The sequence below is a fragment of the Actinacidiphila acidipaludis genome, from assembly GCF_019890725.1.
Taxonomy (GTDB): Bacteria; Actinomycetota; Actinomycetes; order Streptomycetales; family Streptomycetaceae; genus Actinacidiphila; species Actinacidiphila acidipaludis.
The window spans coordinates 57,012-114,682 of the sequence record NZ_JAINZZ010000020.1 but is presented as its reverse complement, the minus strand read 5'-3'; the positions used below and the strand labels follow the sequence as shown (position 1 = coordinate 114,682).

General features: G+C 74.0%; 42 protein-coding genes (2 of these 42 cut by a window edge). 14 read left to right on the top strand and 28 right to left on the bottom strand.

The window, feature by feature from the left end:
• From K7862_RS18035 to K7862_RS18010, 6 genes are all read left to right on the top strand, one after another.
• Positions 1-3,733 carry the 3' portion of an SCO5717 family growth-regulating ATPase gene (locus K7862_RS18035; RefSeq protein WP_308012048.1) on the top strand. The gene continues 62 nt to the left of window position 1, outside the view, so only the last 3,733 of its 3,795 coding nucleotides appear in the window; its start codon lies off the left edge, out of view; the stop codon is at positions 3,731-3,733.
• 280 nt (positions 3,734-4,013) lie between these two features.
• Positions 4,014-4,943 (top strand): ATP-binding cassette domain-containing protein, encoded by a 930-nt coding sequence (locus K7862_RS18030; RefSeq protein ID WP_222963645.1) that lies wholly within the window; start codon positions 4,014-4,016, stop codon positions 4,941-4,943.
• Entirely contained in the window at positions 4,940-5,779 is an 840-nt protein-coding gene (locus K7862_RS18025) for an ABC transporter permease (RefSeq protein WP_222963644.1), read from the top strand. The genes K7862_RS18030 and K7862_RS18025 overlap by 4 nt, the downstream gene beginning before the upstream one ends.
• Positions 5,780-6,104: 325 nt before the next feature.
• On the top strand, positions 6,105-7,280 hold the full coding sequence (locus tag K7862_RS18020) for a sensor histidine kinase (RefSeq protein ID WP_308012047.1): 1,176 nt from the start codon (positions 6,105-6,107) through the stop codon (positions 7,278-7,280).
• Entirely contained in the window at positions 7,277-7,984 is a 708-nt protein-coding gene (locus tag K7862_RS18015; protein WP_308012046.1) for a response regulator, read from the top strand. The genes K7862_RS18020 and K7862_RS18015 overlap by 4 nt, the downstream gene beginning before the upstream one ends.
• Before the next feature lie 127 nt (positions 7,985-8,111).
• Positions 8,112-8,666 carry a DinB family protein gene (locus tag K7862_RS18010; protein WP_222963665.1) on the top strand — a complete coding sequence of 185 codons (555 nt, stop codon included), beginning with the start codon at positions 8,112-8,114 and terminating at the stop codon, positions 8,664-8,666.
• A 77-nt stretch (positions 8,667-8,743) separates the two neighbouring features.
• On the opposite strand, the gene K7862_RS18005 is transcribed toward K7862_RS18010, so the two are convergent.
• The 9 genes from K7862_RS18005 to rimP form a co-directional block, all read right to left on the bottom strand.
• Positions 8,744-9,700: a bifunctional riboflavin kinase/FAD synthetase gene (locus K7862_RS18005; RefSeq protein WP_222963664.1), complete on the bottom strand. Its 957-nt coding sequence runs from the start codon at positions 9,698-9,700 to the stop codon at positions 8,744-8,746.
• 302 nt (positions 9,701-10,002) lie between these two features.
• The gene (locus tag K7862_RS18000; protein ID WP_222963643.1) at positions 10,003-14,994 is read right to left on the bottom strand and encodes a trypsin-like peptidase domain-containing protein; all 4,992 of its coding nucleotides are present in this window, start codon (positions 14,992-14,994) and stop codon (positions 10,003-10,005) included.
• A 354-nt stretch (positions 14,995-15,348) separates the two neighbouring features.
• Positions 15,349-16,260 carry a tRNA pseudouridine(55) synthase TruB gene (gene truB / locus K7862_RS17995; RefSeq protein WP_222963642.1) on the bottom strand — a complete coding sequence of 304 codons (912 nt, stop codon included), beginning with the start codon at positions 16,258-16,260 and terminating at the stop codon, positions 15,349-15,351.
• On the bottom strand, positions 16,257-16,823 hold the full coding sequence (rbfA, locus tag K7862_RS17990; RefSeq protein ID WP_222963641.1) for a 30S ribosome-binding factor RbfA: 567 nt from the start codon (positions 16,821-16,823) through the stop codon (positions 16,257-16,259). Before rbfA ends, truB begins: the two co-directional genes overlap by 4 nt.
• Positions 16,824-16,959: 136 nt before the next feature.
• On the bottom strand, positions 16,960-17,253 hold the full coding sequence (locus tag K7862_RS17985) for a DUF503 domain-containing protein (RefSeq protein WP_222963640.1): 294 nt from the start codon (positions 17,251-17,253) through the stop codon (positions 16,960-16,962).
• Positions 17,254-17,348: 95 nt separating this feature from the next.
• Positions 17,349-20,402 carry a translation initiation factor IF-2 gene (infB, locus tag K7862_RS17980; RefSeq protein ID WP_222963639.1) on the bottom strand — a complete coding sequence of 1,018 codons (3,054 nt, stop codon included), beginning with the start codon at positions 20,400-20,402 and terminating at the stop codon, positions 17,349-17,351.
• A gap of 150 nt (positions 20,403-20,552) precedes the next feature.
• Positions 20,553-20,843: a YlxR family protein gene (locus K7862_RS17975; protein ID WP_222963638.1), complete on the bottom strand. Its 291-nt coding sequence runs from the start codon at positions 20,841-20,843 to the stop codon at positions 20,553-20,555.
• 178 nt (positions 20,844-21,021) lie between these two features.
• Entirely contained in the window at positions 21,022-22,020 is a 999-nt protein-coding gene (gene nusA, locus K7862_RS17970) for a transcription termination factor NusA (protein ID WP_222963637.1), read from the bottom strand.
• A 2-nt stretch (positions 22,021-22,022) separates the two neighbouring features.
• Positions 22,023-22,607, bottom strand: coding sequence for a ribosome maturation factor RimP (gene rimP, locus K7862_RS17965; protein WP_222963636.1), 585 nt, complete (start codon positions 22,605-22,607; stop codon positions 22,023-22,025).
• Between the two features lie 134 nt (positions 22,608-22,741).
• On the opposite strand from rimP, the gene K7862_RS17960 reads away from it, so the two are divergent.
• The 3 genes from K7862_RS17960 to K7862_RS17950 all read left to right on the top strand — a co-directional run bounded on the left by K7862_RS17960 (position 22,742) and on the right by K7862_RS17950 (position 24,903).
• A complete protein-coding gene (locus K7862_RS17960) occupies positions 22,742-23,386 on the top strand; it encodes a hypothetical protein (protein ID WP_262413349.1) in 645 nt (214 codons plus the stop codon).
• Entirely contained in the window at positions 23,383-23,871 is a 489-nt protein-coding gene (locus K7862_RS17955; protein WP_222963635.1) for a ferritin-like domain-containing protein, read from the top strand. Before K7862_RS17960 ends, K7862_RS17955 begins: the two co-directional genes overlap by 4 nt.
• Before the next feature lie 87 nt (positions 23,872-23,958).
• A complete protein-coding gene (locus K7862_RS17950) occupies positions 23,959-24,903 on the top strand; it encodes an aminoglycoside phosphotransferase family protein (protein ID WP_222963634.1) in 945 nt (314 codons plus the stop codon).
• 144 nt (positions 24,904-25,047) lie between these two features.
• On the opposite strand, the gene K7862_RS17945 is transcribed toward K7862_RS17950, so the two are convergent.
• The 10 genes from K7862_RS17945 to K7862_RS17900 form a co-directional block, all read right to left on the bottom strand.
• Entirely contained in the window at positions 25,048-26,730 is a 1,683-nt protein-coding gene (locus tag K7862_RS17945) for a proline--tRNA ligase (protein WP_222963633.1), read from the bottom strand.
• A 97-nt stretch (positions 26,731-26,827) separates the two neighbouring features.
• Positions 26,828-27,391, bottom strand: coding sequence for a GNAT family N-acetyltransferase (locus K7862_RS17940; RefSeq protein WP_222963632.1), 564 nt, complete (start codon positions 27,389-27,391; stop codon positions 26,828-26,830).
• 105 nt (positions 27,392-27,496) lie between these two features.
• Entirely contained in the window at positions 27,497-28,342 is an 846-nt protein-coding gene (locus K7862_RS17935; protein ID WP_222963631.1) for a GNAT family N-acetyltransferase, read from the bottom strand.
• Positions 28,343-28,511: 169 nt separating this feature from the next.
• On the bottom strand, positions 28,512-29,666 hold the full coding sequence (gene ispG, locus K7862_RS17930; protein WP_222963630.1) for a flavodoxin-dependent (E)-4-hydroxy-3-methylbut-2-enyl-diphosphate synthase: 1,155 nt from the start codon (positions 29,664-29,666) through the stop codon (positions 28,512-28,514).
• 100 nt (positions 29,667-29,766) lie between these two features.
• Positions 29,767-31,083 (bottom strand): M50 family metallopeptidase, encoded by a 1,317-nt coding sequence (locus K7862_RS17925; RefSeq protein WP_222963629.1) that lies wholly within the window; start codon positions 31,081-31,083, stop codon positions 29,767-29,769.
• Complete coding sequence (gene dxr / locus K7862_RS17920; protein ID WP_222963628.1) at positions 31,080-32,330, bottom strand: 1-deoxy-D-xylulose-5-phosphate reductoisomerase; 1,251 nt, start codon at positions 32,328-32,330, stop codon at positions 31,080-31,082. Before dxr ends, K7862_RS17925 begins: the two co-directional genes overlap by 4 nt.
• Before the next feature lie 231 nt (positions 32,331-32,561).
• Positions 32,562-34,484 carry an acyl-CoA dehydrogenase family protein gene (locus K7862_RS17915; protein ID WP_222963627.1) on the bottom strand — a complete coding sequence of 641 codons (1,923 nt, stop codon included), beginning with the start codon at positions 34,482-34,484 and terminating at the stop codon, positions 32,562-32,564.
• 207 nt (positions 34,485-34,691) lie between these two features.
• A complete protein-coding gene (locus tag K7862_RS17910) occupies positions 34,692-36,152 on the bottom strand; it encodes an aldehyde dehydrogenase family protein (RefSeq protein ID WP_222963626.1) in 1,461 nt (486 codons plus the stop codon).
• Positions 36,153-36,360: 208 nt separating this feature from the next.
• On the bottom strand, positions 36,361-37,899 hold the full coding sequence (locus K7862_RS17905) for a PucR family transcriptional regulator (protein ID WP_222963625.1): 1,539 nt from the start codon (positions 37,897-37,899) through the stop codon (positions 36,361-36,363).
• Positions 37,900-37,980: 81 nt separating this feature from the next.
• A complete protein-coding gene (locus K7862_RS17900) occupies positions 37,981-40,176 on the bottom strand; it encodes a type IV secretory system conjugative DNA transfer family protein (RefSeq protein ID WP_308012045.1) in 2,196 nt (731 codons plus the stop codon).
• Positions 40,177-40,594: 418 nt separating this feature from the next.
• Between K7862_RS17900 and gabT the strand changes: the two genes are divergently transcribed.
• Positions 40,595-41,926, top strand: a complete 1,332-nt coding sequence (gene gabT, locus K7862_RS17895) for a 4-aminobutyrate--2-oxoglutarate transaminase (RefSeq protein WP_222963623.1) — start codon at positions 40,595-40,597, stop codon at positions 41,924-41,926.
• Positions 41,927-42,289: 363 nt separating this feature from the next.
• The gene (locus K7862_RS17890; RefSeq protein ID WP_308012044.1) at positions 42,290-42,979 is read left to right on the top strand and encodes a phosphatase PAP2 family protein; all 690 of its coding nucleotides are present in this window, start codon (positions 42,290-42,292) and stop codon (positions 42,977-42,979) included.
• Here K7862_RS17890 and K7862_RS17885 read toward each other — a convergent pair.
• From K7862_RS17885 to K7862_RS17850, 8 genes are all read right to left on the bottom strand, one after another.
• On the bottom strand, positions 42,951-44,453 hold the full coding sequence (locus tag K7862_RS17885; protein WP_222963621.1) for a CoA-acylating methylmalonate-semialdehyde dehydrogenase: 1,503 nt from the start codon (positions 44,451-44,453) through the stop codon (positions 42,951-42,953). The two genes, K7862_RS17890 and K7862_RS17885, sit on opposite strands and share 29 nt — an antisense overlap.
• 112 nt (positions 44,454-44,565) lie before the next feature.
• Complete coding sequence (locus K7862_RS17880) at positions 44,566-45,015, bottom strand: bifunctional DNA primase/polymerase (RefSeq protein WP_222963620.1); 450 nt, start codon at positions 45,013-45,015, stop codon at positions 44,566-44,568.
• 259 nt (positions 45,016-45,274) lie between these two features.
• Positions 45,275-46,669: an NAD(P)/FAD-dependent oxidoreductase gene (locus K7862_RS17875; RefSeq protein WP_222963619.1), complete on the bottom strand. Its 1,395-nt coding sequence runs from the start codon at positions 46,667-46,669 to the stop codon at positions 45,275-45,277.
• A gap of 5 nt (positions 46,670-46,674) precedes the next feature.
• A complete protein-coding gene (locus K7862_RS17870) occupies positions 46,675-47,472 on the bottom strand; it encodes an ABC transporter permease (RefSeq protein ID WP_222963618.1) in 798 nt (265 codons plus the stop codon).
• On the bottom strand, positions 47,472-48,413 hold the full coding sequence (locus tag K7862_RS17865; protein WP_222963617.1) for an ABC transporter permease: 942 nt from the start codon (positions 48,411-48,413) through the stop codon (positions 47,472-47,474). Before K7862_RS17865 ends, K7862_RS17870 begins: the two co-directional genes overlap by 1 nt.
• Positions 48,410-49,654, bottom strand: a complete 1,245-nt coding sequence (locus K7862_RS17860; RefSeq protein ID WP_222963616.1) for an ABC transporter ATP-binding protein — start codon at positions 49,652-49,654, stop codon at positions 48,410-48,412. The genes K7862_RS17865 and K7862_RS17860 overlap by 4 nt, the downstream gene beginning before the upstream one ends.
• Positions 49,655-49,695: 41 nt before the next feature.
• Positions 49,696-50,928: a polyamine ABC transporter substrate-binding protein gene (locus tag K7862_RS17855; protein ID WP_222963615.1), complete on the bottom strand. Its 1,233-nt coding sequence runs from the start codon at positions 50,926-50,928 to the stop codon at positions 49,696-49,698.
• Positions 50,929-50,946: 18 nt separating this feature from the next.
• Positions 50,947-52,470: a gamma-aminobutyraldehyde dehydrogenase gene (locus K7862_RS17850; RefSeq protein WP_222963614.1), complete on the bottom strand. Its 1,524-nt coding sequence runs from the start codon at positions 52,468-52,470 to the stop codon at positions 50,947-50,949.
• A 413-nt stretch (positions 52,471-52,883) separates the two neighbouring features.
• On the opposite strand from K7862_RS17850, the gene K7862_RS17845 reads away from it, so the two are divergent.
• The 3 genes from K7862_RS17845 to K7862_RS17835 all read left to right on the top strand — a co-directional run bounded on the left by K7862_RS17845 (position 52,884) and on the right by K7862_RS17835 (position 56,320).
• Entirely contained in the window at positions 52,884-54,488 is a 1,605-nt protein-coding gene (locus tag K7862_RS17845; RefSeq protein ID WP_222963613.1) for a PucR family transcriptional regulator, read from the top strand.
• A gap of 85 nt (positions 54,489-54,573) precedes the next feature.
• Positions 54,574-55,629, top strand: a complete 1,056-nt coding sequence (locus K7862_RS17840; RefSeq protein WP_222963612.1) for an adenosine deaminase — start codon at positions 54,574-54,576, stop codon at positions 55,627-55,629.
• Between the two features lies 1 nt (position 55,630).
• A complete protein-coding gene (locus tag K7862_RS17835) occupies positions 55,631-56,320 on the top strand; it encodes a glycerophosphodiester phosphodiesterase (RefSeq protein WP_222963611.1) in 690 nt (229 codons plus the stop codon).
• Positions 56,321-56,420: 100 nt separating this feature from the next.
• Here K7862_RS17835 and K7862_RS17830 read toward each other — a convergent pair whose 3' ends face one another.
• Positions 56,421-57,671, bottom strand: partial view of a gamma-aminobutyraldehyde dehydrogenase gene (locus tag K7862_RS17830; protein ID WP_222963610.1) — the 3' portion only. 186 nt of this gene lie beyond the right edge of the window; 1,251 of the gene's 1,437 nt are visible here — the last part of the coding sequence; the start codon falls outside the window, past its right edge — the gene reads right to left on this strand; it ends in the stop codon at positions 56,421-56,423.

Sequence of the window (57,671 nt, the reverse complement as noted above, 5' to 3'; positions counted from 1 at the left end):
GTCCGACTACACCGGCGAGTTCAGCCTGGGGCCGCGACTCCCCGCCTGGTACATGCAGGATTCCAGCAGCGGTTCCGACCGCGAGGAGGACGACGTCGAGGAGGAGCGGGAGGAGCCGGAGCCGGACGCCCCCGCGGGGGCCGGCTCTTCGAACTCGGCGGATTCCGCCGGGTCCACGGGGTCCGCGGACTCCGAAGGGTCCACCAGGGCCGCGGCGGGGCCGGTGAGCGGCGGCGGTTCGACGTCGCCCAGTTCGTGGTCCGCGGCGTCCGTCCCGCTGATTCCGCAGCCCAAGTCCCCTGTTTCCGGGGACGGGGAGAGCGCGGCCGGCGACGACGAGCGACCGTCGCGGCTCGCACCGGTCCCGGACGCGCCGTCGTGGTCGGCGTCCGCGGTGCCCTCCCTCCCGCGGCCCGGGTCCGCCGAGCCGGACACGGACGCGGAGAGCGGCCGGGACGCCGCGGACGGACCGGGTTCGCCCGACGAGCCGCCGTCCGGTGAACCGCGGGCCGCGGCACGGCCGGACGCCACCGTGCGGTTCTCCGCCGCCGCTCTGCGACGCGAGATCGAGGAGCGCGCGGGCGAGAAACTGCCCGAGCCGTCACGGGACTTCGGGACGGCGAGCCCGTCCGGCACGTCGAGCACCACTGGCTCAGCCGGTTCAGCCGGTTCAGCGGGTTCAGCCGGTTCAGCTCCCACGGCCGCCGCGGACGAGGCGTCCGGCACGGGCGGGAGGTCCGGGACGACGGAGAAGGCCGACGCGGCCGAGAAGGCGGACAAGGTGGAGGACGCGAAGCCCGCGGCCGACGAGTCCGGGCCGGAGGACGAGAAGCCGGCCAAGCGCGCCCCGGTGTGGACGCCGCTGCCGCAGCCGCCCGGCGGTCACCCGTGGGCCCCGCCCGCGCCCGCGCAGAACCCGATGCCGCCGCTGCCGCAGGGCTACCAGCGCGCCGACGTCCCGCCGCACCCGGGTGGTCCGAACCCGCCCGCCCCGAGCGGCCACCCGTATCCTCCGGCACCGGCCGCGGGCCAGGTTCCCCTGCACCCGGGCGGCCCCAACCCGCCGGCGCCGCAGAGCGGACCCGCGTACCCGCCGCCGCCCGCCGAGCCGCTGGCCCCGCCGCACCCCGGTGGGCCCAACCCGCCCGCGCCCGGCGCCGGTCAGGGACTGGACTTCCCGCCGCCGACCGGCCGGCCCCTGGCCCCCGCGGGTTACGGCTTCCCGCCGCCCGCCACGCCCGCCGCACCCGAACCGCCGCAGCCCGCGCCGCCGGTCACCCCGCCCGTCACTGCGCAGCCCGGCTCCGGCCAGGACGGCTACGGCTTCCCGCGCCCGGCCGCCGACGGGCCGCAGGACAGCACCCCCAGGCCGACCGGCTACGGCTTCCCGCCCCCCGCCGCACCCGAGCCCCAGGACAGCGCGCCCGCGCACAGCGCGTACGGCTTCCCCCAGCAACCCGCCGCACCCGAGCCCCAGGACAGCGCGCCCGCGCCGAGCGGGTACGGCTTCCCGCCGCCGGGACAGCCCGGGCAGCCGGGCCAGCCTCCCTTCGGTGCGCAGCCGCCGGCTCCCGCCACCCCCGAACCGCCGCAGTCGGCTGGGCAGTTGCTGCCCGAGCAAGCGGGGTACGCCTTCCCGCCGCCGGCCGCGCCCGGGCTGCAGGGCAGTGTGCCCGCGCAGGGCGGCTACGCCTTCCCGCCGCCGGCCACACCCGGACAGCCCGCTCAGCCGGGCCAGCCGGGCCAGCCGGGACTGCCGGGCCAGCCGTCCGTGCCGCCGCAGTCCGGCGGCGACCGGCTGCCCGCCCCCACCGGCCAGGACTTCCCGCCCGCCGGTCCGGCGGCACCGCAGGGACCGACCCCGGTGCCGCCCACCGGCATTCCCGCACAGCAGACGCCGCAGGCCCCGCCGGCCGTACCGCCGGCCGCCCAGCACCCGCAGCTCCCCGGTCCCGCCGGTGCGCCCGTGAGTCCGGACGCTCCCGGCCCGCAGAGCGGCTACGGCTTCCCGCAGACCGCGCAGCCGCAGGCCGAGCCCGGCCCGCTGCAGCCGCTGCCCGCGCAAGGCGGCTACGGGTTCCCGCCGCCGGGACAGCCCGGCCAGCCGGCGCATCCGGGGCAGCCCGCGTACCCGGGTCAGCCGGGGCACCCCGGCCAGCCCGCTCACCCCGGCCAGGAGCAGGCCCCGCAGCCGGAGGGCTACGCCCCGCCGGTCGACCCGCGTGCGGGCGGCTGGCCGACGGTGACGCCCGACCAGCGGCAGCGGACGGCCCAGGGCGGCGCGCCGCTGGGCTACACGGCCGCGGTCGAGCTGTCGTCGGACCGGCTGCTGCGCAACCAGCCCAAGCCGAAGAAGCCGGGCGCCAACGCGCAGCCGTCGCGGTTCAAGCTGGGTGCGAAGAAGGAGGAGGCCGAGCGGCAGCGGAAGCTGGAGCTGATCCGCACGCCGGTCCTGTCCTGCTACCGGATCGCGGTGATCAGCCTCAAGGGCGGCGTGGGCAAGACGACCACGACCACTGCTCTGGGCGCCACCCTGGCCAGCGAGCGGCAGGACAAGATCCTGGCGATCGACGCCAACCCCGACGCTGGAACCCTGGGCCGCCGCGTACGCCGCGAGACCGGCGCGACGATCCGCGACCTCGTCCAGGCCATCCCGTACCTCAACAGCTACATGGACATCCGCCGCTTCACCTCGCAGGCCCCGTCCGGCCTGGAGATCATCGCCAACGACGTCGACCCAGCGGTGTCGACCACCTTCAACGACGAGGACTACCGCCGCGTCATCGACGTCCTGGGCCGTCAGTACCCGGTCATCCTGACCGACTCCGGCACCGGCCTGCTCTACAGCGCGATGCGCGGCGTCCTGGACCTCGCCGACCAGCTCATCATCGTCTCCACGCCCTCGGTGGACGGCGCCTCCAGCGCCAGCACCACCCTGGACTGGCTGTCCGCCCACGGCTACGCCGACCTCGTCGCCCGCAGCATCACCGTCATCTCGGGGGTCCGCGAGACCGGAAAGATGATCAAGGTCGAGGACATCGTGGCCCACTTCCAGACCCGCTGCCGCGGCGTCCAGGTCATCCCGTTCGACGAGCACCTGGCGGCGGGCGCCGAGGTCGACCTCGACATGATGCGGCCGAAGACCCGTGAGGCCTACTTCAACCTCTCCGCCATGGTCGCCGAGGACTTCACCCGCGCCCAGCAGGCCCAGGGCCTGTGGACGCAGGACGGCCTGAACCCCCCTCCGGTGCAGGCGCCGCCGCTGCCGGGTCAGTACCCGGGCGGCGCGCCGGGTCCGTACGCGGGCGCCCCCGGCGCCCCGGGCGTGCCCGCCGCCCCGCAGCAGCCGGGACAGCCCGGGCAGCCGGGCGGCTATCCAGCGCCTGGGCAGCAGGTGCCGGGCCAGCCGGCGCCCGGCCCGTACGGGCAGCAGCCCGGACAGCCCTACCCCGGACAGTCGGCGCACCCGGGTCAGCCGGGGCAGCCGGGGCAGGTGCCGCCGCCCCCGGCGCCGGGCCAGGTCCCGCCCGGCCAGTACGGGGCGCCGCCGCAGGCCCCGCAGCCGTACGGCCCGGGGCAGCCGGGCGCGCAGGGCGCGGCCGCGCCGCAGTTCCAGCCGCAGTCCTCGCAGCCGCAGGCGCCCCAGGCCCAGCAGGGCTGGCCGGCGCAACCCGAGGACCCGCAGCAGCAGGGGTACGGCTTCCCGCCTCCCCAGCCGCCGCAGCAGCAGTAGCGGGCGGGGCGGGAGGCCGCCGCAGCCGGGCCGGCCCCGCCGCCGCGAACGACGAGCCGAGGGCCGTCGCACGGATCACCGTCCGCGCGGCGGCCCTTGGCCCGTTCGGGTGAGCCGTACACCGGCGGTCGTACGCCGCGTCAGACCGGGGTGGCACGCCTTCACAAGCGGAATCCGCCCGTGGGCCGTCGTGCGGAACGGTTCCGGGCGCAGAGGATGGAAGTCCACCGTCCAGCGACGGGATCCCCCGTCCGTCGACGCACCATTCGAGGACCACCCCATGATCGAAGCCCACAGCCTGACCAAGCGCTACGGCGAACGCGCCGCGGTGACCGACCTCAGTTTCACCGTCCGCCCCGGCACGGTGACCGGCTTCCTCGGCCCGAACGGCGCCGGCAAGTCCACCACGATGCGGATGATCCTGGGTCTCGACGCCCCGACGTCGGGCAGCGTCACCGTCAACGGCAAGCACTACGCCCGGCACCGCGCCCCGCTGCACGAGGTGGGGGCGATGCTGGAGGCGCGGGCGATCCACACCGGCCGCAGCGCCTACAACCACCTGCTCGCGCTCGCGGCGACGACGGGCATACCGCGCAGCCGGGTCGACCAGGTGGTGGACATCGTCGGGCTGCGCGACGTGGCGCGGAAGCGCGTCGGGGGGTTCTCCCTCGGCATGGGCCAGCGGCTCGGCATCGCCAGCGCGCTGCTGGGCGACCCCGCCACCCTCGTTCTGGACGAGCCGGTCAACGGCCTGGACCCGGAGGGCATCCTGTGGATCCGCACGCTCCTGAAGGACCTGGCGGCCGAGGGCCGCACGGTCCTGCTGTCCTCGCACCTGATGTCGGAGATGGCGCTGACCGCCGAGCACCTGATCGTCATCGGCCGCGGCCGGCTCATCGCGGACACCTCGGTCGAGGAGTTCGTGCGCGGCGCCGCCGGAAGTTCGGTGCGGGTGCGCACGGACGGCGCCGAGGAGCTGCGGCAGCTCCTGGCCGGCCCGGACGTCTCCGTCGCCTCGGTCGAGCGGGGCGTGCTGGAGGTGACCGGGCTGAGCAGCGACCGGATCGGCCGCGTCGCCGCTGACGCCGGCATCGCGCTGGCGGAACTCACCCCGCAGCAGGCCTCGTTGGAAGAGGCCTTCATGGAACTCACCCGCGACGCCGTGGAGTACCACGCGCCGGTGCTCGAGCAGGAAGGACAGGCCGCATGACCACGACCACGCTCCCCGCCGACTCCCTGGCCCAGGCGCCGGCGCCGGCGCCCCGCGGACACGTCACCCAGGCGCGCGTGCTGCGCTCGGAGTGGATCAAGCTCCGCACGCTGCGCTCCACCTTCTTCACGCTGCTCACCGCGATGGTTGCGCTGATCGGCCTGGGCGCGCTCTTCTCGGCGTTCACCGCGAGCCACTGGCCGAGCATGTCGCCCGGCGAGCGGGCGCACTTCGACCCGGCGCTGACCAGCCTGCGCGGCTTCTTCCTGGCGCAGCTCGCGATCGGCGTCCTCGGGGTGCTGATGATCAGCGGCGAGTACGCGACCGGCATGATCCGCGCGTCGCTGGCCGCCGTCCCCACCCGGCTGCCGGTGCTGTGGGCCAAGGCCGCGCTGTACGCGGCGGTGGTGTGGGTGCTGACGACCGCGAGCGCCCTGGTGGCCTTCCTGATCGGCCAGTCCCTGCTGTCCTCGCGGCACATCGGCATCTCGCTGAGCGATCCCGGCGCGCTGCGCATGGTGCTGGGCGCGGGTCTCTACCTCACCGTGGTCGGCCTGCTGGGCGTGGCCATCGGCGCGCTGATCCGCAACACCGCGGGGGGCATCGCGACGGTCTTCGGCCTGCTGCTGGTGGTGCCGGTGCTGGCCGAGGCGCTGCCCACCTCGTGGGGCAACCACGTCAACCAGTGGCTGCCCAGCAACGCCGGACAGTCCCTGCTCTCGCTGCACCACGAGGCGCACACGCTGCAGCCGTGGACGGGTTTCGCGGTCTTCTGCCTCTACGCGGTGGTCGCGCTGGCCGGTGCGGCCGTGCTGCTCAAGCGGCGCGACGCGTGAGAACGGCCTGGGGGCGCGGGGTTTCCGGGACGGCGGTCCGCCGTTCCGGGAGCCGGGCCCGATGATCCCCCGCCGGTCCGGGGCGCGGCTTCCCGCGCCCCGGACCCGCGCAGCGGCCGCCGACTCCCTCGGCGGCCGCCCTGCTGCGGCGGCTTCGCCGTCACCGGCTCCCGACGGGCCTGCCACCGCACCTGATCCCGACGGGCGGCCCGGAAGCGGGGGGACTGCTCCTGAAGGCCTGCGGACCGACCAGCTGAGCGGGCCCGGGCGGTACGGGAGCGCCGGTCTGCGGGCGTGGGAGGCGTTCGAGCGCCTGGGGGACAGGGTGGCGAAGCTGGGCGACCGGGGGGTGCCGACGCTGTCCCCGTGGGTGGTCGACCTGTGCTTCGCGGCGGCGCTGTTCATGGCGCTGACCGCCGTCTCGATCCACCCGCTCCAGGAAGACCCGGTGCGGCTGCTCGTCGCCCACCTCGCGCTGACGTTCCCCCTGGCATGGCGGCGGATCGACCCGGCGCTGGTCTTCGCCTACATGTCGACCGTCGCGCTGGCGCAGTGGGCCGCGGATCTGCGTACGCCCGTGGACGTGACGCTGCTGATCGCGCTGTACACGGTGGCCGCCTCCCTGGACCGGCGGCGCACGCTGGCGGCGTTCGCGGTGCTGGAGGGCGGCATCCTGCTGGCCACGCTGCGCTGGTCGCTGCACGAGCGCGGGGTGGCGACCTTCGTCTCGCTGTCCGCGATGGCGACGGCGGCGGCCGTGACCGGGTCGAACGTCCGCGCCCGGCGCGAGCACATGGCGTTCCTGGAGGAGCGCGCCGTGCGGCTGGAGCGTGAGCGCGACCAGCGCGCGCAGCTCGCGGTGGCCGGTGAACGCGCGCGCATCGCACGGGAGATGCACGACATCGTCACGCACAACCTGTCGGTGATGGTCGCGTTGGCGGACGGCGCGGTGTTCGCGCAGCCGACCGCGCCGGAGCGGGCCACGGCGGCCATGCGCCAGGTGGGGACGACCGGACGCCAGGCGATCACCGACATGCGGCGGTTCCTCGGGGTGCTGCGTGCCGACGAGCCCGACGCGCTGCGCCACCCGCAGCCGGGCATCGCGCAGTTGGCGGGCCTGGCCGAGCAGGTGCGGGCGGCCGGGCTGCCCACCCGGCTGGAGGTCGCCGGCGAGCCGTCGGTGGTGCCGGCGGCCGCGCAGCTCACCGCGTTCCGGCTGGTCCAGGAGGCGCTGACGAACACCATGAAGCACGCGCCGGCCGGCGCCCGCGCCGAGGTGCGGGTGGCCTGCACGGCGGAGGAGGTGACGTTGTCCGTGGCCGACGACGGAGCCGGAGCCGGTAGCGTTCCCCCCGCCCCCTCCGAGACCTCCGGGCACGGCCTGTCCGGGATGCGGGAGCGGGCGGCGGCCTACGGCGGACGGCTGTCCGCGGGCCCGCGGCCCGGTGGCGGCTGGCGGGTCGAGGCCGTGTTGCTGCTGACGACGCCGGAGGTGCTGTGACCGAGGAGCCGACGCCGGCGCCGACTCTGGACGGGGCCATCCGCGTGCTGCTGGTGGACGACGAGCCCCTGCTGCGGATGGCGTTCACGATGGTGCTGGACGCCCAGTCCGACATGCGCGTGGTCGGGGAGGCGGGGGACGGGGCGGACGCCGTGCGGCTGGCTGGCGCGCTGCGGCCCGACGTGGTGCTGATGGACGTGCGGATGCCGGGCACCGACGGCATCGAGGCGACCTCCCGGATCATCGCGTCCTGCCCGCGGTCGCGGGTGCTGATCCTGACGACCTTCGACCTCGACGAGTACGCGTTCGCGGGTCTGCGGGCGGGCGCGTCCGGGTTCCTGCTGAAGAACGCCCAGCCGGAGGAGCTGCTGGGCGCGATCCGTGCCGTGGCGGGCGGGGACGCGGTGGTCGCGCCGCGCATCACCCGCCGCCTGCTGGAGCACTTCGCCCACCAACTCCCCTCCCCCGCGACGGCCGACACCGCCGGTACCGACGAACGGCTCGCCCGGCTCACCGCGCGGGAACGCGAGGTCCTGGTGGAGGTGGGACGCGGGCTGTCGAACACCGAGATCGCGGCCGGGCTGCACCTCGCCGAGGCGACGGTGAAGACGCACCTGAGCCGGATCCTGGTCAAACTCGAACTCCGGGACCGGGTGCAGGCGGTGGTCTTCGCCTACGAGACGCGGCTGGTGCGGCCTTCCTGAGCGGACGGACGCCGCGGCCGAAGCCCGGGCGGGGACAGGCCTGTTCCGCGGCGGCTCGCCGGGCACGGGCCCGGAACACGGCGGCCGCGGTGTCAGTGGCGGCTGCGAGACTGCGGGCATGGCAGAGATGGGGCACGTGCCGAACGATCCGGCGATCCAGCTCTCCCCGACGTGGGCCGACGACGACCGGCCCGCGCTGCCGACGGTGGGCGGGGAGCGGGAGATCCTGACCGCGTTCCTGGAGTGGCACCGGGCGACGTTCGAGCTCAAGTGCCGGGGTCTTGCGGACGCGCAGTTGTCGCAGCGGCCGATCCCGCCGTCGGGGCTGAGCCTGCACGGCCTGGTGCGGCACCTCGCCGGGGTCGAGCGCTGGTGGTTCCGCATCCAGTTCGCGGGCGAGGACATCCCGATGCTGCACTACGCCGACGACGACCCGGACCAGGACTTCGACCGCCTCGACGGTGACGTGGCCGCGGCCTTCGCGATGTGGCGGGCCGAACGCGACCGGGCCCGCGTCATCGTCGCCGAGGCGCCCTCGCTCGACACCACGTTCCGCTCGCGGGTCACCGGCAAGGAGATCTCACTGCGGTACCTGCTGATCGATCTGATAGCCGAGTACGCCCGGCACAACGGGCACGCTGACCTGCTGCGGGAACGGCTCGACGGCGCGATCGGCCGGTGAGGCGGGGCCTTCCGGCCTCGGCGCCGCGCGGGCCGGCCGCGACGCCCGCGCCGCGGACGGGCGGGCGGGCTGCCGCGTCAGGCCGTGGGCTCGGCCGTCTCGACGAGTTCCCGGGCCCGCTTCACATCGTCGGCCATCCGCTCCAGGAGGGCGTCGATCGTGTCGAACTTCTCCATGCCCCGCAGGTAGGCGAGGAAGTCGACGGCGACGTGCAGCCCGTACAGGTCCAGGCCGACCCGGTCGATCGCGTACGCCTCGACCGTGCGGGCGGTGCCGTCGAAGGTCGGGTTGGTGCCGACGGAGATCGCCGCGGGCATCGGCTCGCCCTCGACGTGCAGCCAGCCCGCGTAGACGCCGTCGGCGGGGATCGCGGTGTGCGGGAGCGTCTCGACGTTGGCGGTGGGGTAACCGAGTTCCCGGCCGCGCTGGGCGCCGCGGACCACCACGCCCTCGACACGGTGCGGGCGGCCGAGCGCCTCGGCGGCGCCCTCCACGTCGCCCTCGGCCACCAGCCGGCGGACCAGGGAGGAGGAGAACGGCTCGCCGCCCCCCGCCTCACCCCGTACGAACAGGTCGACGACCTCGAGGTCGTAGTCGTACTTCAGGCCCAGCGCGGAGAGAACCTCGACGTCACCGGCGGCCTTGTGGCCGAAGCGGAAGTTCGGGCCCTCGACCACGAGCTTGGCGTGCAGGCCCTCGACCAGCACGCTGCGCACGAACTCGCTCGGCGAGAGCCGGGAGAACTCGCTGGTGAAAGGCAGGATCAGCAGGGCGTCCACACCCAGCGCCTCGACGAGTTCCGCGCGGCGGTGGTGCGGAGCGAGCAGCGGGGGGTGGCTGCCGGGCCGCACGACCTCGCTCGGGTGCGGGTCGAAGGTCACGACGACCGAGGACAGGCCCAGCTCGCGGGCCCGCTCGACCGTGCGTCCCATGATCAACTGGTGGCCGCGGTGCACCCCGTCGTACGAGCCGATGGTGACGACGCTGCGACCCCAGTCACCGGGAACGTCCTCCAAGCCCCGCCAGCGCTGCACCTTGACGCTCCGCTTCTTCGCCGTGATCACTCGTCGCCGCTTCATCAGGACGGGTGTCCTGCAAAGCCAAGCCTGCCATGCCGGGCCGTGGCCATGTCCATCGGCACGGCTCCCGGCCCCCTCACAGAGCCGCCCGGCCACGCCCGCGTCCGGCCCGGGGCAGGCCCGCGCTCCCCGCGATGCTCCCTCCGTGACCGGTCTCACAGCCATCGGCGCGCCTCCCGCGGACGAACCCCAGGGCTGTGGGGTCCGCGGGGGTCGGCCGGGTTCGGCCGGTGCGGCAAGCGCGCTGCGGAGGCCGCTCAGGGGGTGGGCACGGTGGGAACGCGGGCGGCGGTCGTCAGGGTGCGGCGCGTGCTGGGGCCGATCAGGGTGTCCCAGATGTGGGTGTCGGCCAGCCATTCGCGCACCATGGCGGCGAAGTCCGGTGTCTCGGCGGCCAGTTGGACGAGGCGGCGGTCGAAGTGGGCCGCGCCCTCGGGGGTCCGCACGAAGAGCAGGGCGAGTTGGTGCACGAGGTCGCGGGTGAGCAGCGGATGCCGTTGCCGGGCGAAGCCGGCCGCGGCCGTGAGCAACGCGTCCAGCACGACCGGGTCGCGTTCGCTCTCCAGGACGGTCTCCAGCAGCTCCTGGCGCAGTGCGCGCGACAGATGCGTGCCGGGCGCGGCGAACACGGGCACGAGGACCGCCCGTACCCGCGCCGGGTGGTCCCGCAGCAACCCGGCGACCAGCGGCAGCAGCACCGGCCGCACGTCCGGCCCTTCCTCCAGCCGCAGGTCGAGGTAGGCCGCCACGGCCGGGGCGTGTCCGGGCCGGTGCCGCAGGTGGTCCTCGACGAGCACGGCGGTGCGCCGGGCGATCGCGGGCGCGTCGCCCACGGCCAGCGCGCGCAGGGCCTCGGCGCTGTCGTCACCGTGGCGCAGCCGGGTCCGGAACGCGGCGAGCACCGGCTCGGGGTGGGTGGTGAGGGCGGCGGCCACGGCCTCCGGCGGCAGCCCCGGGTCCCCTTCCGTGAAGTGCCGTAGTGCGGCGGGCAGATGACGGGTGCGGGTCGCCGGATCGCGGACCAGCAGACCGAGGGCGGCGCCGTGCAGCGTGCAGTCGTCCGGGCGGGCCAGGATCGCCAGCGCCGCGTACCGAAGCAGCTCGCGGTCGGCGTCCGAGCGGACGTGCGGCACAGTCCTGGTCCCGTAGGTGGCCGCCGCGACGTGCCGGTCGGGGCGCGGGTCGTGGGCCCAGCGGTCGACCGCGCGGCACACGGCGGACGGCTCGTCCTCGGCGAGCGCGGTCAGCACTTCGTCGGCGGCCGGGCGGCCCGCCGCCACCAGGGCGTCGGTGAGGTCGTCGACGGAGAGGCGGCGGTGCGTGTACAGCAGCGCCTGGGCGGCGGAGGCGACGGTGAGCGCGGGGGCGCCCTGCAGCGGGCGGTCGTCGCCGAACCAGCCGCACACGGCGGGCAGGGCCTCGGCCGGTTCCGCGCGCACCAGCTCGGCGACGACGGTCAGGAACCTGTCGGCGCGGTCGTCGGCACGGTCGGCACGGTCGGCGGCGCTCGGCGGGCCGTCGGCGGGGAGCAGCGTCCGCAGCAGGTCGAGCCGGTCGGCGGTGGGCAGGGGCAGCCGCCGCCAGAACCACGGGCCGAACATGCCCAGGCCGTGCGGTCCCAGCCGCGCGAAGCCGCCGCACCGGACCGACCGCTCGACGATCTGCCCGGCCAGCGCCGCCAGCACGTCGCGGTACGGCCCGGCGTCAGGCACCCGGAGCAGCACTTCCCTCAGCAGGTGCGCCGCCCACCATGCCGCGTCCTGCCGCCGCGCCTCCCGCCCGAACGTGCCCCCGGCACGCCGCGCGGAGCCGCCACCGGGCCACGCCGGTTCCGTACCGGGGCGTCCCACGCCGGAGGCGCCGCCGCCCGTGCCCCCCGCCTGTGCGCCACTTCCGCGTGGGCCCCGGCCCTGCGCGGGAACCCGGCCCTCCCCGTCGACAGCCGGCCCCGAACCCCGGACGCCCCGGACGTCCGCGTCGCCGGCCGAACCGCCCCTGGGATCTCCGGTACGGGCCGGTCCTTCCTCGGGCGGCCATGCCGCGCCGATGAACCAGCTGCCGGTCCCGCCGTCCTCGCCCCGGCCGCGTGCGTCGGGCTCGTCGTGACGCTCGGCATCGGGCTCAGGCTCACGGTCGGGCTCGCCGCCGTTTCGCTCGTGGGTGCCGTCACCTTCGTCCGGGCGCCCGGCCCTGCCGCGCGGGCCGGTCGGAGCCGGGCCGTGCCCCTGGTCGACACGGCTGCGCGTGCCCGGTTCGGGGTCCCCGGACATCCGCGCCGAGCCACCGAGCCGGACGGCGCCGTCGGCTGGATCCCCGCCCGAGGTCGGCACGCCACCTACGCGGGCCGCCGTGTCCTCGCCCGGCACAAGGCCCCGGGCAGGCCCGGGCCCCTCCGCTTCCCCGGGCCGAACTCCCCAGCGGGCGGCGGGCCGGAGCTGGGAGGCGGCACCCGGCGCCACCGTTTCCTCGCTCCGGCCGGACCCTTGCGGCGTCCCGCACGGCGCCGGGCCGGCGTGGCCCGGGTCGCACGCCACGTCAGGACGGGCAGCGCGTCGGGTGCGCGGGTTCGGCACGGTGTCGGTGTCCAAGTCGGCGGCGACGTGCGGCAATGCCGTCACCGCGGGCCGAGGACGACCGTCCCCGAGGCCGGACGCGGAGGCAGAGCGCGCGGTCGGCAACCGCCACTCGCCCGCACCCCACCCCGCGGCACACGGAGACGCAGAAGCCGACACCGATCCCGGCGGCCCTCCCGCGCCCCGTGCTGCCTCGCCCGCACCCACGGGCCCCGACGACGGCAGGCAGCCCGTAGCCCCTCCCCTCGCGCCCGGAAGCGTCCCGCCGGCCGGGCGGCTTCCCCCGTCCCCACCGAACTCTCGGCCAGGCCCCGTGGCCCCCGCCCGCTTCTCCCCCGGGCCCGCCGCCGTCGCGGATGCGAACTCCGCAGCGGCTCCTGAGCCGTCCCCCGCCCCGAGCCCGCGGCCAGGCGGGCAGGGCGCCTCCGTGAGGGCGGCGACCAGGCCGTGGAGGTGGGTGATGAGGGTGGCGGGCGGCGTGAGCAGGAGGGCCTGGACGACCGGGCCCGCTCGATGGTGGGGCACAGGAAGGCTGCGGGGGAACGTCGCCGGGGCCACCGCGGGGGCCGGCGGCACCGGGGGCGGCTGGCCCGCGCGGGCGGCCGGCCGGGACGGCAACCGCACCGGTGCCTCGGCCGGTGCCCCCGCCGGGGCGAACCAGCGGTGGACCAGGGCGTAGAGGGCGGCCGGGACGTCGAGGTGGAGTGCCTGGAGCCAGTCCGCCGGCTCCTCGTGCGCGAAGCGGTAGCCCGCCCCGGCCGGCACCAGCAGCCCCTCGGTGAGCACCGCAGACGCCCAGCCCGTCCGCCAAGGGAACAGTTCCTCGAACGTCTCGCGGTCCAACTCGCCTTGCCCCGGGCCGAGGCAGCGACGCGCGGCCTCGTGCACCTGTCCCGCGACCCGCGCGGCGAGCCGCCGCACGCCCTTGCCGCGCACGGCCGGTTCCGACGCGGCGGCCAGCCGTACGGCGATGCGCAGGCACACCAGGTCCAGGTGGGCCGAGAACAACTCCCTCCGCGAGGGCGGCACCCGGCGCTCTCCCTCGACCGGGTCCAGCTCCGCCGGCAGCGCGGCCTTGATCTCCCCGAGCAGCCGCAGCGCCAGCGGGTGCCCGGCGTCCTGCTCGGCGAGGTCGCCGGGCCGCAGGTCGTAGCGCGCCCGGGCACGCGCGGCCTCGTCGTCGGTCAGCGCGCCCAGTCGCACGCACGGCGGGAGTCCGCGTGCTGGAACGTGCCGCGATGGCCGGGGCGGCTGCCGGGACGTCCGCCGCGACGGCTCCGGCTCCCCGCTCCGGGACGGGTGCCGTCCGCTCGTCCCCGCGTACAGCAGCTCGCGCGGCAGCAGGGCCCCGGCCTGCTCCCAGAACTCGGGCCGGCAGGCCACCACCAGGCGGACCCGGCGGTCACGGAGCCAGCGGGCCGTGCCGGCGGTCCAGTCGGCGAGGGCGTGGGCCAGGACCGGGGGCATCTCCTCGGGCGCGTCCAGCAGCACCAGCAGCGGACGGCCGGCGGCGTGCGCCAGTTCGGCCACCGTGTCCGGTGACGGGTCGGCGAGGCCGGCTTCCGGCCAGAGCGGCGGGGGCACGGCGTTCGAGTGCCGGCCCGCGCCGACGATGCGCGCGGCCGTCCGCAGGGACCGTTCCACGGCGTTCTCGAGGCCGCCGTCGCCGGGGCGCAGCTCGGCCCCGCGGAGCCACAGGGTGGGGGCGGGCCGCGGGCCGCGGGCCCGGCGGACGGCGAGCTGGGCCAGTTCGGTGCTGCGGCCCGTCCCCGGTTCGCCGACCAGCCCCAGGACGAGCGGTGCGTGCGGCCCTTCGGCGTCGAGGAACCGGCACAGCTCGGCGGCGACGCTCTCCCGGGCGACGGGCTCGCGCCCCTCCCCCGGCTCGGCGGCCGTCCCGACCGAGGTGCCGGTGAGCTGGAGCGCGCCCGCGAGGTTGAGGTGGCGGCCGTAGGCCGGGACGGTGGCCGCGTTGCGTTCGAGCAGGTCGGCCAGCGGGCCGGGCGCCCCGGTGGCGGTGAGCGGGATGGCGAAACCGGAGGCCCGGTGTCCCGCGTGCAGGGCGGTCGCCACCACGCCGAGCACGGCCCCGGTCGCGGCGTCGACGAGCGGTGCGCCGGACGCCAGGGGGTCGGCCCGGTTCAAGTCGGCTTGTTCGAGCGCGAGTTCCCAGACCTCGTCGAGCAGGTGGAAGCGGTCGGTCGCGGTGTAGGTGACGGTCGTGGTGCCGAGGATCGTGCCCCGGACCCGGTGCGGGATCCGGAGGTGGACGCGCCACTCCGGGTGGACGGGTCCGTGCGGGGCGACGGGCAGCGGTGCCACGGCCAGCCCCTCGGTCGCGACGAGGGCCAGCCCGGTCTCGGGAAGCGGGGTGACCGCCTCGCTCTCGGCCAGGCACACCTGTCCGCCGGGGGCGTGCAGCACCAGCCGGGCGAGGCCGTCGACCGCTTCGTGGCTGGTCAGGAGGGTGCCGTCGGCGTCTGCGAGGAAGCCGGTGCCGCGGGGGCGGCCGGCCAGGTCGCAGATGCGGATCAGGGGGTCGCCCGAGGCGGAGCCGGGGGTGGACCGACTGCCGTGCTCCGGGCCTCCGGGGCCGCCCGCGCCTCCCGTGTGTCCCGCGTGTCCGGGCCGATGCGCCTCGTCCCGCGCGCTCCCCTGGCCGTCCCCTGCCGCCATGACGGCACCTCCCCGCCGCCGTGCCCCCGCTTGCGCGAAAGCGCCCCGTTTCGTCCCGCTTCGACGGTAGGTCGGACATGATCTCCCGCCTAGATCATCGGCGGAAAGCGCCCCCTTGCGCCCCCTCCCTTCACTCCGAGCGCCTGCCCATTGGAGTGATAACGGGGTCCCCGGTGGACAGGGACTGGTCAGGGGGTGTGCGGGGGGCCGTGGGGCGGGGCCGCTCAGGGGACAGGCGGCCCCGCCACTCGGAGCGTGAGCGCCCGGCTGTCCCGAGCGGCCGAGCGGCCGGGCGTCCGGAACAACCGGGCGCCCGGGACGACCGAGCACCCGCGCCGGGCCGCGCGGTCAGCACTACTGCGCGAACCCCGCCACGATCCTCGCCTTCCCCTCGTCCTCCTCCACCAGCGCCAGAAAGCGGCCGTCGGGGCCGAAGACCGCGTTGGGGCCGGTGGGCAGTGCGGGGAGGGCGATGCGGACGCCGTTGGCCAGCAGGCGGGCCTGGTGGTCGTCGGCCTCCCAGCGCGGGAACGCGGCCGCGGCCGCCTCCTCGATGGGGAGGACCGCGAACGACTCCTCGAGCTGTTCGAGGGTCCGGGCCCCGTCCAGGCCGTACGGGCCGACGCGGGTGCGGCGCAGCGCCGTCAGGTGGCCGCCGACGCCCAGCCCGGCGCCCAGGTCACGGGCCAGCGCACGGATGTAGGTGCCGGAGGAGCAGACGACGGTGACGTCCAGGTCGAGGACCTCGATGGCCGCGCCCGAGGGATCGACCGCCTCGGCCCGCCGCAGGGCCTGCACGGTGAACGACGAGACCGTCACCGGGCGCGCGGCGAGCTCGAAGTCCTCGCCCTCGCGCACCCGGGTGTACGACCGGACGCCGTTCACCTTGATGGCGCTGACCTTGGACGGCACCTGCTGGATCGGCCCGGTCAGCGCGGCGATACCGGCGTCGATCGCCTCCCGGGTGACCCCGGTGGCCGCGACGGACGCGGTGACCTCGCCCTCGGCGTCGTCGGTGACGGTGGTCTGGCCCAGGCGGATGGTGGCCGCGTACTCCTTCTCGGTGAGCGCGAGGTGGCCGAGCAGCCGGGTGGCCTTCTCGACTCCGATGATCAGCACACCGGTGGCCATCGGGTCGAGGGTCCCGGCGTGGCCGACGCGGCGGGTGCCCGCCAGCCGACGCATCCGCGACACCACGCCGTGCGAGGTGAGCCCGCCGGGCTTGTCGACGATCACCAGCCCGGAGGGTCCCTGTGGACGACTCATGCCTGCGACGAACCGCCCTCGCCACCGTCGGCGCCCTTCGCGCCGCCGCCGGCCGCGCCGGCCTCACCCGCGTCGTCCCCGGCGTCCCCGGCGTCCCCGGCGTCCCCGGCGTCCAGGTCATCGACCTCGGCGTCGGCGTCCTCGTCCGCGGGCTTGCGGTACGGATCGGCGTCGCCGGCGTACTGCGCGTCGGTGGCGGACTTGCGCACCTGCTCGTCGGCCGCGCGGGCCTTGGCGAGCAGGTCGTCGATGGTGCGGGCGTTGTCCGGCAGGGCGTCGGCCACGAAGGCCAGGGTGGGCGTGAAGCGCACCCCCGTCTGCCGGCCGACCTCGGAGCGCAGCACGCCCTTGGCGCTCTCCAGGGCCGCGGCGGACGCGGCACGCTCCTCGTCGTCGCCGTAGACCGTGTAGAAGACCGTCGCCTCCCGGAGGTCACCGGTGACCCGGGTGTCGGTGATCGTCACGTAGCCCAGCCGCGGGTCCTTGATCCGCCGCTGCAGGGTCTCCGCGACCACGACCCGGATGCGGTCCGCCAGCTTTCGGGCCCGCGCGGTGTCGGTCATCGTCTTCTTCTCTCTTCTTCGCGTTCAGGTGCGCGTGCAGACGCGCCGGTCAGTGCGGGTCGGTCCGCGTCGGGCGGGTCGGATGCCGCCGGCCGCTCCGGCCGCCGGCACGCGCGATGACTCGCCGTCACCCGCCTCAGTCGTCGTCCCCGTGGATCCGCTGCCGCGCCGACAGCAGCTCCACCTCGGGCCGGGCGGCCATCCAGCGCTCGCACCGGTCGAGTACGTCCTTGATGTGTCCCAGTTCGCCGGACACCACCGCGATTCCGATCTCGGCCCTGCGGTAGAGGTCCTGACCGCCGGTCTCCGCGACGCTGACCCCGAACCTGCGGTGCAGCTCGGCGACGATCGGGCGGACGACGGACCTCTTCTCCTTCAGCGACCGTACGTCACCGAGCAGCAGGTCGAAGCTCACAGCACCTACGTACATGTCGGAAACGGTACCGGCGAAGGCCGGGGCCGATCGACGGAATTTCTCCCGCCGACCGGCCCCGGACCGGTGTCACGCCTGTGCGAGGCGCCGGATCAGCCGCGCGGCTTCTCCCGCATCTCGTACGTCGCGATGACGTCGTCGATCTTGATGTCGTTGTAGTTGCCGAGGTTGATACCACCCTCGTAACCGTCACGGATCTCGGTGACGTCGTCCTTGAAGCGACGCAGGCCCTCGATGGTGAGGTTCTCCGCGATGACCTTGCCGTCGCGGAGCAGGCGGGCCTTGGTGTTGCGCCGGACCTCGCCGGAGCGCACGAGCACACCGGCGATGTTGCCGAGCTTGGAGGAGCGGAAGACCTCGCGGATCTCGGCGGTGCCGAGCTCCACCTCCTCGTACTCCGGCTTGAGCATGCCCTTGAGCGCCGCTTCGATCTCCTCGATGGCCTGGTAGATCACCGAGTAGTAGCGGACGTCCACACCCTCGCGTTCGGCCATCTGCGTGGCACGCCCGGCGGCGCGCACGTTGAAGCCGATCACGATGGCGTCGGAGCCGGTCGCCAGGTCGATGTCCGACTCGGTGACCGCACCCACGCCGCGGTGCAGCACGCGGATGTCGACCTCCTCGCCGACGTCGAGCTGCATGAGCGAGGACTCCAGGGCCTCGACGGAACCGGACGCGTCGCCCTTGATGATGAGGTTGAGTTCCTGCACCTCACCGGCCTTGAGCGCCTCGTCCAGGTTCTCCAGCGAGAACCTGCGGCCCTTGCGGGCGAACGCGGCGTTCCGCTCGCGGGCGGCCCGCTTCTCGGCGATCTGGCGTGCCGTGCGGTCCTCGTCGACGACGATGAAGCTGTCGCCGGCGCCCGGGACGTTGGTCAGGCCGAGGACCTGGACCGGCGTCGAGGGGCCCGCCTCTTCGACGGTGTTGCCCGCGTCGTCGAGCATGGCGCGGACACGGCCGTAGGCGTCGCCGACGACCATCGTCTCGCCGACACGCAGCGTGCCGCGCTGCACCAGGACGGTCGCGGTCGCGCCGCGGCCCTTGTCCAGGTGCGCCTCGATCGCGATGCCCTGCGCGTCCTGCTCCGGGTTGGCCCGGAGGTCGAGCGAGGCGTCGGCGGTCAGGATGACCGCTTCGAGCAGCGAGTCGATGTGCAGACCCTGCTTGGCGGAGATGTCGACGAACATCGTGTCGCCGCCGTACTCCTCGGCCACCAGGCCGTACTCGGTCAGCTGACCGCGCACCTTGGTCGGGTCGGCGCCCTCGACGTCGATCTTGTTGACCGCGACGACGATCGGCACGTCGGCCGCCTTGGCGTGGTTCAGCGCCTCGACCGTCTGCGGCATGACGCCGTCGTTGGCCGCGACGACCAGGATCGCGATGTCGGTCGACTTCGCACCACGGGCACGCATGGCGGTGAACGCCTCGTGACCCGGGGTGTCGATGAAGGTGATCTTGCGCTCTTCGTCGTTGACCTCGGTGGTGACCTGGTAGGCACCGATGTGCTGGGTGATGCCGCCGGCCTCGCCCGCGACCACGTTGGTCTTGCGGATCGCGTCGAGCAGGCGGGTCTTGCCGTGGTCGACGTGACCCATGACGGTGACCACCGGAGGCCGGGAGACCAGGGCTTCCTCGCCGCCCTCGTCCTCGCCGAACTCGATGTCGAAGGACTCGAGCAGCTCGCGGTCCTCCTCCTCCGGGCTGACGATCTCCAGCACGTAGTTCATCTCGCCGGCGAGCAGCTCCAGCGTGGAGTCGGACACCGACTGGGTGGCCGTGACCATCTCACCGAGGTTGAGCATCACCTGGACGAGCGACGCCGGGTTGGCGTTGATCTTCTCGGCGAAGTCGGTGAGGGAGGCGCCGCGCGACAGGCGCACGACCTGGCCGTTGCCGCGGGGCAGCAGCACGCCGCCCACGGACGGGGCCTGCATGGCCTCGTACTCCTGACGCCTCTGGCGCTTGCTCTTGCGGCCGCGCGCGGGACGGCCACCGGGGCCGCGACCGAACGCACCCTGCGTGCCACCACGGCCGCCCGGGCCGCCGGGACGACCGCCGAAGCCGCCGGGACGGGGACCGAAGCCGCCGCCGCCACCGCCGCCGGGACCGCCGGGACGACCGCCGAAGCCGCCGCCGCCACCGCCCGGACGGCCACCGCCGCCGGGACCGGCCGGACGGCCGGCGAAGCCGCCGCCGGGACGACCGCCGCCGGCACCGCCGGGACGGCCGCCAGGACCGCCGGGACGGCCACCGGGACCGCCGGGACGGCCGCCGGGAGCCGACGGACGCTGCGGCATCATGCCCGGGTTCGGGCGCGGGCCGGAGCCCTGGGGACGCGGCATGCCGCCCGGGGTCGGACGGGGTCCGCCCGGACCGGCCTGGCCGCCGGGCGCGCCGGGACGCGGGGCGCCGCCGGGACGCGGTGCACCGCCGCCCGCAGCGCCGGGACGCGGCGCACCGCCCTGGCCGCCGCCGGGACGCGGCGCGCCACCGGGGCGCGGCATGCCGGTGGAGCCGGACGAGGTGAACGGGTTGTTGCCGGGACGCGGGCCCGCCGGGCGGCCGCCCGGACGCGGACCGCCGCCCTGGCCGGGCGCGGGACGCCCGCCGGGACGACCGCCGTCGCGCTGCTGCTGGCCCTGGCCGCCGCCTGCGGCCGGACGGGCCGGACGGGGGCCGGGGGTCGCGCCGGGACGCGGCGAGGCCGGGGCCGCCGGGGACGCCGGCGGTGCCTGGAACTCGGCGGCCGGCACGGGGGCCGACGGCGCGGGCTTGGGCGCGGCCGGCTTGGGGCCGGGGCGCGGGCCGGACGCCGGCGCGGAGCCGTTGCCCGGTGCGGCCGGGGCCGCGGGGGTGACAGGGCCGCCAGGCTTGGGTGCCTGGGCAGCAGGACGAGCCGGCGCACCCGGGGTCGGGGCCGGCTTCGAGGGCGCCGCCTTGCGGGGCGCGGACGGCTTGGCAGCGGACTTGCCGGCGGCACCGCCACCGGATCCCTGGAAAGCGTCAGTCAGTTTGCGAACAACCGGCGCCTCGATCGTCGAGGACGCCGAACGGACGAATTCGCCGAGTTCCTGGAGCTTGGCCATGACGACCTTGCTCTCGACTCCCATCTCCTTGGCGAGTTCGTATACCCGGACCTTAGCCACTTCGCTCCTTCTAGGTCCGGGGTGGTCGTCCGCCGGACCGTCGCTACTTCATGGGCGTACTCATCGCGTACTCATCGAGTGCTCATCGCAATCTCGACCTACTTCCATCTCGCGAGGTACCTCACCGCACGGTGTTGGACCGTGCCGTACTTACTTCTCTTCCTGCGGGGCTGCCTGCTCGACATACCGGCGCAGCTCCGCGGTGTCGGGTGTCACGGGGGCTCGGAAGGCCCGGGTGAACGCCCGACGGCGGACCGCCAGGTCCAGACAGGCAAGGGCGGAATGCAGATACGCACCCCGACCGGGCAGCGTACCGCGATGATCCGGAACGCACGCGTCCCCGACCGCCGCCACACGCAGCAGATCGCTCTTGGCCGCTCGCTGCCGGCAGCCGATGCAGGTTCGCTCCGGGCATGCTGGGTTCAGCGTCCGACCAGACACCCTTTAGTCTACCTCCCCGCGCCGACCTCACCCCTTCGAGTGCGTCGACGCACGGTTGTTCGTCTGCGATTGGTCCGGCCGACGGCCGGAATCAGCCCTGGATCAGCCCTGAACGAGCCCGGCACGGGCACGGAACCAGCCCTGCATCGGCCCGGATCCGGCCCGGGGCGGCCCCGGATCAGTCCTGCGACTGGTCCTGCGGCTGCTCCGTGTCGGACCGGATGTCGATCCGCCAGCCGGTCAGGCGCGCCGCGAGGCGGGCGTTCTGGCCCTCCTTGCCGATCGCCAGCGACAGCTGGTAGTCCGGCACGGTCACCCGGGCCGAGCGGGCCGCGAAGTCGACCACCTCGACCTTGGAGACCCGGGCCGGCGACAAGGCGTTGGCGACCATGTCGGCCGGGTCGTCGGACCAGTCGACGATGTCGATCTTCTCGCCGTTCAGCTCCGCCATGACCGCCCGCACCCGGGCGCCCATCGGGCCGATGCAGGCGCCCTTGGCGTTGAGGCCGGAGCGGGTCGAGCGGACCGCGATCTTCGTGCGGTGCCCGGCCTCGCGGGCGATCGCCTCGATGACCACCGAGCCGTCGGCGATCTCCGGGACCTCCAGGGCGAAGAGCTTCTTCACCAGGTTCGGGTGGGTGCGCGAGAGCGTCACCGACGGGCCGCGCACGCCCTTGGCCACCCGGACGACGTACGAGCGCAGCCGTGTGCCGTGCGCGTAGTCCTCGCCCGGCACCTGCTCCTGCACCGGCAGGATGGCCTCCAGCTTGCCGATGTCGACCAGCACGTTCTTGGGGTCCTTGCCCTGCTGGACGACACCGGTGACGATGTCGCCCTCGCGTCCGGCGTACTCCCCGAACGTCACGTCGTCCTCGGCGTCGCGCAGCCGCTGCAGGATCACCTGTTTGGCGGTGGACGCGGCGATCCGGCCGAAGCCGCTCGGGGTGTCGTCGAACTCCTGCGGCTCGGCGCCCTCCCCGGCCTCCTCGGGCTCCTCGGTGGCCCACACGGTGACGTGACCGGTGTTCCGGTCGAGCTCGACGCGCGCCCGGCGATGGCTGCCGGGCTCCCGGTTGTAGGCGATGAGGAGCGCCGACTCGATCGCCTCGACCAGCAGATCGAACGAGATCTGCCGTTCCGTCACCAAGCCCCGCAGGGCCTTCATGTCGATGTCCACGGCTACGCCTCCTCAGTGCTCTCGTCGATGTCGTCGCTGTCGCTGCCGTCGGTGCCGTCCTCGGGGAGGTCGGCGTCCTCGGCGCCGGCATCAGCACCGGCCTCGCCGTCCGCCTTCCGGCTGAACTCCACCTCGACCCGGGCCCGCGTGATCTCCTCGAACTCGGCGCGGGCCGGCTTGGGCTTGCGGCCCTTGACGCCGGGCACCTCCAGGTCCAGTCCGGTGTCGTCCACCGTCATGATCCGCGCGATCAGCTCTCCGCGCTCCTTGAGCTGCAGCTTGACCAGCCGGCCGACGTTACGCCGGAAGTGTCGCGGCTCGGTGAGCGGGCGGTCGGTGCCGGGTGAGCTGACCTCGAGCAGGTACTCGGTGTCACCCATGACGTCGGAGTCGTCGAGGGCCTGGGAGATCGCGCGGCTCACCTCGGCCATGGCGTCGAGGTCCACGCCCTCCTCGGCGTCCACCACGACCTGCAACTGGCGGCGCCGGCCGGCCGCGGAGAGCGTGACCCCCTCCAGTTCCAGGCCCGCCGTGACGACGAGGGGCTCGAGCAGCGCGCGCAGCCTCTCGCTCTGGGTGGTGCTCATCCGGGTGACTCCTCGGCCGCGTCTGCTGTTGTCATGGAAGGTCGCGTGTACGCACAAGGCTACCTGAGTTCCCTGCTCCGTTTCGCCCGGCCGCCATGGAAACGCAGGGTGCTGCGCACCCGTAGAATCCCCGCATGATCCCCCGGATGGCGCTTGTGAGCAGGCGCGGCGTGATGGGCGTGGCGGCCGTCGGGGCCGTGAGCGGGTGTTCGGGGAGCGGATCCGGGCGTTCCGCCGGCGCAGCGAAGCCCGCGCCCGGCACCGCCGAGCGCGCCCGCGCGGCGCTCGACAGCCTGACCCTGCTGGGACAGTACGACGCGGCGCTCGCCGCACACCCTCAGCTCGCCGGGCGGCTGACCCCGCTGCGGGCCCAAGTGGCCCTGCACGTCACCGCGTTCGGAGGCCGGGCACCCGCAGCGGCCGGATCCGCGGCGGGCACCCCCGGTACGCCGGCCGGTCAGGGGAAGCCGTCGACCGCGCCGCCCGGCAGCACCCCGCCCCCCGGGAGCTCGACAGCCTCCCCGTCCGCGACCTCCCCGTCCGCGACCTCTCCGGCCGCCACCTCTCCGGCCTCCACCTCTCCGTCGACGGCCTCTCCGGCCGCGCCCACGCCCGCCGCGGCGCTCGCCGCGCTCGCCGCCGCCGAGCGGACGCTGGCCGACCGCAGGGCCGCGGCCCTGCTGACCGTGCCGGGCGAGCTCGCCCGGCTGATGGCCTCCGTCGCGGCGGCCGGCGCCGCGCACGTCGTCCTGCTGAGCCCGGGAGCGCACACGGCATGAGCGGTACCACCAGCCCCAGCCCGAAGAGCGGCCCGAGCCGGTCGCCCGGCGGGGCCGCCGCCCCGGCCCTGCCCGCCGTCCAGGCGGCCCTCGCCGCGGAGCAGGCGGCCGTCTACGGCTACGGCGTGGTGGGCGGCCAGGTCGGCCAGGCAGCCGCGGCCCGCCAGGCGGAGGCGCGGCAGGCCTACGACGCGCACCGCGCGGCCCGCGACGCCCTGGTCCGCACGGTCACCGACCTCGGCGGTGTGCCGGTGGCCGCGGCGGCGGGCTACCGGCTGCCGTTCCCGGTGGACGACCCGGCCGCGGCCGTCCGCCTGGCCGCCTACCTGGAGGACCGTGTCGCGGGCGCCTACGGCGATCTGGTGCGGGCCGCGACGGGCGGTCTGCGACGTGACGCGGCGGCCGCGCTGCGTCAGGCGGCGGTGCGCGCCGTCCGCTGGAGCGGCGAGAGCGTAGCCTTCCCGGGGTTGGCTGAGCGCGCCTGAGCAGTACGGAACGCCGTCGGGACACCGTCGAGCACTGCTGAGCGCGGCGCACCGCCACCGGCGCACACACGGAGGGAACGCGAGGCAATGGGCTCAGGGGCGGACGGCGGCGGGCCGGAACACGTGGAGCTGGCACCGCCGGAGCGGCTCGCCCGGACCGTGGCGGCCTGGGAGGGCGACGCCGGACGCGTGTGGCTGGCGGAGCTGCCCGGCAGGGTCGCCGGCTACCTCGACCGCTGGCGGCTGACGCCCGAGCGGGTCTTCGCGGCGGGCGGCCAGATCAGCATGATCGTTCTGGTCAGGACCGAGGACGGCACGCCCGCGGTGCTCAAGGTCGGCATGATCACCCGGGAGACCGCCCAGGAGCACGCGGCCCTCGCCCACTGGGAGGGCCGGGGCGCGGTGCGGCTGCTGCGGGCCGACGCCCCGGAGGGCGTGCTGCTGCTGGAGCGCCTGCAGGCCGACGTCTCGCTGCGCTCGCTCGCCGAGCCGCGGGCCATGCTGGAGGCCGAGGCCCTGCTGCAGCGGCTCTGGGTGCCCCCGGCCGACGCGCACCCCTTCACCTCCGTCGCGGACCACACCGCGTTCCTCGCCGGGACGCTGCGGGAGCGCCGCGAACAGGAGTGGGCGGCGGACGCCAGGCCGCTGATCGACGAGGCGCTGGCGCTGCGCGACGAGCTGCTGGCCGGCGCCTCGGAGGAGTTCCTGCTGCACGGCGACTACCACCACGGCAACGTGCTGGCCGGTGAGCGGATGGCCTGGCTGGCGATCGACCCCAAGCCGCTGGTGGGCGAGCGGGCCTACGACCTGGCGTGGCTGGCGCGCGACCGGCTGGCGACGCTGGCCGCACAGCCTGGTCCGCGGTCCGCGGCCCGGCGGCGGGTCGCCGCGCTGGCGTCGGCGCTGGACGTCGACCCCGAACGGCTGCGCGGCTGGGCGCTGTTCCGGTCGGTGGAGGCCGGCGTCTGGTACCTGTCCGTCGACGGCCAGGAGGACGGCCAGTTGCTGCTGGAGTTCGCGAGCTGGCTGTGAGGCCCGGCGGCGCCTGCGGCCTTCCCGCGCGCCAGGGTGCGCGGCGCCCGGCCGGCACCGCGCACCCCGCTCGTGAACGGCCCCGCAACGGAGATCACTTGACGTACCGCGGCGGCCCGCCCCTCCGAAGGACCTGACGACACGTCAGGCCAGGCGTTTGAGGGCCTCGGTGAGCTGGAGCTCCTCGCGTTCGCCGGTGCGGCGGTCCTTGAGCTCCACGAACCCCTCGGTCGCACGGCGGCCCGCGATCAGGATCGTGGGGACGCCGAGCAGGTCGGCGTCGGCGAACTTGGCGCCCGGTGAGACGCCCGCCCGGTCGTCGAGCAGCACCCGCAGACCGGCGGCGTGCAGGGCGTCGGCGGCCAGGGCGGCCAGTTCGGTCTGCGCGGCCTTCCCCGCCGCGACCACGTGCACGTCGGCGGGCGCCACCTCGCGGGGCCAGCACAGCCCGTGCTCGTCGGCGGTCTGCTCGGCCAGCGCGGCCACCGCGCGGGAGATGCCGATCCCGTAGGAGCCCATGGTGACGCGGACCGGCTTGCCGTCCCGGCCGAGGACGTCGACCTCGAAGGTGTCGGTGTACTTGCGGCCGAGCTGGAAGATGTGGCCGATCTCGATGGCGCGCCCGAGCGTGAGGCCCGCGCCGCAGCGGGGGCAGGGGTCGCCCCCCTGGACGGTGACCACGTCGAGGTACCGGTCGACCTGGAAGTCCCGCCCGCACACCACGTCGGCGGCGTGCCGCCCCGGCTTGTTGGCACCGGTGATCCAGGCGGTGCCGGGGGCGACCCGGGGGTCGGCCAGATAGGGGATGCGCAGGCCCTGGGGCCCGACGTAGCCGCGGACGAGATCGGGGCGGGCGGCGAAGTCCTCCGCGGTGACCAGCGCGACGGCGGCCGGGGCCAGGTGCTCGGCGAGCTTGCCGAGGTCCACCTCGCGGTCGCCGGGCACGCCCACCGCGGTGATCTCGCCGTCCACGGTGACCAGCAGGTTCTTCAGCGTCGCGGCGGCGGGCACGCCGAGATGCGCGGCGAGGGTCTCGATGGTGGGCGTGTCGGGGGTGTCGAGTTCCTCGACCGGCCCGGGATCGACGGCGGCGGGCACGGCCGCGGTGAAGGTGACCGCCTCGGTGTTGGCGGCGTAGTCGCAGGCGGGACAGTCCACGAAGGTGTCCTCCCCCGCGGCGGCGGGCGCCAGAAACTCCTCCGAGGCCGACCCGCCCATCGCCCCGGACACCGCCGAGACGATCCGGAAGTCCAGGCCCAGCCGCTGGAAGATCCGCCGGTACGCCTCGCGGTGCAGCCGGTAGGCCTCGGCGAGGCCCTCCTCGCCGGTGTCGAAGGAGTAGGCGTCCTTCATCTGGAACTCGCGCCCGCGCAGCACCCCGGAGCGGGGCCGGGCCTCGTCCCGGTACTTCGTCTGGACCTGGTAGAGGATCACGGGCAGGTCCTTGTAGGACGTGACCTGGTCCTTGACGAGCTGGGTGAAGATCTCCTCGTGGGTGGGCCCGAGGACGTACGCGGTGCCCTTGCGGTCGGTGAGCCGGAACAGCAGGTCGCCGTACTCCGCCGCGCGGCCGGTGGCCTCGTACGCCTCCTGGGGCAGCAGCGCGGGCAGCAGCACCTCCTGCCCGCCGATGGCGTCCATCTCCTCGCGGACGACCCGGGCCACGTTGTCCAGCACACGCTTGCCCAGCGGCAGCCAGGTCCACATCCCCGCCGAGGAGCGCCGCACGTAGCCGGCCCGGACGAGCAGCTTGTGGCTGGTCGTCTCCGCGTCGGCCGGGGCGTCGCGCAGCGTCTTGAGCAGCAGTCGGGACATGCGCTGGACCATGGCGGCCTCCGGTGTTCCTGAGGGGTGCTGAGGTCCGGCGAGAATACCGGCCGGACCGTGCCGGTCCGTACCGGTTATCCCGGCTCGTCCCCCGGGGTCACCCCGCCTCGGGCGCCCGCTCGCCGCGCCGCAGCAGCGGCAGCGGCGCGCCCATCACCGCGTACGGGCGGGTGGCGCTCGGGAAGTGCACGGGGCGTGCCAGGTCGCGGTAGCCGAGGTGCCGGTAGAGGTGGCGGGCCGGGCTGTCGCCGTCGATCGCCGACAGGATGCTGCGCGGCTCGGTCGCGGTGTCGGTGATGCCGGTGATCAGCCGGCGGCCCACGCCCTGTCCCTGGAAGGCGGGCAGCACGTGGAGTTCGGTGATCACGAAGGAGTCGTCGAGCCAGTGGTCGTTGCCCTCCCGCCGCAGGTACGGCTGGACGACGCTGGACCACCAGTGGGCGCGGTCGTTGGGCAGGCCGTAGACGAATCCGACGAGCCGGCCGGTGGCGCGGCTGTGCGCCCCGAGCGCCCGGGCCCCGGGCAGGGCCAGGTGCCGCAGCACGATCTGCCGGCGGATGGCGACCTCTTCGGGGCCCAGCCCGAAGGCGACGGCCTGCACGGCCAGCGCCTCGTCGACCTGTACGGCGAGGTCGATCGGGCCGACCACCACGTTCTCCATGTCCGGGGACCTTACCGGTGCGGGCCACCGGCCCTCGCCACGCTCCCGGGATCCGGACGCCCGCGGCCGGGAGCCGCGGGTCAGGCGGCATGTGTCGGACCGGCCCTAGAACAGCACGCTCATGAACGCGCCGACCTCGTCGAACCCCACGCGGCGGTAGGCGGCGCGGGCCGGGATGTTGAAGTCGTTGACGTAGAGGCTGACGACCGGCGCGACGTCGCGCAGCGCGTAGTGCAGGACGGCCGCCATGCCCGTCTCGGACAGGCCGCGGCCGCGGTGGGCGGGGGCCACCCACACGCCCTGGATCTGGCAGCTGTGCCGGGTGACCGCGCCGATCTCGGCCTTGAAGACCACCTCGCCGTTCTCGATGCGGGCGAAGGCACGGCCGGTGGAGACCAGTTCGGCGACGCGGGCCTGGTAGAGCAGGCCGCCGTCGCCGGCCAGCGGGGAGACGCCGACCTCCTCGGTGAACATCGCCACGCACGCCGGCATGATCACGTCCATCTCGTCCCGCCGGACCCGGCGCACCAGCGGGTCCGGGGCGACGTCGGCGGGCAGCGAGCGGGTGGTCATCAGCGGCTGGTGGGCGCGGATCTCGCGGGCCGGGCCCCAGGCGGGCTCCAGGTGTGCCCACAGGCCCGCGGTGGCCTCGGCCGGGCCGACGATGGACGAGCAGCGGCGGCCGGACCGGCGGGCGCGCTCGGCGAAGGCCCGCACGGCCTCGGGCGTCGCGCAGATGGGCACCAGGTTGGCGCCGGCGTAGCACAGCGAGGTGAGCCGTCCGCCGGAGTACCAGCCCCACATCTCGCCGCCGAGCCGCCACGGATCCAGGCCCGCGATGGTGACCCGCGAGGTCACGAAGGCGTTGGCCACCGGGTCACGGTCGAGGACGGCCAGCGCCGCGTCGAGGTCTCCGGGTTCGAGGACTCGGGCAGTGGAGTGGGTCAGCATGCAGGCGCCTCACCGTGCGGGCCGCGGGCGACGGCAATAGATGGTCCCCGCACTTTACCCCGCACGGGCGTACGGGGTGGCCGTCGGGTGAACCCCGGGCGCACGGGCCGGCGGCCGGCAGAGCCGGGCCCGCCACCGCTCTCGGCGGGCGGGCCCGGCCGCGGTGGCGTCAGGAGACGCTCACCTGCGGCTCGCCCGACATCACGCCGTCCGCCTGCATCGTCTCGGCGATCTTCAGCGCCTCCTCGATGAGGGTCTCCACGATCTTGGACTCGGGCACGGTCTTGATGACCTCGCCCTTGACGAAGATCTGGCCCTTGCCGTTGCCGGAGGCGACCCCGAGGTCGGCCTCGCGGGCCTCGCCCGGGCCGTTGACGACGCAGCCCATGACCGCGACGCGCAGCGGCACCTCCATGCCCTCCAGACCCGCCGAGACCTCGTCGGCGAGCTTGTAGACGTCGACCTGGGCGCGGCCGCAGGACGGGCAGGAGACGATCTCCAGGCGGCGCTGACGCAGGTTCAGCGACTCCAGGATCTGGATGCCGACCTTGACCTCCTCGGCCGGCGGCGCGGACAGGGAGACGCGGATGGTGTCGCCGATGCCCTCGGCGAGCAGCGCGCCGAAGGCGACCGCGGACTTGATGGTGCCCTGGAACGCCGGGCCGGCCTCGGTGACGCCGAGGTGCAGCGGGTAGTCGCACTTCTGGGCGAGCAGCCGGTAGGCGTTGACCATCACGACGGGGTCGTTGTGCTTGACCGAGATCTTGATGTCCCGGAAGCCGTGCTCCTCGAAGAGCGACGCCTCCCACAGGGCGGATTCCACGAGCGCCTCGGGGGTGGCCTTGCCGTACTTCTCCAGCAGCCGCCGGTCCAGCGAGCCCGCGTTGACGCCGATCCGGATCGGCACGCCCGCGGCGGACGCGGCCTTGGCGATCTCCTTGACCTTGTCGTCGAACTGCTTGATGTTGCCGGGGTTGACGCGGACCGCGGCGCAGCCGGCGTCGATGGCCGCGAAGACGTACTTCGGCTGGAAGTGGATGTCGGCGATGACGGGGATCTGGGACTTGCGGGCGATCGTCGCGAGCGCGTCGGCGTCGTCCTGGGTCGGACAGGCCACCCGGACGATCTGGCAGCCGGAGGCCGTCAGCTCGGCGATCTGCTGCAGCGTGGCGCCGATGTCGGAGGTCCGGGTGGTGGTCATCGACTGGACGGAGACGGGTGCGTCGCCGCCCACTGCGACGCTTCCCACCTGGATCTGACGGCTTTTGCGGCGGTCGGCGAGTCGGGTCGGAACATCCGGCATACCGAGCGAAATCGCGGTCATTTGCGTGGCATCCCCAAGCTGTGGATCGAGGTCCCGTCGTGGGCGGGCTCCGGCATCGAGATTACGGCACCCGGCCCACGACTCTCACTCGGCTCGGAGATCAGGAACTCAGTTTGACCGGGTTGACGACGTCCGCGATCAGGACCAGCAACGTGAAGGACACGAAGATGCCCGCCACGACATAGGCGACCGGCATCAGCTTGGCCACGTCGAAGGGCCCGGGGTCGGGCTTGCGGAAGACCCGCGCGGTGTGCCGGCGGAGCGACTCCCACAGGGCGCCGGCGATGTGGCCGCCGTCGAGCGGCAGCAGCGGCAGCATGTTGAACAGGAACAGCGACAGGTTGAAGCCCGCGACGAGCAGGACCATCGTCATGATGCGGTCGATGGCCGGCTCCTTGAGCGCGAACACCTCGCCTCCGACGCGGGCCGCGCCGACCACGCCCATCGGCGAGTCCGCCTTGCGCGGGGCGCCGTTGAACGCGGCGTTCCACAGGTCCGGGATCCGCTTGGGCAGGCTGACCAGCGAGCTGACGCCCTGCCGCGCCATGTCCCCCATGTGGTCGACCGAGGCGCCGAAGCCGAGCTGCTCGATGTGGGAGGCGGGCGAGAAGCCGAGGAAGCCGGCCTTCACCGTGCCGTCGAGGTAGTTGCCCTGGCTGTCGGTCTTGGCCACGACGTTGGTGGTGATCGTCGGGTGCAGGGTGACCTGCTTGCCGTCGCGTTCCACGACGACGGTGGCCGGGCCGGCGCCGGTGCGGATGTCCTCGGAGAGCTCCGCCCAGTTCTTGACCGGGCGGCCGTCGAAGGACAGGAACTTGTCGCCGGCCTGGAAACCGGCGGTCTTGGCGGGCGCGACCGGGTCCTTGGCGGTGCAGGGGTTGGCCGGGTCCCGCTTGGAGGTGTCGGCCTGCGAGATCACGCAGTCGCTGACCTGGCCGATCACCGTGGTGTTGGTGTTCACGCCGAAGCCCATGAAGACGCCGAGGAACAGCGCGACCGCCAGGATCAGGTTCATGAACGGCCCGGCGAACATCACGATGACGCGCTTCCACGGCTTGCGCGTGTAGAACAGCCGGTTCTCGTCGCCCGGCTGCAGCTCCTCGAACGCGGCGGACCGGGCGTCCTCGATCATGCTGCGCCACGGGGAGGTGGAGCGCGCGGTGATCCGGCCGTCCTCGCCGGGCGGGAACATGCCGATCATGCGGATGTAGCCGCCGAGCGGGATGGCCTTGAAGCCGTACTCGGTGTCGCCCTTCTTCCGCGACCACAGCGTGGGGCCGAAGCCGACCATGTACTGCGGCACGCGGATCTTGAACATCTTGGCCGTCGAGAGGTGGCCGAGCTCGTGCCAGGCGATGGAGACCATCAGGCCCACGACGAAGACGACTATGCCGAGGACCGTCATGAGAGCCGTCATACGCGCGCTTCCTCCGATGCCTGTGCCAGTTCGCGGGCCCTGGCGCGGGCCCATGCCTCCGCTTCGAGGACGTTCTCGACCGTCAGCCGAGTTCCCGGTGCGGGAGTGCCGTGTTCCTCGACGACGCGGGCGACGGTGTCCATGATGCCCGTGAACGACAGCCGGCCGGCGCGGAAGGCCTCCACGCATTCCTCGTTTGCGGCATTGAACACCGCCGGGGCCGTGCTGCCCAGGGTGCCGACGTGCCGGGCGAGTGCGACCGACGGGAACGCGTCCTCGTCCAGCGGGAAGAACTCCCAGGTGGCGGCCTTCGACCAGTCGAACGCCGGGGCGGCGTCCGGCACCCGCTCCGGCCAGCCGAGCCCCAGCGCGATCGGCATCCGCATGTCGGGCGGGCTGGCCTGGGCCAGCGTCGATCCGTCGGTGAACTCCACCATCGAGTGAACGTAGGACTGCGGGTGGACGACGACCTCGATCCGGTCGAACGGGATGTCGTAGAGCAGATGGGCCTCGATCACCTCCAGGCCCTTGTTCACCAGGTTGGCCGAGTTGATGGTGATCACCGGGCCCATGTCCCAGGTGGGGTGGGCCATGGCCTCGGCCGGGGTGACATCCGCCATCTCGGCGCGGGTCCGGCCGCGGAACGGGCCGCCGGACGCCGTCACGATCAGCTTGCGGACCTCGGAGCGGGCGCCGCCGAGCATCGCCTGGAACAGCGCAGAGTGCTCGGAGTCGACCGGCACGATCTGTCCGGGCCGCGCGATCGCCTTCACCAGCGGGCCGCCGACGATCAGCGACTCCTTGTTCGCCAGGATCAGCACCCGCCCGGCCTCCAGCGCCGCCAGCGTCGGGCGCAGGCCGATGGAACCGGTGATGCCGTTGAGCACCGAGTGGCACGGCATCCGGGCCGCCTCGGCGGCCGCGTCGGGGCCGGCGAGGATCTCCGGCAGCGCCGCCCCGGCGCCGTGGTGCGCCGCCAGTGCCTCGCGCAGCGCGGGCACCGCGGTCTCGTCGGCCACGGCCACCGTGCGCACCCCCAGCCGGTGCGCCTGCTCGGCGAGCAGCTCCGCCCGGCCGCCGGCCGCCGCGAGCGCCACGACCCGGAAGCGGTCGGGGTTGCGCAGCACGACGTCGATCGCCTGGGTGCCGACCGAGCCCGTCGAGCCGAGGATCACGATCTCCCGGGGGGTGCCGGGCTCGGGAACGGCGAACGGTCGGTAGTGGGGGTCTGCGAGTGCGTCGGTCATGGAGTCATTCTGTCCTGCCGGGCGGGGCGGCGGAGCAAGGGGCGGCTGCCCGGGGCCCGCCGGGGGCCACGGGGTGCCGGAACTGCGGGGACGGCGGGCGTCGGCCGGGGACGGCCGGGGACGGCCGGAGGACGGCTCCGGCGGGGAGGCGACGCCCGGCGGCCCGCCACGGAAGGCGGGTCCGCCGGGCATCACCGGCGCTCCGGACCGGTCGGGCTCCGGTTGGGCGGGTCAGTGCACCGGACGGTGCACGTTCTCCTTGTTCGCCGGGCCCGGCGTCGCGTCGGCGATCCAGGGACCCTCGCGGCTGGCGTCGACGATCCCGGCCTCCAGCCAGCTCACCTCGCCCTTGAGCACGGACCTGGCCAGCGCGCGGTCGGGCCCGTCGGTGTTGGTCCACAGCCGCGCGAACAGCTCGTCGACGCGGATCCTGGACTGCCGGCAGAAGGTGTCGGCCAGCCGCCGCGCCTGCGGGCCGTGCTCGCTGTTGGCCGCCAGGTGCTGGGCGCGGACGCAGGCCGCGCTCATCGCGAAGAGCTCGGCGCCGATGTCCACGATCCTGGCCAGGAAGTTCTGCTTGAGCTCCATCTTTCCCTGCCAGCGCGACATGGCGTAGAAGGTGCTCCGGGCCAGCTTGCGGGCGGTGCGCTCGACGTACCGCAGATGGCCTGCCAGGGCGCCGAACTCCGCGTAGGAGGTGGGCAGCTGCCCGGGACCCGCGACCAGCTTGGGCAGCCAGCGGGCGTAGAAGCCGCCGGCCTTGGCGCCCGCCCTGGCCTTGTCGGCGAGGGTGGCGTCGGGGTCGATGAGGTCGCCGGCCACCGACAGGTGGGCGTCGACGGCCTCCCGCGCGATCAGCAGGTGCATGATCTCGGTGGCGCCCTCGAAGATCCGGTTGATCCGCAGGTCGCGCAGCAGCTGCTCGGCCGGAACGGCCCGTTCGCCGCGCGCGGCCAGCGAGTCGGCGGTCTCGAAGCCGCGGCCGCCGCGGATCTGCACCAGCTCGTCGGCCATCAGCCAGGCCATCTCCGAGCCGTAGAGCTTGGCGAGGGCGGCCTCGATGCGGATGTCGTTGCGGTCCTCGTCGGCCATCTGGGACGACAGGTCGAGCACCGCCTCGAGGGCGAAGGTGGTGGCGGCGATGAACGAGATCTTGCTGCCTACCGCCTCGTGCTCGGCGATCGGCTTGCCCCACTGCTCCCGGGCCGCCGACCACTCACGGGCGATCTTCAGGCACCACTTGCCTGCGCCGGCGCAGGCCGCGGGCAGCGACAGGCGGCCGGTGTTCAGCGTGGTCAGGGCGATCTTCAGGCCGGCGCCCTCGGGGCCGATGCGGTTGGCGGCGGGGACGCGGACCTGGTGGAAGCGGGTCACGCCGTTCTCGATGCCGCGCAGTCCCATGAAGGCGTTGCGGTTCTCGACGGTGATCCCCTCGGACGCGGCCTCCACGACGAACGCGGTGATCCCGCCCTTGTGGCCCTCCGACGCCGGGACCCGGGCCATCACGACCAGCAGGTCGGCGATGACGCCGTTGGTGGTCCACAGCTTCACGCCGTCGAGCACGTAGTCGTCGCCGTCCGGCACGGCGGTGGTGGCGAGCCGGGCCGGATCGGAGCCGACGTCCGGTTCGGTCAGCAGGAAGGCGCTGACGTCGGTGGTGGCGCACCGCGGGAGGAACCGTTCCTTCTGTTCCTTGGTGCCGAACATCTTCAGCGGCTGCGGTACGCCGATCGACTGATGGGCGGAGAGCAGGGCGCCGACGGCGGGGTTCGCCGAGCCGACGAGGGCGAGCGCCTTGTTGTAGTACACCTGGGTGAGGCCGAGCCCGCCGTACTCCTCGTCGATCTTCATGCCGAAGGCGCCGAGTTCCTTCAGGCCGAGGATGGTCTCGTCGGGGATGCGGGCCTCGCGCTCGATCACCGCCCCGTCGATGCGGGTCTCGCAGAACTCCCGCAGCCGGGCCAGGAACGCCTCGCCCTTCTGGACGGCGTCGGGCGCGGGCTGCGGATAGGGATGGATCAGGTCGAGGCGGAAGCGCCCCAGGAACAGTTCCTTGGCGAAGCTGGGCTTGCGCCAGTTCTGTTCCCTGGCGGCCTCGGCCACCTGGCGTGCTTCGCGCTCGGTGACCTTGCGCGCTGTGACGGGTGCGGACACGGTTGCGTCACCTCCGGGTACCCGGTTACCGACCGGTCTACTGGTCCGTACTACCCGAATTCACGCAATCCAGCCAGAGCAGCGGCGGGTGGGAACCCGCCGCTGCTGACCGTGTGTCAGGCCGTGGCCCTGGACCGGCGCCTGGAGACCGGTCCGGGGTCCGGAGACCGGACCGGCGCCTGGAGACCGGTCCGGGGCCCGGCGTGCCTAGAGGTCGAGGCCGGTGAGGACCAGCACCCGCTCGTAGGTGTAGTCCTCCATCGCGAACCGGACGCCCTCGCGGCCGTTGCCGGAGTCCTTGACCCCGCCGTACGGCATCTGGTCGGCGCGGTACGACGGCGCGTCGCCGATGATCACACCGCCCACCTCCAGATCGCGGTGCGCCCGGAACGCCAACTGCAGGTCGTGGGTGAACACGCCCGCCTGCAGGCCGAACCGGGAGTCGTTGACCGCCGCGAAGGCCTCGTCGGGGCCGTCCACCCGGTGCAGGGAGAGCACCGGCCCGAACGCCTCCTCGGTCGCCAGGATCGCGTCCGCGGGCAGGTCCGCCAGCACGGTCGGCGCGTAGCTCGCGCCGTCGCGCACCCCGCCGGCGAGCACCTTGGCGCCCTTGGCCACCGCGTCCTCCACCCAGGCGGCGACGCGCTCGGCGGCGGCCTCGCTGACCAGCGGGCCGACGTCCGTCGCGTCGTCGTTCGGGTCACCGGTCACCTGCGCGCCGACCTTCGCCAGCACCCGCTCGACCAGCTCGTCGTAGACCGACGCGTCGGCGATGACCCGCTGCACCGAGATGCAGGACTGGCCCGCCTGGTAGTTGGCGAAGGTGGCGATCCGGGTCGCCGCCCACTCCAGGTCCTGGTCGGACGACCAGTCGGCGAGGACGACGGCGGCCGCGTTGCCGCCGAGTTCGAGGGTGACGCGCTTGCGCGGCACCGAGTCCATGATCTGGTAGCCGACGGTGTCGGAGCCGGTGAACGAGATCACCGGCAGCCGCGGGTCCTGCACCAGCGCGGGCATCCGGTCGTTGGGCACCGGCAGCACGCTCCACGCGCCCTCGGGCAGGCCGGTGGTCTCCGCCAGCAGCTCGCCGAGCAGCAGCGCCGACAGCGGGGTGGCCGGGGCCGGCTTGAGGATGATCGGCGCGCCCACCGCGATGGCCGGGGCGATCTTGTGCGCCACCAGGTTGAGCGGGAAGTTGAAGGGCGCGATGCCCAGCACCGGTCCGTGGCTGAACCGGCGGGTCAGGGCGAGCCGGCCGACGCCGCCGGGGTCGGTGTCCAGGCGCTGCGCCTCGCCGCTGTTGAAGCGGCGGGCCTCCTCGGCGGCCCAGCGGAAGACGGAGACCGCGCGGCCCACCTCGCCGCGGGCCCACTTCAGCGGCTTGCCGTTCTCGGCGGTGATGAGCCGGGCTATCTCCTCGGCCCGCTCGGCGAGCCGCTTGCCGACGTGGTCCAGGGCGGCGGCCCGCACGTGGGCCGGCGTGGCGGCGAAGGCGTGCTGCGCGGCGGCGGCCGCGGCCACCGCCTCCTCGACCTGTTCCGGGGTCGGCACGCCGACCCGGCCCACCAGCGAGCCGTCCCACGGGTTCGTCACGTCGAAACTGTCCGCGCCGGTGGCCGGCCGGCCGGCCACCCAGAACGGGTGCGAGGCTGCGCCTGTGCTTGTCACGGTGGGATCCGCCCTTCTGGTGATCGCGAGGTGCCCCCACCGTAGGCGCGGCCGCCACCGCGGCCCGTTGTCCACAGCGGAGTACGGACAGCCGGCGGCGCTACGGAATGGCCAGCGCGGCTGGGGAAGAACGCCTGCCTCCGGTCGGCCCGGGGCCGGGCACGGCCGTGTGCTCCTCACGCACTCCGGGCCGCCGGTGATCCGGTCGTCAGCCCTCCGCCTTGAGGGCCAGCCACAGCTCCATGCGGACGTCCGGGTCGTCCAGGGAGCGGCCGAGGATCTCCTCGACGCGGCGCATCCGGTAGCGCAGGGTATGGCGGTGCACGCCGAGGTCGGCGGCGGCCGCGTCCCACTGGCCGTGGTGGGAGAGCCAGGCGGCGAGCGAGGCCACGAGGTCGCCCCGCGAGGTGGAGTCGTGCTCGCGCAGCGGCCGCAGCAGGCCCTCCGCGAAGGCCCGTACCGCGTCGTCGGCCAGCAGCGGCATGACGGACCCGGCCCCGACCTCGTCGTGCTCCACCAGGTTGCGGCCGCGGCGCAGCGCCACGGCCAGCGCCCGTTCGGCCTGCTGGTGCGCCTCGGGCACGTCCGGCACCTCGGCGGCCGCCGAGAGTCCCGCGGCCAGGGCGTCCTCGGCGTCGGCGAGGTCGGCGGCGGCGGCCAGCGCGCCCGCGTCGGCGGCGGCCAGCACGATCAGCCGCTCGCCCTCCCGGACGGCCAGCAGCGGCTCGCCCGCGCGGGAAGCGGCGGCCTCGGCGCGCTCGCCGAGCAGCGTCACGGCGTCGGATCCGGTGCGCGGGTCGGCCGGCTCGGCGATGAGCACCCGCACCGGCTGGTCGAACAGGCCGCCGTAGAGCCGGCCGGCCACCGCGCGGGCGTGCGCGGGCTCGCCGGCCAGCAGCATCCGCAGCAGGGCGGCGGCGAGCCGCGCCTGGGCGTCCTGGAGGGTGCGGGACTGCTCCAGGGAGAGGGTGAGCAGGGCGACGGCGGCGTGCACGACGTAGCGCGCCGAGGTGTCGAGGCGCTCCTCGGTGCCGACGGCGAGGAAGCCGCGGGGGCGGCGGCCGGTGCCGAGCGACTGCAGCTCCACCCGGTCCTCGGTGCCGGCCGGCCCGGCGACGGCGGCGCTGGCGGGGGCGGGGGTGTCGCGGAGCCGGTCGATCTCGCCGGCCAGCCGGGCGGCCCGGCGGCCGGCCCACTCGGGGGCCGCGGCCAGCACCGCGCCGGAGGCGTCGTACAGCGCGGCCCAGCCGTCGAGGTGGGCGGCGAGCCGGGCGAGCAGGGCTGCGGTGCCGTCGGCGGCCAGCGCGGCGCGGGTGAGTTCCCGCTGGGCCTCGAAGCCGGCGGTGACGGCCTTGTACTGGTCGGCGGCGACGGCCGCGGACACGGCCTTGCTGATCGCGATGAAGGGGGTGGGGCGCGGCACTTCGAGCAGCGGCAGCCCGGCCTCCTCGGCGGCCGCGACCAGGGCGGACGGGACGCTGTCGTGCCCGACGCCCACGCCGAAGCCGAGCCCGACCACGCGGGCCCCGGCCAGCCGCCGCACGTACGCGCGCATCGCGGCGGGGTCCTCGGTGTCGAGCTTCATGCCGGTGGTGAGCAGCAGTTCGCCGCCCTCCAGGTAGGGCCCCGGGTCGTCCAGTTCGCTGGTGTGCACCCAGCGGACCTGGGCGTCGAGCCGGTCACCGCCGGCGAGGACGGCCAGCTTGAGCGCCGAGTGATGGGCGAGGGACGCGAGAGTGAGCGGCATACCGACCTGGTGACCCCGTGGCTTTTGTCCGCCCGGTACCGGACGGCCCCTTCAATTGTGCCGCACCGTACAGCGGCCTTCTCACGCCCTCAGGTCCACGAGGACCGGAGGGGCGTGCTCCCCGCCGGTCGTGGTCATCGACACCACGGCGTGGCCTGCGGGGACGCCGTGGGCCAGGTCCGAGGCGGACCAGCGCTCGCGCTCCACCTCGCGGACGGTGACGGACTCCGTGGTCACCGCTTCCCCGGTGAACAGCCGCCGCACCCCCCGCGACGCCCGCCGCGCCATCCCGCCCGACTGATCCGGCGTCCGCGTCACATCCCGGGTCTGGACCGTGGTGGTCCCCCATGCCTCCGCGAAGAACCCGCCGTCCCAGGGCGAGACGCCGGCGAGCGCCATACGGCACCCGATCGAGCCCACCAGCGGCCCGCGCAGTTGTTCCGGGATGTCGTCCAGCGTGCGCAGGCCCAGTACGGCGCCGGCGTTGGCCGCACGCAGGGACGACAGGGCCCTGACCGTCGCCGGCGTGACGGCGTGCGCGGCGTCGTCCACGACGATGCAGGCGAACATCGTGGAGTCGCGGCGGGACGCCACGGTGGCCATGAACTGCGCCAGCAGCAAGCGCACCAGGATCCGCGACGCCTCCGAGTGGCCGCGTTCCGGCAGCTCGATGCGCACGCGCAACGGATGCGCCAGGGCGTCCATGGAGAACGGCCGGCTGCGGCCGGAGGTGTCGAAGAAGCCCGCGAACGCCGGCCGGTCGAGGGTCGCGACGCGGTCCGCCAGCAGGCTCCCGATGTCGCCCGGGCGTGCCGCTTGCCGTTCACGCGCGTCGAGTTCGCGCATCAGACCCGGAGCTCCGGCGGCATCCACCGCCTCACGCAGGGCCGCGTACGCGTGGGGCACTCCGTCCAGCAGCTCGCGCAGGACCGGAACAGGGGGGAAGTGGCCGTGGGCCGCAGCGTAGGGGCCGAGCAGCTGGCCGAGGGCGGTGGCCGCCCGCAGTTGTTCGGACTCCGGGCCGTCGACGAGTGCGTCGGCCAGCAGCCAGGCGGCCAGGTCCGGATCGGTGGTGCCGCCGTACAGGTCGAGGTCGTAACGGGACGCCGGATCTCCGAGGGAGATCACCACGTCGTAGGCCTCGCGCGGTCCGAGGTCGGCCTCTGCCGCGGCGACGGCCACCACGGCGGCCCTGCCCCCAAGGGCCTGCAGGCACAGTGACTCGGCCACGGGCCGCATCACCTGGCGGGTCTTCCCCGAGCCGGCAGGCCCGACGGCCAGCAGACCGGTGCCGAGGACCGCCGGATAGAGGGCGATGCCGGAGCCCCGGTACTGGTAGCCGTTGCGCTTGTCCTCGGCTCCCCTGCCGATGCGGACCTGGTCGCCGAGCAGGTCGTGGCCGGCCGCCCGCCGGGGCACGTCACGGTCACCCGAAGGGTGCAGGCAGGCGTCCGCGCCGAGCCGCAACACGGTGTCCGCGAACTCGTCGGCGCCCTGCCGCCTGCTGTGCACCAGGGACCAGGCATGGCGGATCCGCACGCAGTCGACATCGTTCATGCGCCCGGACCTGACCTCCGCGGCCAGCCTGTCGGCCACGTCGTGCCGGCCGGCTCCTCTCAGCTCCGGCCACTCGGCGGGCGAGACGTCCACGGCGCCGAAGGGGTCACCCGGGGCCGTCCGCTGGGCCGGGGGAACGGCGCCGGGCGCCGGAGGCCACGGCGGGGGGCCAGCCGGCGCCGGCTTCCTCCTCAGCCATCGGCCCCACTGGCCGTACTTCGCGCAGGGCCAGGCGATCAGCAGGGTGCCCGGGATGTAGAGGCTGTCGCCGACCAGCGCGGCGGCGTAGGCGTTGCCCCCGCCGCGCGTCCAGGACTGCGGGAAGATCACCGACGTGGCCTCGAACAGCGGGATGTAGCTCTTCCAGCAGAGCATCCACACCACGAACCCGCCGACCACGGAGGCCCACCCGCGCATCGCCGGGGTCGTCAGGTAGCGGCGCAGCAGTTCCGGCCAGTTGCCCAGCCGGGCGAAGTAGTAGGCCAGCAGGACCATCCACAGGATGTCGTAGGCCTTGTCGGCGAAGTACTCCGGGCGGGACATGCCGCCGCCGTTCCACCACCCCCGGGGCGTGAGAAGGGTGAGGGGCTCCCGCCAGAACGGGATGTAGCCGTTGTCCAGCAGGGACCAGACGAGAACGCCGGTCAGGAGGGCGAGGACCGCGCCTCCCACGAGCCGGCGGTCGGTCATCCGGTCGGGGTCGTCGGGGTCCCTCGGCACATGGCCGTATCCGTACACGCCGGGCGCGTCGACGACGCGCGGGGTACGCAGCCAGCGCTCCGTCGCCGACAGTGGCGGCGCCTGAGCGGGAAGGGGCGGTGGTGCCGCCGGCCGCGGTACCGGCTGCCTCGGCGGTGCGGCGGGCTGAGGTGCGGCCCCCGTCACGGCCTCGTGGTCCCTGGCATCCATTGGACAGCTCGCCCCTCGCCCCTCGTCGCCGACGATGCGCTCAATGTAGTCGAGCCGCTACGGCGGTAAAAGGATCTTGGCCATCGCGGGGGCGGCGGCGCGCACTGGCCGTTCCGGCGAAACGGGGGCGGGCAGTGTTACCTATCGGCGTATGCGTGGCCGTCGGAGGGCGGCCTAGCCTGCCGGAAGATGCCGTACGCGTACGAGGGATCCGAGGAGATCGTCCGCCATGACCGAAGTGCCCCAGGAGCGCAAGCTCGTCACCGCTGTGCCCGGACCGAAGTCCCAGGAACTGCTGGCCCGTAAGTCCGCCGCGGTCGCGAACGGCGTCGGCGTCACCCTGCCGGTGTTCGTCACGCGCGCCGGCGGCGGCATCGTCGAGGACGTCGACGGCAACCGCCTCATCGACTTCGGCTCCGGCATCGCCGTCACCTCGGTCGGCAACAGTGCGGAGGCGGTCGTCCGCCGCGCCTCCGCGCAGCTCGCCGACTTCACGCACACCTGCTTCATGATCACCCCGTACGAGGGCTACGTGGAGGTCGCCGAGCGCCTGGCCGAGCTGACCCCCGGCGACCACCCGAAGAAGTCCGCGCTGTTCAACTCCGGCGCGGAGGCCGTGGAGAACGCGGTGAAGATCGCCCGCGCCTACACCAAGCGCCCCGCGGTCGTCGTCTTCGACCACGGCTACCACGGCCGGACCAACCTCACGATGGCCCTGACCGCGAAGAACATGCCGTACAAGGAGGGCTTCGGGCCGTTCGCGCCCGAGGTCTACCGGGTGCCGCTGGCCTACGGCTACCGCTGGCTGACCGGTCCCGAGCACGCGGCCGAGGAGGCCGCGGCCCAGGCCATCGACATGATCACCAAGCAGATCGGCGCTGAGCACGTCGCGGCGATCGTGATCGAGCCGATCTCCGGCGAGGGCGGCTTCATCGAGCCGGCCAAGGGCTTCCTGCCGCGCATCGCGCAGTTCGCGAAGAACAACGGGATCGTGTTCGTCGCCGACGAGATCCAGACCGGCTTCTGCCGTACCGGCCAGTGGTTCGCGTGCGAGGACGAGGGCATCGTGCCCGACCTGATCACCACCGCGAAGGGCATCGCCGGAGGTCTGCCGCTCGCCGCGGTGACCGGCCGCGCGGAGATCATGGACGCCGCGCACGCGGGCGGCCTCGGCGGCACCTACGGCGGCAACCCGGTGGCCTGCGCCGCCGCGCTGGGCGCGATCGAGACGATGCGGGAGCTGGACCTGAACGCCCGGGCCCGCCGGATCGGCGAGATCATGACCCCGCGGCTGCGGGCGATGCAGGAGAAGTTCCCGGTGATCGGCGAGGTCCGCGGCCGCGGCGCGATGATCGCGGTCGAGCTGGTGGAGCCGGGCGGCAAGGAGCCGAACCCGGCGGTGACCGCGGCGGTCGCCAAGGCCTGCCACGCGGCCGGCCTGATCGTCCTGACATGCGGCACCTACGGCAACGTGTTGCGCTTCCTGCCGCCGCTGGTCATCGGCGAGGATCTGCTGAACGAGGGTCTCGACATCATCGAGAATGCCTTCGCGGGGGTCTGACGGATGTCGGCCCCCTGGCAGAGCCGACAGGGGGCCGGGGTCGTGAAGAAGGTGTGCGGGCCTGATGGCGAGGGGGTGAGCGGTGGCGTTTCCGGGACTCCCGTGACGTACGGTTTCCGTGGAACACCCCGCTCGTGGCGGACTCCCCAGAAAGCCACGCGCGACAACGCGCCGGTGAATCCCCATCACCGGCTCGGCAGTGCCCTCGCGCACGACACCGCCGGAACCAGTGGCTCCGGCAATCCTCGCCGATCGGTCGGCCGTTCGCCCCAAACCCCCCGGGACGAGCGGTTCGGCGATCGACCTGGCCGCCCCGGAACTCTCCCCCCTGTTCCGGGGCGGCTGACTCTTTTCCGGGAGCTTGTGCTGCTGAGCACGCTGGCGCTGCTCGGCGTGGCGGGCTTCGCGGTGCTCACCTGGCAGGTGACGGCCGGCGGCGCTCCGGTCCGGCGGGACGGCCGGGTCCTGCACTGGTTCCTGCGGACGGCGGCCGCGCACCCGGGCTTCGGCACCTTCGCGCACTACCTGTGCAAGCTGGGCAACATCCAGGTGGCCGTGCCGGTGCTGCTGGCCGCCGTGGTCGTCACCGCGTGGGCGGGCCGCGCGGCCGGGCGGCCCCTGTGGTGGCTGCCGCCGGGTGCCGCGGCGCTGGCGATGACGCTGGTGCCGGTGGTGGTCACCGTGGTCAAGGACGCGGTGCACCGGCCGCCGCCGGGTTCGGCGGTCCCCGACCCGAGCGGCTACGGCTACTTCCCGTCCGGTCACACCGCGACGTCGGCGATGGCCTTCGGCACGGCCGCGCTGATCCTGCTGCCGTGGGCGGGCGGCAGGGCGGCCCGCCTGGTGCTCGCGGCGGGCACACCGGTGCTGGTCCTCGCGGTCGGCTTCGCGCTGGTGTGGTGCGACTACCACTGGCCGGCCGACGTGCTGGCGAGCTGGTGCATGACGGTCACGCTGCTGTCCGGCGTGGCCGCCGCCCAGGCCGTGGCCCGGGCGGCGGCCGTGCGCGCCGCCGCAGCCGGCATCAGCTGTTCGTCGGGAAGCCCAGGTTGATGCCTCCGTGGGAGGGGTCGAGCCACCGCTGGGTGACGGCCTTGCCGCGGGTGAAGAACTTCACGCCGTCCTCGCCGTAGGCGTGCGTGTCGCCGAACAGGGAGGACTTCCAGCCGCCGAAGGAGTAGTAGGCGACCGGGACCGGGATCGGCACGTTGATGCCGACCATGCCGACCTCCACCTCGTGCTGGAAGCGCCGGGCGGCGCCGCCGTCGTTGGTGAACAGCGCGGTGCCGTTGCCGTAGGGGTTGGCGTTGATCAGCGCGAGGCCCTCGTCGTACGAGGAGACGCGGACGACGGAGAGCACCGGGCCGAAGATCTCGTCGTCGTACACGGACATGCCCGGCTTGACGTTGTCGAAGAGCGTGGGGCCGAGCCAGAAGCCGTCGGCGGTGGCGCCGGTGAGCGGGTGCGCGCGGCCGTCGACCGCGAGGGTGGCGCCGTCGGTGACGCCCGCGTCGAGGTAGGCGGTGACCTTGTCGCGGTGGGCGCCGGTCACCAGCGGGCCCATCTCGGAGCCGGCCGCGCAGCCGGGGCCGACGGTCAGTCCGGCGATGCGCTGCTTGATCCGCTCGACCAGGTCGTCGCCGACCGGGTCTACCGCGACCAGGACGGAGACCGCCATGCAGCGCTCGCCCGCCGCGCCGAAGCCGGCGTTGACCGCCGCGTCCGCGGCCAGGTCCAGGTCGGCGTCGGGCAGCACCAGCATGTGGTTCTTGGCGCCGCCGAGCGCCTGCACGCGCTTGCCGTAGCGCGTCCCGGTCTCGTACACGTAGCGGGCGATGGGCGTGGAGCCGACGAACGAGACGGCCTTGACGTCGGGGTGCTCCAGCAGGCGGTCGACGGCGGGCTTGTCGCCGTGGACGACGTTGAACACGCCGTCGGGCAGCCCGGCCTCCTTCCACAGCCGGGCGAGGAAGTCGGCCGCGGAGGGGTCCTTCTCCGACGGCTTGACCACCACCGTGTTGCCCGCGGCGATGGCGATCGGGAAGAACCACATCGGCACCATGGCCGGGAAGTTGAACGGGGAGATGATCGCCACCGGGCCGAGCGGCTGCCGGATCGAGTAGACGTCGATGCCGGTGGAGGCCTGCTCGGTGAAGCCGCCCTTGGTCAGGTGCGGGATGCCGCACGCGTACTCCACGACCTCCAGGCCGCGGGCGATCTCGCCGAGCGCGTCGGAGTGCACCTTGCCGTGCTCGGAGACGATGATCGCGGCGAGTTCCTCGCGGCGGGCGTTGAGTAGCTCGCGGAACGCGAAGAGCACCGCGGTGCGCTTGGCCACCGAGGCGTGCCGCCAGTCCTGGAAGGCCTCCAGCGCGGCGCTGACGGCCTGATCGACGACGGCGGTGTCGGCGAAGTCCACCTGCCGGGTGACCTTGCCGGTCGCGGGGTCGTAGACGTCGCCGCGTCGTTCGGAGGCGCCGGTCCAGGGCCGGCCGGCGATCCAGTGGGTGAGGTGCTCGCTCGTCACGGGGGACCCTTCCTTCGTCGTTCCCGCCAGTGTCGCCACGGCCGGCGCGGGCTCACAAGCACCACGCTGTCGGCGTACGGCGCTTCCGCCTTACACACCGTAGGCCCGGCGGTCACCCGCGGGCGATCCGCGCGGCCGCCTCGTGCATGGCCGTCTCCAGGACGACCGGGTCGGTGAGGTGGCCGGTGCCGTCGGGCGGCACCAGCCAGCGCACGCCGCCGGTGGGCCGGCCGGGGTAGGGCACGACGATCCAGGTGCCGCTGCCGGCGGCGCGCACGCCGGTGCCCAGCCAGCGGGTGGAGGTGCCGGGCGGGACCAGGAAGCCCGTGCGCGCGTCGGTGAAGTCGGCGAGCACCGGCCCCGGCCGGTCGATCATGCGGTCGAGGACGTCGAGGGTCGTGTACCCCAGCCGCGCGCCGATGATCAGCACGTCCCACAACCGCCCGGCCGGGAGCAGGGCCACTCCCAGCGGGTTGCGCTCCCACTCCCATCGGCACTCCTCGGGGTCCGGTGCCACCGAGACCAGCCAGTCCACCGCGCTCCTCGCTCCGGCGCCGCCCATGCGGATCCCTCCTTCCGGGTCGTGACGCTCTCGGCGTCACGGGGAAGACAGGTGTGCGGCCGGATTCTTACGCGGGTCGCGCGGATTCCCCGGGATCGGCCGGATCTCGTTTCATCGGCCGGATCTCGTTCATCGGCGGGATCTGGCGCCCCGGCCGGTCCGGTGCCCCGACGGGATCGCGCGCCTCGACGGGATCCCGTGCCGCAGCCGGATCTCGGGCGCCGGCCGGACGCTCCCCCGGCCGGCCCGCTCCCCCGCCTCAGCTGTCGAAGCCCAGGCCCACCCGGTCCAGCGCGCGCAGCCAGAGGTTGCGGTGCCCGGCCGTGGCGTCGGCGCGGGCGAGCGACCAGCGGGTGAGGCCGATGCCGGCCGAGGCGAGCGGCTCGGGCGGGAACGGCACGGGCTTGCGGCGGACCATGGCGAGGCCGGTCCGCTCGGTCTCCCGCCCGGACAGCAGGTCGAGCATCACCTCGGCGCCGAAGCGCGTCGCGCCCACGCCGAGCCCGGTGTAGCCGGCGGCGTAGGCGACCCGGCCGGCGTGCGCGCTGCCGAAGAACGCCGAGAAGCGGGTGCAGGTGTCGATCGCCCCTCCCCACACATGGCTGAAGCGCACGCCCTCCAACTGCGGGAAGCAGGTGAAGAAGTGGCGGGCGAGGGTGAGGTAGGTCTCCGGCCGGTGCTCGTACGCGGCGCCCATGCGGCCGGACCGCGGGTAGATCGCGTCGTAGCCGCCCCACAGGATGCGGCGGTCCGCGGTGAGCCGGAAGTAGTGGAACTGGTTGGCGCTGTCGCCCAGCCCCTGCCGCCCGTGCCAGCCGATGGAGGCCAGCCGGACGGCGTCCAGCGGTTCGGTCATCAGCGCGTAGTCGTAGACGGGCACGGTGAACGGCCGCACCCGGCGCAGCAGGGACGGGAAGACGCCCGACGCGAGGGCGACCCGGCGGGCCCGGACCCGCCCGTAGGGGGTGCGCACCGCCATGGCGGTGCCGCTGCGGACGAGGGCGGTGGCGGGCGTGTGCTCGTAGATCCGCACGCCGAGGCAGGCGGCGGCGCGCTGCAGTCCCCAGGCGAGCTTGGCCGGGTGCACCAGCGCGACGCCGTCGCGGTCGTGGAGGCCGCCGTGGAAGGTGGGCGAGTCGACCTCGGCGCGGACCTGGTCGCGGTCGAGGAGTTCCAGGTCCAGGCCGTGCCGGGCGGCGATCCCGGCGGCCTCCCGCAACTCCTCCCACTGGTAGGGGGCGGTGGCCACGTCGATCTCGCCGGTGCGCTCGAAGTCGCAGTCGATCCCGTACCGGGCGACGGTGTCCTCGATGGCGTCGAGGTTGCGCCGGCCCAGGTCCTGGAGGAGGTCGAACTCCTCGGGCCAGCGGGCGAGTCCGTTGAACGGGCCGTGGGTGAGGCTGGCCGCGCAGAAGCCGCCGTTGCGGCCGGAGGCGGCGCCGCCGATGCGGTCGGCCTCGATGAGCACGACGTCGCGGCCGGGCTCGCGTTCCTTGGCGATCAGCGCGGTCCACAGCCCGCTGTAGCCGCCGCCGACCACCAGCAGGTCGCAGGTCTCCTCGCCGGCGAGGGCGCCGGCCGCCGCCGGCCGGCCGGCGGCGGCCAGCCAGTAGGGGGCCGGTTCGGCGTCGGCGAGGCTGCGTGCCACGTCCATGACGGTCACGCCTTCGCTTTCCTGCGGCTGCCGGCCAGCTGCCCGGCCAGGACCAGCACGACGGCGATCGCGAACATCGCCGTGCCGATGACGTTCACCTGGACCGGGGTGCCGCGCTGCGCGGAGCCCCAGACGAACATCGGGAAGGTCACGGTGTTCCCGGCGTTGAAGCTGGTGATGATGTAGTCGTCGAAGGACAGCGCGAAGGACAGCAGCGCGCCGGCCGCGATGCCGGGGGCGGCCAGCGGCAGGGTGATCCGCAGGAACGTCTGCAGCGGGGTCGCGTACAGGTCCTGCGCGGCCTGCTCCAGGCGCGGGTCCATGCTCATCACCCGGGCCTTGACCGCGGTCACCACGAAGCTCAGGCAGAACATGATGTGGGCGATCAGGATCGTCCAGAAGCCGAACTGGATGCGCATGTTGAGGAACAGGGTGCCCAGCGAGGCGCCCATCACCACCTCGGGCATCGCCATCGGCAGGAAGATCAGCATGTTGGTGGCGGCGCGGCCGCGGAAGCGGTAGCGGGCCAGCGCGAACGCGGTCAGCGTGCCCAGGATCGTCGCGCCGATCGTGGCGTAGACGGCGATCTTCAGGCTGAGGGTGAGGGAGCCGCACATGTCGGCGACGCCGCAGGGGTGCTGCCAGGCGTCGGTGGAGAAGTGGTCCCAGGTGTAGTTGAAGCGGCCCTTCGGCTTGTTGAAGGAGAAGACCAGCACCACCACGTTGGGCAGGATGAGGTAGGCGAGGGCCAGCACGCCCGCGATCACCACGAGGTTCTTGCGCAGCCACCGGATCGGGCGCATCAGACCAGCTCCTCCGTTCCCGCCTTGCGGATGTAGAGGGTGACGATCGCCAGGATGACGGCCATCAGGATGAAGGACAGGGCGGCGGCCGTCGGGTAGTCCAGCACGCGCAGGAACTGGGACTGGATGACGTTGCCGATCATCTTCTGGTTGGTGGACCCCAGCAACTCGGCGTTGATGTAGTCGCCGGAGGCCGGGATGAAGGTGAGCAGGGTGCCCGCCACCACGCCCGGCATGGACAACGGGAACGTCACCTTGCGGAAGGTGGTGAACGGCGTCGCGTACAGGTCGCCGGCCGCCTCGTGCAGCCGGCCGTCCACCCGCTCCAGCGAGGTGTAGAGCGGCAGGATCATGAACGGCAGGAAGTTGTAGGTCAGTCCGCAGACCACGGCCAGCGGGGTGGCCATCACCCGGTGGCCCTCGGTGACGCCCAGCCAGGTGGTGACGTCCAGCAGGTGGACGCGGTTGAGGAACGACACCACCGGGCTCTGGTCGGCGAGGATCGTCTCCCAGGCCAGGGTGCGGATCAGGAAGCTGGTGAAGAAGGGCGCGATCACCAGGATCAGCAGCAGGTTGCGCCAGCGGCCGGCCCGGAACGCGATGGTGTACGCGAGCGGGTAGCCGATGGCCAGGCACAGCACGGTGGCGATCCCCGAGTACACCAGCGAGCGCACGAAGTGCGGCCAGTACTCGGTCAGCGCGTTCCAGTAGGTGGCGAAGTGCCAGGTGACCTTGAAGCCGGTGTCCAGCGAGCCGGTCTGCACCGACGTCGACGCCTGGTAGACCATCGGCGCGACGAAGAAGACCAGCAGCCAGGCGACACCGGCGAGCAGCAGCAGGTAGGGGACGCTGCGCCGGCGGCGGGCGGCCCGCTTCAGGGCGGCGGGGACCGGCGCGGGGTCGGGCGGGGCGTCGGCGAGCGGCGCGGTGGTCGTGGTCATGCGGCAGCACCCCCGGCGCCCCCGGCGGGGACGGCGGACGCGGCGCCCGCGGCGGCCGGGGCTCCCCCGCCGCCGGGCGCCGGCTCGTCGTCGGACTCGGTGCCGGCGTCGATGTCCTGGGCGGCGTCCAGGCCGAAGGTGTGCTCGGGGTTCCAGTGCAGGATCACCGGCGCGCCGGGCACGAGCCGGGCGTCGCGCTCGACGTTGGGCACGAAGACCTCCAGCTCGGCGCCGACCGGGCTGTCGACCAGATACTGCGTGGAGACGCCGATGAAGCTGGAGTCGACGATCCGGCCCTGGACCCGGTTGCGGCCGGCGGGTATCGCGTCCTCGTCGTCGCGGTGGGCCAGGGTGATCTTCTCCGGCCGCACGCCCGCGAGCACCCGGTCCCCTGCCGTGACGTCGGCGCGGCTGCGGGCGGCCGGCAAGGTGAGCTTCTGACCCGCCGACACCAGGTGGAGGGTGCCGCCGAGCACGCCGGTGACCTCGGCCTCGATGAGGTTGGAGGTGCCGAGGAAGTTGGCGACGAAGGTCGACGCGGGGTTCTCGTACAGGTCGGCGGGCGCGCCCATCTGCTCGACCCGCCCGGCGTTCATCACCGCGACCGTGTCGGCCATGGTCATGGCCTCCTCCTGGTCGTGGGTGACGTGGATGAAGGTGATGCCGACCTCGGTCTGGATGCGCTTGAGCTCCAGCTGCATCTGCCGGCGCAGCTTCAGGTCCAGGGCGCCCAGCGGCTCGTCGAGCAGCAGCACCTGCGGCTTGTTGATCAGCGCCCGGGCGACCGCGACGCGCTGCTGCTGGCCGCCGGAGAGCTGGTGCGGGCGCCGGCGGGCCAGCGGGCCGAGCTGGACCAGATCGAGCATCTCGCCGACCTGCTGCTTGACCGACTTGATGCCGCGCCGGCGCAGCCCGAAGGCGACGTTCTCGTAGATGTCCAGGTGCGGGAAGAGCGCGTAGTTCTGGAAGACCGTGTTGACCGGGCGCTTGTAGGGCGGCAGCGCGGTGACGTCCCGGCCGCCGAGCCGCACCGAGCCGCCGCTGGGGTCCTCCAGGCCGGCGATCATGCGCAGGGTCGTGGTCTTGCCGCAGCCGGAGGCGCCGAGCAGGGCGAAGAAGGAGCCGGCCGGCACCGTGAGGTCGAGCGGGTGGACGGCGGTGAAGGACCCGTAGGTCTTGCTGATCCCGGTGAGCCGGACGGCGTCGCCGGTGGCTTCTGAGGTCGTGGAGGGGGTCGTCATGGGAGTGTCCTCGGGGGTGCGGGCGGCGGACGGGAACGGCGTCAGGCGCCGATGAGCTTGGAGAACTTCTCCTCGTACCGCGTGTCCTCGTCCTGGCTGAGGGAGCGGAACTCGTGCGCCTTGGCGTCCATCGCGGCGTCCGGCACGATCAGCGGGTTGTCGGCCAGCGACTTGTCGATCTTCGCGAGGTACGGCTGCACTCCGGCCACCGGGCACACGTAGTTGATGTACGCCGAGACCTGCGCGGCGATCGCGGGCTCGTAGTAGTAGTCGATGAGCCGTTCGGCGTTGGTCTTGTGCCGGGCCTTGTTGGGGATCAGCAGGTTGTCGGTCGAGAACAGGAACCCGGCGTCGGGGAAGACGTACTCGATGTCCGGGTCGTCGATGCGCAGTTGGACGAGGTCGCCGGCCCAGGCCACACAGGCGGCGATGTCGCCCTTGCTCAGCCCGTCGGTGTACTCGTTGCCGGTGAACTTGCGGATCTGCTGGCTGTCGACGGCCTTCTGGATGCGGGCGAGCGCCGCGTCGAAGGTGTCGTCGGTGACGTTCTCGGGCCGCCGGCCCATGTCGAGCAGCGTCATGCCGATGGTGTCGCGCATCTCGGAGAGCATCGCGACCCGGCCCTTGAGGGAGGTGTCGTCGAGCAGTTGGGAGACCGAGGTGACCTTGCGGCCGCCGGTGGCCTTCTTGTTGTAGGCGATGCAGGTGGCGATGCCCTGCCACGGATAGGAGTAGGCGCGGCCCGGGTCCCAGTCGGGGCTGCGGAAGCGCTGCGCGAGGTTGGCGTAGGCGTGCGGCAGGTTCGCGGAGTCGAGCTGCTGGACCCAGCCGAGCCGGATCATCCGCCCGGCGAGCCAGTCGGTGAGCACCATCAGGTCGCGGCCGGTGTCCTGCCCGGCGGAGAGCTGCGGCTTGATCTTGCCGAAGAACTCGACGTTGTCGTTGATGTCCTCGGTGTAGTTGACCTTGATGCCGGTGCGCTTGGTGAACGCCTCCAGCGTCGGGCGGTGCTTGCCGTCGTCGGTGACGTCGATGTACTCGGTCCAGTTGGAGAAGTCGACGACCTTCTCCGTGGCGGAGTGGTCGGTCGACGTGGTGCTGCTGCCCGTGCGGCCGGCGGCCGGGATCCCGCACCCGGTCAGTCCGGCCGTGGCGACGGCGCCGAGTGCGCCGGCGCGCAGCAGCGACCGGCGGGCCAGGGCGCCGCGGCCGTTCGTCATGCTGCGCAGGGTCGCCGCGCGCTGCGGCGGCGTCAGGGGCTCGTACTGCTCCATGGATGGTGCCCTTCCGGATTACCGGTGTGACCGGTCTGCGAAGACGGTGCGGTGCCAGTCCTTGCGCGCGACCCCGGTGTTGTCGGACATCACGTGCTTGACCTGGGTGTACTCCTCGAACGAGTACAGGGACATGTCCTTGCCGTAACCGGACGCCTTGGCGCCGCCGTGCGGCATCTCGCTGACGATCGGGATGTGGTCGTTGATCCAGACGCACCCCGCGGTCAGGGCGCGGGAGGCGCGGCCGGCCCGGTAGACGTCCCGCGTCCACGCGGACGCGGCCAGGCCGTACGGGGTGTCGGAGGCGAGCGCCAGCCCTTCGTCGTCGGCGTCGAAGGGCAGCACGGCCAGCACCGGCCCGAAGATCTCCCGCTGCACCGCCTCGCTGTCCTGCGGGGCGCCGGTCAGCAGGGTCGGCCGGTAGTAGGCGCCGTCGGCCAGGGCGCCGCCGGGCGCCGCGCCGCCGGTGACGACGTCGGCGTAGGCCCGGGCGCGTTCCACGACCGCGGCGACCCGGTCGCGGTGGGCGGCGGAGATCAGCGGGCCGAGGTCGGTGCCGGGGTCGGCGGGGTCGCCGAGCCGCACGTCCTGCATCAGGTCGGCGACCCCGGCCACGAACGCGTCGTACAGCGGGCGCTGGATGTAGGCGCGGGTCGCCGCGGTGCAGTCCTGGCCGCCGTTGATGAGGGCGGCGGCGACCGCGCCGTGCACGGCGGCCGCCAGGTCGGCGTCGTCGAAGACCACGAACGGCGCCTTGCCGCCGAGTTCGAGGTGCAGCCGCTTGACGCCGCCGGCCGCCAGCTCCGCGATCCGGCGGCCGACGGCGGTGGAGCCGGTGAAGGAGGTCATCGCCACGTCGGGGTGGGCGACGAGGGGTTCGCCCGCTTCCGGCCCGGTGCCGGTGACGATGTTGACGACCCCGTCCGGCAGCCCGGCCTCGACGGCCGCCGCGGCGAACATCAGCGAGGTGAGCGGGGTCAGCTCCGACGGTTTGAGGACGATGGTGTTGCCGGCCGCGATCGCCGGGAGGATCTTCCACGCGGCCATCTGCAGCGGGTAGTTCCACGGCGCGACGGACCCGATGACGCCGATCGGCTCGCGCCGGACGTGGCTGGTGTGGTCGGCGCTGTACTCGGCGGCGGCGCGGCCCTCCAGGTGGCGGGCGGCGCCCGCGAAGAAGGCGGTGTTGTCGACGGTGCCGGGGACGTCGAACTCGGTGCTGAGCCTGATCGGCTTGCCGCACTGCAGGGTCTCGGTGCGGGCCAGGTCCCCGGCGAGGTCCTCCAGGACGCGGGAGAGCCGGTACAGGACCTGGGACCGCTCCCCCGGGGTCGCCGCCGCCCACCCGGGGAACGCCGCCTTCGCCGCGGCCACCGCGGCGTCCACGTCGTCGCGGCCCGCCGTACGGTAGGTCCACACGGGCTGCCCGGAGGCGGGGTCGACGACGGAGAACGTGCTCTCGCCGGTGCCCTCGACGGCCCGGCCGCCGACGAACTGCGCGGCGGCGCCGAAGCGTTCCGCCACGTCCGTCACGTGCTTCATCCCGTGTCCCCTCGCTCGCCGCGTCTCGCTTGGCAGCGTGGCCAAACCCTGGGTTGGTGGCCGATCCTGGCAGAGCAGGCGGCCCTCAACAAGGGATTCCGTTGTTGCCTTTTGGTTACGCGACGAAATCTGTGTGTATCGCAACTCGCCAGCGAATGGCGGCACGCCGTACGCTGCCGGGCAGGCCGGGGCCGGGCCAACCCGCAGTCCGCAAGGAACCGGCGGTTCCGGCCTTACACAGTGACGGCGCACCGGGTGGCACCGCGGCCCGTCCGGCCCGCGGACCGTCACCGTCCGTACAGGTCTCCCCGAGGGGACTCCCGTGCGGTGTGCGCGTTCCGCGGCCGGCCGTCCCAGGGGTCCGTCCGCGGTCCCGCCACCCGCCCCCCCTCGCCATCCGACCGGAGGTTCCCGTGGTCCCCACCGTCGCCGAAGTCCTGGAGCTCGACGCGGTCCGCCTCGGCGGTCCCGTCGTGCTGGCCGGGCACCAGGGGCTGGCCGCGGAGGTGCGCTGGGTGCACGTCAGCGAGCTGGCGGACATCGCGGGGATGCTGCGCGGCGGCGAACTGGTGCTCACCACCGGCGTGATGCTGCCCGACGACCGGCGGGCGCTGGCCGCCTACGCCGACACCCTGGCCGACGTCGGCGCGGCGGGCCTGATCGTGGAGCTGGGCCGCCGCTACGCCGACGACCTGCCCAAGCCCCTGGTGCGGGCGGCCGAGCGGCGCGGGCTGCCGCTGGTGGCGCTGCGCAAGGAGGTGCGGTTCGTCGCGGTGACCGAGGCCGTGCACGCCCTGGTGCTGAACGCCCAGTACACGCGGCTGCGGGCCTCGGAGGCCGTGCACCAGACCTTCAACGAGCTGGCCGTGGAGGGCGCCGAGCCCGCCGACATCCTGCGCGAGGTGGCGCGGATGGCCGGCGCTCCCGCCGTGCTGGAGAACCTCTCCCACCAGGTGCTGGCCTTCGACCCGGCAGGGCAGGACCCGCAGGTGCTGCTGGACGCCTGGGAGCGCCGCTCCCGGGCCGTCGCGCCCGCGGGCAGGACGGGCCACGACGCCCGCTCGGGCTGGCTGGTCACGGCCGTGGGCGCGCGCGGCAGCGACTGGGGGCGGCTGGTGCTGGTCGGCGCCGACGGGCCCGGGACCCACACCGTGCTGCTGGAACGCGCGGCCGCCACGCTCGCGCTGGGCCGGCTGCTGGACCGCGACCGGGAGTCGCTGGAGCGTCAGACCCACCGCACCCTGCTGTCCGGCATCCTCACCCACGCGCTGACCGTCTCCGACGTCGGCCTGCGCTCGCGGGCGCTCGGCGTGCCGCTGGAGGGCCGCCGGCTGGTGGGCGTGATGCTGCGGCAGCGCGGCGGCCCGCCCTCGGCGGCCCTGGAGGCCCAGGCGCGGCTGCGCGACTTCACCGAGAGCGCGGCCCTGGCGGTGCGCGAGCGCGGCCTGAGCGCCCTGGTCGGCGCGCTGGACGACGGCACGGTCGGCGTGCTGGTCTCGCTCGGCCCGCACGACGAGGAGCAGGCCGTGCTGGACGGGCTGGCGGCCGGGCTCAAGAGCGGCCCGCCGTGCCTGATGGCGGCGGGATCGTGCGTGGGGGCGCTGCGCGACGCCCGCCGCTCGCTGCTGGAGGCCGCGCAGATAGCGGACGCCGCCGAGCACGGCGGCGAGCACGACGGGGGCGCCCGCGGCTACTACCGGCTGCCCGACATCCGGCTGCGCGGCCTGCTGCACCTGCTGCGCGACGACGCCCGCCTGCAGACCTACGTCGAGCGGGAGCTGGGCCGGCTGCTGGCCCACGACGCCGAGCACGGCACCGACCTGGTCCGGATCCTCGGCGTCTACCTGGCGTGCGGCCGCAACAAGTCCGCGGCGGCGGACGCCTCGCACCTGTCCCGGCCGTCCTTCTACGACCGGCTGCGGCGCGTGGAGTCGGTGCTCGGCGTGGACCTCGACCAGGTCGAGTCGTGTCTGTCGCTGCACGTCGCGCTGCTGGCGCTGGACGCGGTGCGCCGCTGAGTCCGTCCGGGGGTGCCCGCCGGAGCCCGTCTACGATGGGCTGACCGGCACCGACCGGCACCGCATCCACGGAAGGACCCCCCGCATGAGCGACCTCGCACCCGGCACTTCTCCCGCCGCCGCCGGGAGCATGGACGCCTTCGTCGCCGGGCTGCCGAAGGCCGAGCTGCACGTCCACCACGTGGGGTCCGCCTCGCCGCGGATCGTCGCCGAACTCGCCGCGCGGCACCCGGACTCCGCCGTCCCCGACGACCCGGCGGCTCTCGCCGAGTACTTCACCTTCCGGGACTTCGCGCACTTCATCGACGTCTATCTGTCGGTGGTGGACCTCATCAGGGACGCCGAGGACGTCCGGCTGCTCACCTTCGAGGTGGCCCGCGACATGGCCCGGCAGAACATCCGCTACGCCGAGCTGACCGTCACCCCCTACAGCTCGACCCACCGCGGCATCCCGGGCGAGGCCTTCATGGAGGCCATCGAGGACGCCCGCAAGGCGGCCGAGGCGGAGCTGGGCGTGACGCTGCGCTGGTGCTTCGACATCCCCGGCGAGGCGGGACTGCAGTCGGCCGAGGAGACCACCCGGCTGGCGCTCGGCCTGCAGCCGGAGGGGCTGGTGTCGTTCGGCCTGGGCGGACCCGAGATCGGCGTCCCCCGCCCGCAGTTCAAGCCCTACTTCGACCAGGCGCGCGCGGCCGGCCTGCACAGCGTCCCGCACGCCGGGGAGACGACCGGCCCCGAGACGATCTGGGACGCGCTGCGGGAGCTGGGCGCCGAGCGGATCGGCCACGGCACCAGCGCGGCCCAGGACCGGCGGTTGCTGGAGCACCTGGCCGAGCGGCGCATCCCGCTGGAGGTCTGCCCGACCTCCAACATCGCCACCCGCGCGGTCCGCGTCCTCGACGAGCACCCGATACGGGACATGGTCGCCGCGGGCGTGCTGGTGACCGTCAACAGCGACGACCCGCCGATGTTCGGGACCGACCTCAACACCGAGTACGCGGTGGCCGCCCGGCTGCTGGGCCTGGACCGGGCCGGGGTCGCGGCGCTGGCGAAGAACGCGGTGGAGGCGTCGTTCATGGACCCGGCGGGCAGGGCCCGGCTCGCCGCGGAGATCGACGCGTACACCGCGTCCTGGAGCTGAGATGGCGCTCGCCGTCGCCCACCGCGGCGATCCGTACGTGCACCGCGAGAACACGCTGCCGTCGGTCCTCTCGGCCTTCGCCAAGGGCGCCGACGTGGTGGAGGTGGACGTCCGGGTGACCCGGGACGGCGTGCCGGTGCTGCTGCACGACGCCACCCTGGAACGGCTGTGGGGACACGACCGGCCGGTGGCCTCGCTGACCTACGACGAGGTCCTCAAGCACACCGGTGGCGGGGTGCCGCCGCTGGCGGACGCCCTGGACGTCCTGCACGGCCGTGCCGCGGGCCGGATGCTGCTCGACCTGACCGAGGCCGGACAGGCTGCGCCGTCGGTCGCCGCGGTCGCGGCCGCGGGGGTGGGCGAACGCGTCTACTACTGCGGGGAGCTGCCCGCGATGCGCGGCGTGCGGGCGCTGGACGCCGATGCCGAGATCGCGATGACCTGGAAGACGTCGCTGCTGCCGGCCGATGCGCTGCTGGCCGGGCTCGGGCCGCGCTGGCTGAACCTGCGCTTCGGCCTGGTGACGCCGGCGACCGTGGCCTTCGCCCGGGAGCACGGGCTGCTGGTGGGCGCCTGGACCGCGGACTGGGACCGGTCGATGGCGCGGCTGCTGGCGCTCGGCGTGGACGCGGTCACCACCAACCGGCTGCCGGCGCTGCGGCGCGTGATGGCGCGGCGGTCCCGCGCCTGAGACCCGCGCCCGGCGAACCGCCGGCGCCCTGGCGGCGGGGTGCGGTCGTCCGCACTCCGCCGCCAGGGCATCCGGCATCCTGAGGTCGGGCGACCGGCGGTCAGGCGTCCAGGGACGTCATGACGTGCTTGATGCGGGTGTAGTCCTCGAACCCGTAGCCGGACAGATCCTTGCCGTAGCCGGACTGCTTGAAGCCGCCGTGCGGCATCTCGGCGACCAGCGGGATGTGGGTGTTGATCCACACGCAGCCGAAGTCCAGCCGCTTCGACATCCGCATCGCCCGGCCGTGGTCCTTGGTCCACACCGAGGACGCCAGCGCGTACTCGACGCCGTTGGCCCACTCGACGGCCTGGTCCTCGTCGGTGAAGGACTGGACGGTGATGACCGGGCCGAACACCTCGCGCTGGATGATCTCGTCGTCCTGCTTGAGGCCCGAGACGACGGTCGGCGCGAAGAAGTAGCCGCTCTCGCCGACCCGCTGACCGCCGGTCTGCACCTTGGCGTGCGCGGGCAGTCGCTGGATGAAGCCGGTGACCTGCGCGAGCTGGTTGGCGTTGTTGAGCGGGCCGTACAGCACGTCCTCGTCGTCCGGCAGGCCGGTCCTGGTGTCGGCGGCGGCCTTGGTCAGCGCGGCGGTGAACTCGTCGTGGATCGACTCGTGCACCAGCACGCGGGTGGCGGCGGTGCAGTCCTGGCCGGCGTTGAAGAACCCGGCGACCGCGATGTCCTCGACGGCCTTCGGGATGTCGACGTCCTCGAAGACCACGACGGGCGCCTTGCCGCCGAGCTCCAGGTGGACGCGCTTGACGTCCTTGGCCGCGGAGCCGGCCACCTCGATGCCGGCCCGCACCGAGCCGGTGATGGAGGCCATCGCCGGAACGGGGTGCTCGACCATCATCCGGCCGGTGTCGCGGTCGCCGCACACCACGTTGAAGACGCCCTTGGGCAGCACCTCACCGAGGATCTCGGCCAGCAGCACGGTGGAGGCCGGCGTGGTGTCGGACGGCTTGAGCACCACGGTGTTGCCCGCGGCGATGGCCGGCGCGAACTTCCAGACGGCCATCATCATCGGGTAGTTCCACGGCGCGACCTGCGCGCAGACGCCCACCGGCTCACGGCGGACGATGGAGGTCATGCCCTCCATGTACTCGCCGGCCGAGCGGCCTTCGAGCATGCGGGCGGCGCCCGCGAAGAAGCGGATCTGGTCGACCATCGGCGGGATCTCCTCGCTCGCGGTCAGCCCGATCGGCTTGCCGGTGTTCTCGCTCTCCACCGCGACCAGCTCGTCGGCCCGCGCCTCGACCGCGTCCGCGATCTTCAGCAGCGCCTTCTGCCGCTCGGCCGGCGTGGT

What these genes read in the sequence shown, in the direction of transcription:
- K7862_RS17940 (WP_222963632.1), bottom strand. Translation starts at nt 27,391, where the DNA reads ATGGAGAACGTGGTGGTCGGCCCGATCGACCTCGCCGTACAGGTCGAC.
- K7862_RS17985 (WP_222963640.1), bottom strand. Translation starts at nt 17,253, where the DNA reads ATGTACGTAGGTGCTGTGAGCTTCGACCTGCTGCTCGGTGACGTACGG.
- K7862_RS17855 (WP_222963615.1), bottom strand. Translation starts at nt 50,928, where the DNA reads ATGGAGCAGTACGAGCCCCTGACGCCGCCGCAGCGCGCGGCGACCCTG.
- K7862_RS18030 (WP_222963645.1), top strand. Translation starts at nt 4,014, where the DNA reads ATGATCGAAGCCCACAGCCTGACCAAGCGCTACGGCGAACGCGCCGCG.
- dxr (WP_222963628.1), bottom strand. Translation starts at nt 32,330, where the DNA reads ATGACCGACGCACTCGCAGACCCCCACTACCGACCGTTCGCCGTTCCC.
- K7862_RS18000 (WP_222963643.1), bottom strand. Translation starts at nt 14,994, where the DNA reads ATGGCGGCAGGGGACGGCCAGGGGAGCGCGCGGGACGAGGCGCATCGG.
- K7862_RS17850 (WP_222963614.1), bottom strand. Translation starts at nt 52,470, where the DNA reads ATGAAGCACGTGACGGACGTGGCGGAACGCTTCGGCGCCGCCGCGCAG.
- K7862_RS17955 (WP_222963635.1), top strand. Translation starts at nt 23,383, where the DNA reads ATGAGCGGTACCACCAGCCCCAGCCCGAAGAGCGGCCCGAGCCGGTCG.
- K7862_RS17960 (WP_262413349.1), top strand. Translation starts at nt 22,742, where the DNA reads ATGATCCCCCGGATGGCGCTTGTGAGCAGGCGCGGCGTGATGGGCGTG.
- K7862_RS17945 (WP_222963633.1), bottom strand. Translation starts at nt 26,730, where the DNA reads ATGGTCCAGCGCATGTCCCGACTGCTGCTCAAGACGCTGCGCGACGCC.
- K7862_RS17875 (WP_222963619.1), bottom strand. Translation starts at nt 46,669, where the DNA reads ATGGACGTGGCACGCAGCCTCGCCGACGCCGAACCGGCCCCCTACTGG.
- truB (WP_222963642.1), bottom strand. Translation starts at nt 16,260, where the DNA reads ATGAGTCGTCCACAGGGACCCTCCGGGCTGGTGATCGTCGACAAGCCC.
- K7862_RS17840 (WP_222963612.1), top strand. Translation starts at nt 54,574, where the DNA reads ATGAGCGACCTCGCACCCGGCACTTCTCCCGCCGCCGCCGGGAGCATG.
- K7862_RS18025 (WP_222963644.1), top strand. Translation starts at nt 4,940, where the DNA reads ATGACCACGACCACGCTCCCCGCCGACTCCCTGGCCCAGGCGCCGGCG.
- gabT (WP_222963623.1), top strand. Translation starts at nt 40,595, where the DNA reads ATGACCGAAGTGCCCCAGGAGCGCAAGCTCGTCACCGCTGTGCCCGGA.
- K7862_RS18010 (WP_222963665.1), top strand. Translation starts at nt 8,112, where the DNA reads ATGGGGCACGTGCCGAACGATCCGGCGATCCAGCTCTCCCCGACGTGG.
- K7862_RS17860 (WP_222963616.1), bottom strand. Translation starts at nt 49,654, where the DNA reads ATGACGACCCCCTCCACGACCTCAGAAGCCACCGGCGACGCCGTCCGG.
- K7862_RS17905 (WP_222963625.1), bottom strand. Translation starts at nt 37,899, where the DNA reads ATGCCGCTCACTCTCGCGTCCCTCGCCCATCACTCGGCGCTCAAGCTG.
- ispG (WP_222963630.1), bottom strand. Translation starts at nt 29,666, where the DNA reads ATGACCGCGATTTCGCTCGGTATGCCGGATGTTCCGACCCGACTCGCC.
- K7862_RS17835 (WP_222963611.1), top strand. Translation starts at nt 55,631, where the DNA reads ATGGCGCTCGCCGTCGCCCACCGCGGCGATCCGTACGTGCACCGCGAG.
- rimP (WP_222963636.1), bottom strand. Translation starts at nt 22,607, where the DNA reads ATGAGCACCACCCAGAGCGAGAGGCTGCGCGCGCTGCTCGAGCCCCTC.
- rbfA (WP_222963641.1), bottom strand. Translation starts at nt 16,823, where the DNA reads ATGACCGACACCGCGCGGGCCCGAAAGCTGGCGGACCGCATCCGGGTC.
- K7862_RS17880 (WP_222963620.1), bottom strand. Translation starts at nt 45,015, where the DNA reads ATGGGCGGCGCCGGAGCGAGGAGCGCGGTGGACTGGCTGGTCTCGGTG.
- K7862_RS17925 (WP_222963629.1), bottom strand. Translation starts at nt 31,083, where the DNA reads ATGACGGCTCTCATGACGGTCCTCGGCATAGTCGTCTTCGTCGTGGGC.
- K7862_RS17935 (WP_222963631.1), bottom strand. Translation starts at nt 28,342, where the DNA reads ATGCTGACCCACTCCACTGCCCGAGTCCTCGAACCCGGAGACCTCGAC.
- K7862_RS17865 (WP_222963617.1), bottom strand. Translation starts at nt 48,413, where the DNA reads ATGACCACGACCACCGCGCCGCTCGCCGACGCCCCGCCCGACCCCGCG.
- K7862_RS17950 (WP_222963634.1), top strand. Translation starts at nt 23,959, where the DNA reads ATGGGCTCAGGGGCGGACGGCGGCGGGCCGGAACACGTGGAGCTGGCA.
- K7862_RS17870 (WP_222963618.1), bottom strand. Translation starts at nt 47,472, where the DNA reads ATGCGCCCGATCCGGTGGCTGCGCAAGAACCTCGTGGTGATCGCGGGC.